General features: G+C 31.9%; 63 protein-coding genes, 1 pseudogene and 1 riboswitch (2 of these 65 only partly in view). Of the genes and pseudogenes, 55 read left to right on the forward strand and 9 right to left on the reverse strand.

What is annotated here, in order from left to right; translation table 11 throughout:
- The 24 genes and pseudogenes from PYW44_RS06455 to gcvPB all read left to right on the forward strand — a co-directional run.
- On the forward strand, positions 1–487 hold the end of the coding sequence (locus PYW44_RS06455; protein ID WP_115075990.1) for a DEAD/DEAH box helicase. The gene continues 854 nt to the left of window position 1, outside the view; 487 of the gene's 1341 nt are visible here — the last part of the coding sequence; the start codon falls outside the window, past its left edge; it ends in the stop codon at positions 485–487.
- A 9-nt stretch (positions 488–496) separates the two neighbouring features.
- Positions 497–1387 carry a deoxyribonuclease IV gene (locus PYW44_RS06460; protein ID WP_021339261.1) on the forward strand — a complete coding sequence of 297 codons (891 nt, stop codon included), beginning with the start codon at positions 497–499 and terminating at the stop codon, positions 1385–1387.
- Positions 1388–1507: 120 nt separating this feature from the next.
- Entirely contained in the window at positions 1508–2281 is a 774-nt protein-coding gene (locus tag PYW44_RS06465; protein WP_021339260.1) for a metal ABC transporter ATP-binding protein, read from the forward strand.
- Positions 2278–3138, forward strand: coding sequence for a metal ABC transporter permease (locus PYW44_RS06470; RefSeq protein ID WP_021339259.1), 861 nt, complete (start codon positions 2278–2280; stop codon positions 3136–3138). Before PYW44_RS06465 ends, PYW44_RS06470 begins: the two co-directional genes overlap by 4 nt.
- Positions 3128–3541, forward strand: a complete 414-nt coding sequence (locus PYW44_RS06475) for a Fur family transcriptional regulator (protein WP_002507494.1) — start codon at positions 3128–3130, stop codon at positions 3539–3541. The genes PYW44_RS06470 and PYW44_RS06475 overlap by 11 nt, the downstream gene beginning before the upstream one ends.
- 181 nt (positions 3542–3722) lie before the next feature.
- A pseudogene (locus PYW44_RS06480) lies at positions 3723–3863 on the forward strand (transcriptional repressor); the annotation flags it as partial.
- 450 nt (positions 3864–4313) lie between these two features.
- Positions 4314–4913 carry a superoxide dismutase gene (locus PYW44_RS06485; protein ID WP_002507495.1) on the forward strand — a complete coding sequence of 200 codons (600 nt, stop codon included), beginning with the start codon at positions 4314–4316 and terminating at the stop codon, positions 4911–4913.
- A gap of 121 nt (positions 4914–5034) precedes the next feature.
- Positions 5035–7086 (forward strand): peptidoglycan D,D-transpeptidase FtsI family protein, encoded by a 2052-nt coding sequence (locus PYW44_RS06490; protein ID WP_021339258.1) that lies wholly within the window; start codon positions 5035–5037, stop codon positions 7084–7086.
- 130 nt (positions 7087–7216) lie between these two features.
- Positions 7217–7366, forward strand: a complete 150-nt coding sequence (gene rpmG, locus PYW44_RS06495; RefSeq protein WP_002483181.1) for a 50S ribosomal protein L33 — start codon at positions 7217–7219, stop codon at positions 7364–7366.
- Between the two features lie 149 nt (positions 7367–7515).
- Positions 7516–8055, forward strand: a complete 540-nt coding sequence (locus tag PYW44_RS06500) for a 5-formyltetrahydrofolate cyclo-ligase (RefSeq protein ID WP_021339257.1) — start codon at positions 7516–7518, stop codon at positions 8053–8055.
- Positions 8056–8069: 14 nt separating this feature from the next.
- Positions 8070–9527, forward strand: coding sequence for a rhomboid family protein (locus PYW44_RS06505; RefSeq protein ID WP_021339256.1), 1458 nt, complete (start codon positions 8070–8072; stop codon positions 9525–9527).
- Positions 9511–9711, forward strand: a complete 201-nt coding sequence (locus PYW44_RS06510) for a YqgQ family protein (protein WP_002512453.1) — start codon at positions 9511–9513, stop codon at positions 9709–9711. The genes PYW44_RS06505 and PYW44_RS06510 overlap by 17 nt, the downstream gene beginning before the upstream one ends.
- Positions 9712–10300: 589 nt before the next feature.
- A complete protein-coding gene (locus PYW44_RS06515) occupies positions 10301–11287 on the forward strand; it encodes a glucokinase (protein ID WP_021339255.1) in 987 nt (328 codons plus the stop codon).
- On the forward strand, positions 11287–11610 hold the full coding sequence (locus tag PYW44_RS06520) for an MTH1187 family thiamine-binding protein (protein ID WP_021339254.1): 324 nt from the start codon (positions 11287–11289) through the stop codon (positions 11608–11610). Before PYW44_RS06515 ends, PYW44_RS06520 begins: the two co-directional genes overlap by 1 nt.
- 1 nt (position 11611) lies before the next feature.
- Positions 11612–12235: an MBL fold metallo-hydrolase gene (locus tag PYW44_RS06525; protein ID WP_002507502.1), complete on the forward strand. Its 624-nt coding sequence runs from the start codon at positions 11612–11614 to the stop codon at positions 12233–12235.
- Positions 12236–12334: 99 nt separating this feature from the next.
- Positions 12335–13309 carry a competence type IV pilus ATPase ComGA gene (gene comGA, locus PYW44_RS06530; protein WP_021339253.1) on the forward strand — a complete coding sequence of 325 codons (975 nt, stop codon included), beginning with the start codon at positions 12335–12337 and terminating at the stop codon, positions 13307–13309.
- The gene (comGB, locus tag PYW44_RS06535; RefSeq protein ID WP_275113467.1) at positions 13293–14348 is read left to right on the forward strand and encodes a competence type IV pilus assembly protein ComGB; all 1056 of its coding nucleotides are present in this window, start codon (positions 13293–13295) and stop codon (positions 14346–14348) included. Before comGA ends, comGB begins: the two co-directional genes overlap by 17 nt.
- Positions 14349–14372: 24 nt before the next feature.
- Positions 14373–14690 carry a competence type IV pilus major pilin ComGC gene (gene comGC / locus PYW44_RS06540; RefSeq protein ID WP_031265988.1) on the forward strand — a complete coding sequence of 106 codons (318 nt, stop codon included), beginning with the start codon at positions 14373–14375 and terminating at the stop codon, positions 14688–14690.
- Positions 14668–15114, forward strand: coding sequence for a competence type IV pilus minor pilin ComGD (gene comGD, locus PYW44_RS06545; RefSeq protein ID WP_064782888.1), 447 nt, complete (start codon positions 14668–14670; stop codon positions 15112–15114). Before comGC ends, comGD begins: the two co-directional genes overlap by 23 nt.
- Positions 15101–15814, forward strand: coding sequence for a competence type IV pilus minor pilin ComGF (gene comGF / locus PYW44_RS06550; RefSeq protein ID WP_021339249.1), 714 nt, complete (start codon positions 15101–15103; stop codon positions 15812–15814). The genes comGD and comGF overlap by 14 nt, the downstream gene beginning before the upstream one ends.
- A 206-nt stretch (positions 15815–16020) precedes the next feature.
- Positions 16021–16494 carry a shikimate kinase gene (locus tag PYW44_RS06555; RefSeq protein WP_236593604.1) on the forward strand — a complete coding sequence of 158 codons (474 nt, stop codon included), beginning with the start codon at positions 16021–16023 and terminating at the stop codon, positions 16492–16494.
- Positions 16491–16597, forward strand: a riboswitch (glycine riboswitch). It overlaps the preceding gene by 4 nt.
- A 75-nt stretch (positions 16598–16672) precedes the next feature.
- Positions 16673–17764, forward strand: a complete 1092-nt coding sequence (gene gcvT / locus PYW44_RS06560; RefSeq protein WP_021339246.1) for a glycine cleavage system aminomethyltransferase GcvT — start codon at positions 16673–16675, stop codon at positions 17762–17764.
- 17 nt (positions 17765–17781) lie between these two features.
- Positions 17782–19134: an aminomethyl-transferring glycine dehydrogenase subunit GcvPA gene (gene gcvPA / locus PYW44_RS06565; protein WP_021339245.1), complete on the forward strand. Its 1353-nt coding sequence runs from the start codon at positions 17782–17784 to the stop codon at positions 19132–19134.
- A complete protein-coding gene (gene gcvPB, locus PYW44_RS06570; protein WP_002507512.1) occupies positions 19121–20599 on the forward strand; it encodes an aminomethyl-transferring glycine dehydrogenase subunit GcvPB in 1479 nt (492 codons plus the stop codon). Before gcvPA ends, gcvPB begins: the two co-directional genes overlap by 14 nt.
- A gap of 325 nt (positions 20600–20924) precedes the next feature.
- On the opposite strand, the gene PYW44_RS06575 is transcribed toward gcvPB, so the two are convergent.
- Complete coding sequence (locus tag PYW44_RS06575; protein WP_002507513.1) at positions 20925–21311, reverse strand: rhodanese-like domain-containing protein; 387 nt, start codon at positions 21309–21311, stop codon at positions 20925–20927.
- Positions 21312–21482: 171 nt separating this feature from the next.
- Here PYW44_RS06575 and PYW44_RS06580 point away from each other — a divergent pair, with 171 nt between their 5' ends.
- Positions 21483–22313 carry a lipoate--protein ligase family protein gene (locus PYW44_RS06580; protein ID WP_002507514.1) on the forward strand — a complete coding sequence of 277 codons (831 nt, stop codon included), beginning with the start codon at positions 21483–21485 and terminating at the stop codon, positions 22311–22313.
- 121 nt (positions 22314–22434) lie between these two features.
- Here the strand turns inward: PYW44_RS06580 and PYW44_RS06585 are convergent, their stop codons facing one another.
- The gene (locus PYW44_RS06585; RefSeq protein WP_002507515.1) at positions 22435–22653 is read right to left on the reverse strand and encodes an SA1362 family protein; all 219 of its coding nucleotides are present in this window, start codon (positions 22651–22653) and stop codon (positions 22435–22437) included.
- Positions 22654–22676: 23 nt separating this feature from the next.
- Complete coding sequence (locus PYW44_RS06590; RefSeq protein WP_115075991.1) at positions 22677–23264, reverse strand: hypothetical protein; 588 nt, start codon at positions 23262–23264, stop codon at positions 22677–22679.
- Between the two features lie 103 nt (positions 23265–23367).
- Here PYW44_RS06590 and PYW44_RS06595 point away from each other — a divergent pair, with 103 nt between their 5' ends.
- The 19 genes from PYW44_RS06595 to PYW44_RS06685 all read left to right on the forward strand — a co-directional run bounded on the left by PYW44_RS06595 (position 23368) and on the right by PYW44_RS06685 (position 41662).
- Positions 23368–24426 carry a M24 family metallopeptidase gene (locus tag PYW44_RS06595; RefSeq protein ID WP_064782891.1) on the forward strand — a complete coding sequence of 353 codons (1059 nt, stop codon included), beginning with the start codon at positions 23368–23370 and terminating at the stop codon, positions 24424–24426.
- A gap of 28 nt (positions 24427–24454) precedes the next feature.
- Positions 24455–25012: an elongation factor P gene (gene efp / locus PYW44_RS06600; protein WP_002507518.1), complete on the forward strand. Its 558-nt coding sequence runs from the start codon at positions 24455–24457 to the stop codon at positions 25010–25012.
- 359 nt (positions 25013–25371) lie between these two features.
- On the forward strand, positions 25372–25839 hold the full coding sequence (accB, locus tag PYW44_RS06605) for an acetyl-CoA carboxylase biotin carboxyl carrier protein (protein ID WP_064782892.1): 468 nt from the start codon (positions 25372–25374) through the stop codon (positions 25837–25839).
- Complete coding sequence (accC, locus tag PYW44_RS06610; RefSeq protein ID WP_115075992.1) at positions 25839–27197, forward strand: acetyl-CoA carboxylase biotin carboxylase subunit; 1359 nt, start codon at positions 25839–25841, stop codon at positions 27195–27197. The genes accB and accC overlap by 1 nt, the downstream gene beginning before the upstream one ends.
- A 12-nt stretch (positions 27198–27209) precedes the next feature.
- The gene (locus PYW44_RS06615; RefSeq protein ID WP_021339240.1) at positions 27210–27572 is read left to right on the forward strand and encodes an Asp23/Gls24 family envelope stress response protein; all 363 of its coding nucleotides are present in this window, start codon (positions 27210–27212) and stop codon (positions 27570–27572) included.
- 122 nt (positions 27573–27694) lie between these two features.
- On the forward strand, positions 27695–28081 hold the full coding sequence (nusB, locus tag PYW44_RS06620) for a transcription antitermination factor NusB (protein ID WP_002507522.1): 387 nt from the start codon (positions 27695–27697) through the stop codon (positions 28079–28081).
- 14 nt (positions 28082–28095) lie between these two features.
- On the forward strand, positions 28096–29433 hold the full coding sequence (gene xseA, locus PYW44_RS06625; protein WP_021339239.1) for an exodeoxyribonuclease VII large subunit: 1338 nt from the start codon (positions 28096–28098) through the stop codon (positions 29431–29433).
- On the forward strand, positions 29426–29662 hold the full coding sequence (locus PYW44_RS06630; RefSeq protein WP_002507524.1) for an exodeoxyribonuclease VII small subunit: 237 nt from the start codon (positions 29426–29428) through the stop codon (positions 29660–29662). Before xseA ends, PYW44_RS06630 begins: the two co-directional genes overlap by 8 nt.
- Positions 29652–30533, forward strand: coding sequence for a polyprenyl synthetase family protein (locus PYW44_RS06635; RefSeq protein WP_021339238.1), 882 nt, complete (start codon positions 29652–29654; stop codon positions 30531–30533). Before PYW44_RS06630 ends, PYW44_RS06635 begins: the two co-directional genes overlap by 11 nt.
- Before the next feature lie 342 nt (positions 30534–30875).
- Entirely contained in the window at positions 30876–31328 is a 453-nt protein-coding gene (gene ahrC / locus PYW44_RS06640) for a transcriptional regulator AhrC/ArgR (protein WP_002507526.1), read from the forward strand.
- Between the two features lie 21 nt (positions 31329–31349).
- Positions 31350–33029: a DNA repair protein RecN gene (recN, locus tag PYW44_RS06645; protein ID WP_021339237.1), complete on the forward strand. Its 1680-nt coding sequence runs from the start codon at positions 31350–31352 to the stop codon at positions 33027–33029.
- Between the two features lie 52 nt (positions 33030–33081).
- Entirely contained in the window at positions 33082–33978 is an 897-nt protein-coding gene (locus PYW44_RS06650) for a phosphate acyltransferase (protein WP_021339236.1), read from the forward strand.
- A 263-nt stretch (positions 33979–34241) separates the two neighbouring features.
- The gene (gene buk / locus PYW44_RS06655; protein ID WP_021339235.1) at positions 34242–35303 is read left to right on the forward strand and encodes a butyrate kinase; all 1062 of its coding nucleotides are present in this window, start codon (positions 34242–34244) and stop codon (positions 35301–35303) included.
- A gap of 10 nt (positions 35304–35313) precedes the next feature.
- The gene (gene lpdA / locus PYW44_RS06660) at positions 35314–36735 is read left to right on the forward strand and encodes a dihydrolipoyl dehydrogenase (RefSeq protein ID WP_021339234.1); all 1422 of its coding nucleotides are present in this window, start codon (positions 35314–35316) and stop codon (positions 36733–36735) included.
- Between the two features lie 15 nt (positions 36736–36750).
- Positions 36751–37749 (forward strand): thiamine pyrophosphate-dependent dehydrogenase E1 component subunit alpha, encoded by a 999-nt coding sequence (locus tag PYW44_RS06665; protein WP_002507531.1) that lies wholly within the window; start codon positions 36751–36753, stop codon positions 37747–37749.
- Positions 37742–38725 (forward strand): alpha-ketoacid dehydrogenase subunit beta, encoded by a 984-nt coding sequence (locus PYW44_RS06670; protein WP_002512442.1) that lies wholly within the window; start codon positions 37742–37744, stop codon positions 38723–38725. Before PYW44_RS06665 ends, PYW44_RS06670 begins: the two co-directional genes overlap by 8 nt.
- Before the next feature lie 12 nt (positions 38726–38737).
- Positions 38738–40006 carry a dihydrolipoamide acetyltransferase family protein gene (locus PYW44_RS06675; RefSeq protein WP_021339232.1) on the forward strand — a complete coding sequence of 423 codons (1269 nt, stop codon included), beginning with the start codon at positions 38738–38740 and terminating at the stop codon, positions 40004–40006.
- A gap of 213 nt (positions 40007–40219) precedes the next feature.
- Entirely contained in the window at positions 40220–40657 is a 438-nt protein-coding gene (gene brxB, locus PYW44_RS06680; RefSeq protein ID WP_002507534.1) for a bacilliredoxin BrxB, read from the forward strand.
- Positions 40658–40669: 12 nt separating this feature from the next.
- Positions 40670–41662 carry an aromatic acid exporter family protein gene (locus PYW44_RS06685; protein WP_021339231.1) on the forward strand — a complete coding sequence of 331 codons (993 nt, stop codon included), beginning with the start codon at positions 40670–40672 and terminating at the stop codon, positions 41660–41662.
- Between the two features lie 160 nt (positions 41663–41822).
- Here the strand turns inward: PYW44_RS06685 and prli42 are convergent, their stop codons facing one another.
- Entirely contained in the window at positions 41823–41921 is a 99-nt protein-coding gene (gene prli42 / locus PYW44_RS06690; RefSeq protein WP_002512439.1) for a stressosome-associated protein Prli42, read from the reverse strand.
- A 219-nt stretch (positions 41922–42140) separates the two neighbouring features.
- On the opposite strand from prli42, the gene PYW44_RS06695 reads away from it, so the two are divergent.
- The 5 genes from PYW44_RS06695 (at position 42141) to PYW44_RS06715 (ending at position 47723) form a co-directional block, all read left to right on the forward strand.
- Positions 42141–43277, forward strand: a complete 1137-nt coding sequence (locus tag PYW44_RS06695) for a M20/M25/M40 family metallo-hydrolase (protein WP_021339230.1) — start codon at positions 42141–42143, stop codon at positions 43275–43277.
- Between the two features lie 68 nt (positions 43278–43345).
- Entirely contained in the window at positions 43346–44755 is a 1410-nt protein-coding gene (gene gndA, locus PYW44_RS06700; protein ID WP_021339229.1) for an NADP-dependent phosphogluconate dehydrogenase, read from the forward strand.
- A gap of 300 nt (positions 44756–45055) precedes the next feature.
- The gene (locus PYW44_RS13380) at positions 45056–45157 is read left to right on the forward strand and encodes a LacI family DNA-binding transcriptional regulator (RefSeq protein ID WP_231111033.1); all 102 of its coding nucleotides are present in this window, start codon (positions 45056–45058) and stop codon (positions 45155–45157) included.
- Positions 45158–45172: 15 nt separating this feature from the next.
- A complete protein-coding gene (locus PYW44_RS06710) occupies positions 45173–46072 on the forward strand; it encodes a LacI family DNA-binding transcriptional regulator (RefSeq protein ID WP_236593609.1) in 900 nt (299 codons plus the stop codon).
- Between the two features lies 1 nt (position 46073).
- Positions 46074–47723 (forward strand): glycoside hydrolase family 13 protein, encoded by a 1650-nt coding sequence (locus tag PYW44_RS06715; protein ID WP_021339227.1) that lies wholly within the window; start codon positions 46074–46076, stop codon positions 47721–47723.
- Positions 47724–47801: 78 nt separating this feature from the next.
- On the opposite strand, the gene PYW44_RS06720 is transcribed toward PYW44_RS06715, so the two are convergent.
- Entirely contained in the window at positions 47802–48674 is an 873-nt protein-coding gene (locus PYW44_RS06720; RefSeq protein WP_002507540.1) for an AraC family transcriptional regulator, read from the reverse strand.
- A 290-nt stretch (positions 48675–48964) separates the two neighbouring features.
- Positions 48965–50449: a glucose-6-phosphate dehydrogenase gene (gene zwf, locus PYW44_RS06725; RefSeq protein WP_002507541.1), complete on the reverse strand. Its 1485-nt coding sequence runs from the start codon at positions 50447–50449 to the stop codon at positions 48965–48967.
- Positions 50450–50599: 150 nt separating this feature from the next.
- Here zwf and rnz point away from each other — a divergent pair, with 150 nt between their 5' ends.
- Positions 50600–51520, forward strand: a complete 921-nt coding sequence (gene rnz / locus PYW44_RS06730; RefSeq protein ID WP_002507542.1) for a ribonuclease Z — start codon at positions 50600–50602, stop codon at positions 51518–51520.
- A 283-nt stretch (positions 51521–51803) separates the two neighbouring features.
- On the opposite strand, the gene proC is transcribed toward rnz, so the two are convergent.
- Entirely contained in the window at positions 51804–52619 is an 816-nt protein-coding gene (proC, locus tag PYW44_RS06735; RefSeq protein ID WP_002507543.1) for a pyrroline-5-carboxylate reductase, read from the reverse strand.
- Positions 52620–52761: 142 nt separating this feature from the next.
- Here proC and PYW44_RS06740 point away from each other — a divergent pair, with 142 nt between their 5' ends.
- On the forward strand, positions 52762–53520 hold the full coding sequence (locus tag PYW44_RS06740) for an SDR family NAD(P)-dependent oxidoreductase (protein ID WP_115075993.1): 759 nt from the start codon (positions 52762–52764) through the stop codon (positions 53518–53520).
- Between the two features lie 138 nt (positions 53521–53658).
- On the opposite strand, the gene PYW44_RS06745 is transcribed toward PYW44_RS06740, so the two are convergent.
- On the reverse strand, positions 53659–54573 hold the full coding sequence (locus tag PYW44_RS06745; RefSeq protein ID WP_021339225.1) for an aldo/keto reductase: 915 nt from the start codon (positions 54571–54573) through the stop codon (positions 53659–53661).
- A 219-nt stretch (positions 54574–54792) separates the two neighbouring features.
- Here PYW44_RS06745 and PYW44_RS06750 point away from each other — a divergent pair, with 219 nt between their 5' ends.
- The 3 genes from PYW44_RS06750 (at position 54793) to xerD (ending at position 56816) form a co-directional block, all read left to right on the forward strand.
- The gene (locus PYW44_RS06750) at positions 54793–55335 is read left to right on the forward strand and encodes an NUDIX hydrolase (RefSeq protein ID WP_021339224.1); all 543 of its coding nucleotides are present in this window, start codon (positions 54793–54795) and stop codon (positions 55333–55335) included.
- Positions 55336–55440: 105 nt separating this feature from the next.
- Entirely contained in the window at positions 55441–55887 is a 447-nt protein-coding gene (fur, locus tag PYW44_RS06755; RefSeq protein WP_002507547.1) for a ferric iron uptake transcriptional regulator, read from the forward strand.
- Between the two features lie 41 nt (positions 55888–55928).
- Positions 55929–56816, forward strand: a complete 888-nt coding sequence (gene xerD / locus PYW44_RS06760; RefSeq protein WP_002507548.1) for a site-specific tyrosine recombinase XerD — start codon at positions 55929–55931, stop codon at positions 56814–56816.
- 93 nt (positions 56817–56909) lie between these two features.
- Here xerD and PYW44_RS06765 read toward each other — a convergent pair whose 3' ends face one another.
- Complete coding sequence (locus PYW44_RS06765) at positions 56910–57416, reverse strand: DUF309 domain-containing protein (RefSeq protein WP_021339223.1); 507 nt, start codon at positions 57414–57416, stop codon at positions 56910–56912.
- A 93-nt stretch (positions 57417–57509) separates the two neighbouring features.
- Here PYW44_RS06765 and PYW44_RS06770 point away from each other — a divergent pair, with 93 nt between their 5' ends.
- Positions 57510–57671, forward strand: the beginning of a protein-coding gene (locus PYW44_RS06770; protein ID WP_002507550.1) for a segregation and condensation protein A. 573 nt of this gene lie beyond the right edge of the window; 162 of the gene's 735 nt are visible here — the first part of the coding sequence; the start codon lies at positions 57510–57512; the stop codon falls past the right edge of the window.

A 57671-nucleotide genomic window follows, 5' to 3' on the forward strand; every position in this document is an offset into this window, starting at 1 on the left:
AATGAAACGTGTTAGAAACTTAGAATTCCAATTTGTTATAGCGAGTGACTTAGCTTCACGTGGTATAGACATAGATGGTGTGAGTCATGTAATTAACTTTGATGTGCCGAAAGATATTGATTTCTTTACCCATCGTGTTGGACGTACTGGACGCGGCCAATATAAAGGTGTCGCAATTACATTATATAGCCCGGATGAAGAAGAAAATGTTACTTTGATTGAACAACGTGGTTATGAATTTGAAAATGTCGACATCAAAGATGGTGAATTAAAAGCTGTAAAAGCACACAATACCCGTCGAAAACGTAGAAATAAAGATGATCATTTAACAAATGAATTAAAACATAAAGTGAAAAGTAATAAGAAAAAAGTTAAACCTGGTTATAAAAAGAAATTCAAACGTGATTTAGATGATTTAAAATTAAAAGAGCGTAAACAATATAGCAAACAACAAAGTCGACAACAAAGGAAAAATAAAAAAGGATAGGTGACTACTATGTTATTGGGATCTCATGTATCTATGAATGGTAAAAAAATGTTAGAAGGTTCAGCAGAAGAAGCATATAAATTAGGCGAATCTACTTTTATGATTTACACAGGTGCGCCTCAAAACACTAGAAGAAAGCCCATCGAAGAATTAAATATTGAAAAAGGTCATGAAATTATGGAACAACATGGCCTTTCAAATATTGTTGTTCATGCGCCATATATTATTAATATTGCTAATACTATAAAACCACATGTTTTTGATTTAGGTGTGGAATTCTTACAAAGTGAAATTGAACGTACACAAGCGTTGGGTGCAAAAGATATTGTGCTTCATCCTGGGTCACACGTGGGTGAAGGCGCTGACGTAGGTATTAAAAAAATTATTGAAGGCCTTAACGAAGTGCTAACTAATGATAATAATGTAAGAATTGCATTAGAAACAATGGCCGGTAAGGGTTCAGAAATCGGAAGAAATTTTGAAGAAATAGCTCGAATTATTGATGGCGTCAATCATAATGAAAGATTATCAGTGTGTTTTGACACTTGCCATACGCACGATGCAGGTTACAATGTTAAAGAAGATTTTGATGGTGTACTAAATGAATTTGATAAAATAGTTGGTGTGGATAGAATTAAAGTTGTACACGTGAATGATAGTAAAAACGATATTGGTGCTCATAAAGATAGACACGAAAACATTGGTTTTGGTTATATCGGATTTGACGCTTTAAATTACATCGTTCATCATGATAGTTTTAAAGACGTTCCTAAGATTTTAGAAACGCCTTTCGTAGGGGAAGATAAGAAAAGTAAAAAGCCACCTTACAAACTTGAGATTGAAATGTTAAAGCAACAACAATTTGATCCTGAATTGCAAAACAAACTTTTAAATCAATAAAATTAATATAAAGCACGAACACTTTTTATCAATAAAAAGTGTTCGTTTTTTTGATAAGTCGTAAAGATTACTATTTACATAATGACATCTACGTTGTATAGTATAAAATGAGGTGAAAACATGTCTACGCCAGTATTCGAATTAAAAAATATTGATTATTATTTTGACAATAAACAAGTACTTGAAAATATAAATATCAAAATTAATCGTGGGGAGTTTCTAGCAATCGTAGGCCCAAATGGGGCAGGTAAATCAACTTTGCTAAAAATTATACTTGGATTATTGCCCATACAAAAAGGACAAATTTATGTTGATGGTAAAGATTACAATGGAAAACAATCTATGCTAAAAATCAGTTATGTTTCCCAGAAAGCGCAAGCTTTTAAAGCTGGGTTTCCAGCAAGCGTTAAAGAGGTCGTAATTAGTGGACTAACTAAACGTAAAAAAATGATTCAATGGTTTAATAAAACCGATGAAGGAAAAGTGAAAAAAGTATTACAAAGATTGAATATTGAACACTTGATAGATAAAAACATAGCTGAGCTCTCAGGAGGACAACAGCAACGTGTATTAATAGCTAGAGCATTAATTAGCGAGCCATCAGTGTTGATATTAGATGAACCTACAAGTGGTATCGATGCCAAGCATGTAAGTGAATTTTATGAAACTCTAGAAACACTTAAACATGAAGGTGTAACAATAATTTTAGTGACACATGATATAGGTGTTGTTGCTGATACAGCTACTGAAGTTGCGTGTTTGAATAAGCATTTACATTTTCATGGTTCTACTGAAGATTTTAAATCACTGGATGAAGTTGAAATATCGAAAATATATGGACACCCTATCCAATTTGTAGATCACCAGCATAGTAGGGAGTGTTGTTCATCATGATAGAAGCATTACTTAATTTTGATTTCATGCGATACTCCTTAATTAGTGGTGTACTTATTGGTCTTATTGCACCATTAATCGGTGCTTTTATTGTTGTACGAAGGTTATCACTTATTGCTGATGCATTAAGTCATGTCACTTTAGGTGGTATTTCATTTGGTATGTTTGTCATTACAATTATACCAGCCTTCACATTTATAAATCCTATGTGGTTTGGTATTCTTTTTGCTATTATAGGAGCACTATTAATTGAAAACCTTAGAACTTCATACAGTAATTATCAAGAAATTGCGATTCCTATCATTATGAGTGCAGGTATAGCACTGAGTGCGATTTTTATATCTCTTGCCGATGGTTTTAATCAAGAGATTGTTGGTTTACTCTTTGGTTCGATTAGTGCAGTAACTGAAAGTGATCTAGTTACTATTATCGTTATTGTGATCATTGTGATTACCTTTATATTATCTTTTTATAAAGAATTATTTATATTGTCATTTGATGAGGAGTACAGTAAAGTCATTGGCATTCCTAAATGGATACAGTTTCTATTTATAATTATTGTGGCTATGGTCATATCAGCTTCAATGCGTGTTGTAGGCATCTTATTGGTAAGTGCATTAATCACATTACCTGTAGCTATCGCAATGCGCATGACGAAAGGTTTTAAACAGTTAATCATCTTAAGTGTTGTTATTGGAGAACTGTCAGTTATCAGTGGATTGGTCTTAGCGTTTTATATGAACATTTCTCCTGGTGGTGTGATTGTAGTATTACTAGTGCTTATTCTCGCAATAACGATGATGTATCAGAAATTTAAAATAAGAGCGGTAAAAGGGGCTGTTAAAAATGAAAACTGAAGAAGCTATTGACATAATCAAAGCAAACGGTCATAAATATACAAACAAAAGACGAGAAATGGTAGATATTTTTGTTGCTGAAGATAAATATATTAATGCAAAACATATTCAACAAAAAATGGATGAAAATTATCCTGGTATTTCTTTTGATACAATATATCGAAACCTACACCTTTTTAAAGATTTAGGAATTGTGGAAGGTACAGAACTTGATGGAGAAATGAAATTTAGAATCGCTTGTACAGATCATCACCATCATCATTTTATTTGCGAATCATGCGGTGATACTAAAGTGATTGATTTTTGCCCAATTGAACAAATTAAAGCTTTTCTACCACAAGTAGATATTCATACACATAAATTAGAGGTTTATGGTGTTTGTGAATTATGCCAAAAAGCTTAAGTTCTTTTAAACTAAGCGCAGAACATATAAAATAAGCCGACGTTCATAAACACGTTTGGCTTATTTTTACGTTTAAAATTAACAGGTTAAGCTGTTTTATATAAATGTAATGGACTACTTATTTAAGTACTAAGTAAACATGCATGAATAAGTTGCATAATAGATAAGTACACAAAAACCTTTTATTTGCGAATCATGCGGTGATACTAAAGTGATTGATTTTTGCCCAATTGAACAAATTAAAGCTTTTCTACCACAAGTAGATATTCATACACATAAATTAGAGGTTTATGGTGTTTGTGAATTATGCCAAAAAGCTTAAGTTCTTTTAAACTAAGCGCAGAACATATAAAATAAGCCGACGTTCATAAACACGTTTGGCTTATTTTTACGTTTAAAATTAACAGGTTAAGCTGTTTTATATAAATGTAATGGACTACTTATTTAAGTACTAAGTAAACATGCATGAATAAGTTGCATAATAGATAAGTACACAAAAACCTTTCTTTACAACTTGTAAATCACCACAAAATAATTCTTTCTACAAAAAATGAGATAATTAAACATAGGTCATTAGTATGAATTAAATTGAATTTTTAAAATAGTTCGTCAAATATGTTTAAATAGGTCTGATTTGAGATATACTAATAAAGGAACTAAAGATGACAAATATTATTTTATGACTATTAATTGCTTCCACAAGCATATTAATTGTTGTCACTAATATAACTTGTTATGCTTTATTTAAGATTAATTAGGAGGATGATTATTTATGGCTTTTGAATTACCAAACTTACCTTATGGTTTTGATGCATTGGAACCACACATTGATCAACAAACAATGGAGATTCACCATGACAAACACCATAACACTTATGTAACTAAATTAAACGCAGCAGTTGAAGGAACTGATTTAGAATCTAAATCAATCGAAGAAATTGTTGCAAACTTAGACAGTGTACCAGAAAACATTCAAACAGCTGTTCGCAATAATGGTGGAGGACACTTAAACCATTCATTATTCTGGGAATTATTAACTCCAAACTCTGAAGAAAAAGGTACTGTTGTTGATAAAATTAAAGAACAATGGGGTTCTTTAGATGCATTCAAAGAAGAGTTTGCTAACCAAGCTGCAGCACGTTTCGGTTCAGGTTGGGCATGGCTAGTTGTAAACGATGGTAAATTGGAAATCGTTACTACACCTAATCAAGATAACCCATTAACTGAAGGTAAAACACCTATCCTAGGCTTAGATGTTTGGGAACATGCTTATTACCTTAAATACCAAAACAAACGTCCAGACTATATTAGTGCTTTCTGGAACGTTGTAAATTGGGAAAAAGTTGACGAATTATATAGCGCTGCTAAATAATTAAACAGTAGATTATGACGGCCTTTTCGAAGGTCGTCATTTTTTTAACTAAAATAATAGAAATATTGTCTGATTTCATATATCATTTGTAGTGAGAACTTTTGAATAGAGGTATGTTGTTTTGCTAAAAAGACTAAAAGAAAAATCAAATGATGAAAAGATTAGAAATACAATGAATAAAAGAATTAGTTTTGTTTTTGGTGTTATTGTATTCATTTTCGCAGTAATTGTTTTAAGATTGGGTTATTTACAAATTGCTGAAGGATCTCATTATGAGCAACTTATTAAAAATAGTGAAAATTTAACTGTTAATGAAGCTGTGCCAAGAGGCCGAATTTTAGATAGAAATGGTAAAGTTCTCGTTGATAATGCATCTAAAAAGGCGATTACATATGCAAGAGGCAGAAAAACATCCCAATCAGAAGTTTTAAAAATTGCTAAAGATTTGTCTCGCTTAATTGAAATGGATACAGATAAAATTACAGACAGAGATAAGCAAGATTATTGGATTCAAATTCACCCTAATAAAGCTGAAGATTTGATGAAAGAAGAGCAAGCGTTATTAGAAGATGGCAGTATTTCTCAAGATGACTATGATGAAGCATTATATAAAAAGATTGGTGCTAAACAAACCGATACATTAACTGATGAAGATTTGCAGATACTATCTATTTATAGAGAAATGATGTCTGGATCAGCTTTAGATCCACAAATGATTAAAAACGAAGACGTTAGTGACGAAGAATATGCAGCAGTATCTCAAAAATTATCAGAATTGCCAGGAGTCAATACTACAATGGATTGGGATAGAAAATACCCATATGATGATACCTTGAGAGGTATATTTGGTGACGTTTCTACAAGTGAAGAAGGCATACCAAAAGAATTAACAGAAAAGTATTTATCTAAAGGGTATTCACGTAATGATCGAGTAGGTAAATCTTATTTAGAATATCAATATGATGACATTCTAAAAGGTAAGAAGAAAGAAATGAAATATACTACAGATAAATCTGGAGATGTTATTGACTCGAAAGTTATAAATCCAGGCTCACGTGGTGATGATTTAGTTCTTAGTATTGATATAGAACTCCAGAAAAAAACTGAAGAGTATCTAGAAAAACAAATTGACAAATTGCGCAGTGAAGGTGCTAAAGATATGGATAATGCAATGATTGTAGTCCAAAATCCAAACAATGGCGATATCTTAGCAATGGCAGGTAAACAAATTGATAAGAATGGCGATTTAACAGATTATGATATCGGTACATTTACTTCACAATATGCAGTAGGTTCTTCTATAAAAGGTGGTACACTGTTAGCCGGATACCAAAACGATGCAATTGATGTAGGCGATGAGATGGTCGACCAACCATTAGAATTTGCTGGCGGACTTAAGAAAAGTTCTTATTTTAATCAAGATGGTAAAGTGACTATTGATGATAAAGAAGCATTGATGCATTCTTCTAACGTTTATATGTTTAAAACAGCATTGAAAATCGCTGGATCTGCTTATACACCAAATATGACATTGCCATCAGATATTTCAGAAGCAGGTCAAAAATTACGTAAAGGTTTAAACCAAGTTGGATTAGGCGTTAAAACAGGTATTGATTTACCTAATGAGACAAGTGGACAAATTGAACCATTAACTGATAATCCAGGTAACTTTTTAGATTTAGCAATTGGTCAGTACGACACATATACACCGTTACAATTATCACAATACGTTTCTACCATTGCTAATGATGGCTATAGAGTACAACCGCATATCGGTTTGGAAGTAAGAGATGCTACTAATAAAGACACTCTTGGTCCAGTAAAAGAGAAATTCAAAGGTGATGTACTTAATAAGGTTAATAACACTGAAGAGGAAGTTAACCAAGTGCAAGAAGGATTTGAAATGGCCTTTAATGAAGAAGAAGGAACAGGATATGAAAGCTTTAATGATACTGAAGTGCCTTCTGCAGGTAAAACAGGAACAGCAGAAGTATTCCAAGATGGCGATCCTAAAGTAAATGCAACATATGTTGGCTATGCACCAATTGAAAATCCACAATTAGCATTTTCAATCGTATATACCAACCAACCTGTACCTGAACCTTGGTTAAACGGCGGAGATTTAGGTAAAGATGTTATAAATTATTATTTTAAAGAAAAAGACAAAGATTAAATCATTTTAAGGTACTATTTATTAAAAATACCGACATAGTGGTGTTTATTGAAAAATTAATACTTTTCAATTTTATAACTAAATGGTATGATTAGTAGGTCGTATTTTGAAAAGGTAAGGAGGAATTAGCATGCGCGTAAACGTAACTCTAGCTTGTACTGAATGTGGAGAAAGAAACTACATTACTACAAAAAATAAACGTACTAATCCTGAACGTATAGAAATGAAAAAACATTGTGCTCGTGACAACAAACACACTATGCACCGTGAAACAAAATAATTTATATTTTGAACCAGATTCTTTTATTAGAATCTGGTTATTTTTTTATGAAAATTAAATTGACCAATCTTTTAAAATTGCAGTTTAATGACATTGTAATTCATTAACGTTATAATAATAAGAGTATAATTAACGGGAAGGTGCATGTTATGAGTAAAAAAGCGTTACGCCATGATAAAATTGAATTAATGAAATCTTTTATGTCAAATGATAAAAAACAATCTTCAGATCAATATCTTGCAAATCATTTATTTGATACAAGTGAATATAAATCAGCAAAGCGTGTAGGCATTGTATTATCTATGCCACATGAAGTAAATACATATTCTATCATTGAGCAAATGATTAATGAAGGTAAGACTGTTTTTGTACCTGAAACAAACTATCAAAGTAAAGAAATGGCATTTAAACATGTAGATAGTCTTGATCATATCGGACCAGATGATAAAGGTATTAATCATGTCGAAGCTGATACAGAAATTTCAAATCAATTAGATTTATTAATTGTTCCTGGAGTGGTCTTTAATCATAGTGGATATCGCATTGGATACGGTGGGGGATATTTTGATAAGTTTTTAAGTCAAAATACACAACCGACGATAAGTTTGCTTTATGATTTCCAACTTGGTGACTTTGAGGTTGAATCACATGATCAGCCCGTTGAAAAATTAATAATAGCAACAACTTAATTATGGAGGCAGAAATGATTACAGAAAAACATTATTGGAAGTGTATCTACACTTGGATTAAATATTTTAATTATCATGTTGTTCATCGTAATCAAGATGATAGTGAAATTTGGTTAGCAAACAAGAAAAAACAGTCTGTTGCTATCTTTGAATTTGGTGCTAATTCCACTCAAGAAGTTAGATTTGCTAAAAGTAGAATTCAAGAAAACGAAGAAAATATCGTTTCATTTTTAGATTTTTCACCTAAAAATTATGAATTATATATATTCACTGATAAAACTTTTACTGATGAAAATTTAAATGAAATACAACCACTGAAATTTAAAGTGAAAATTATTAGAGAAGCAAGTCACGCTGAAAGAATAATGCCAAATTTCATAATGAAGAAAATTTATAATCGAGATACTAAACTTACAAAATATCAATATAAACAACGTGCGTTAAATAATAATCCCATTGAGAAACATATGTTAAAGTTTTCTCCTGTAACCTACACATTAATTGCAGTCAACATTATCATCTGGCTTGCAATGGTGCTGTTTTTAAATCGATTTTCAGATTTGAAAATGTTAGATGTAGGAGGGCTTGTGCACTTTAATGTTGTGCATGGTGAATGGTATAGATTGATTTCATCTATATTTTTACATTACGATTTTGAACATATTTTAATGAATATGCTGAGTTTGTTCATTTTTGGTAAAATTGTGGAATCAATCGTAGGTCATTGGCGAATGCTTGTCATCTACATTGTTGCTGGATTATTTGGTAATTTTGCATCATTGTCATTCAATATTGACACTGTTTCTGCAGGTGCAAGTGGTGCAATATTCGGTTTGATTGGTGCAATATTTGGATTTATGTATGTAGGTAAACAGTTTAATCGTAAACTTATTGGTCAGTTACTAATTGTTCTTGTAATAATGATAGGATTATCCTTATTTATGCAAAATATTAACATTGTCGCACATATTGGTGGCTTTGTAGGTGGTCTATTAATTACATTAATCGGCTATTATTTTAAAGCGAATAAAAACAGATTTTGGTTCTTATTAATTCTAATGCTTGTATTATTTATTGCAGCACAAATTCGTATTTTCACGATTAATGAAGATAATATATATAATACAATTATTTCAAATGAAATGAAGCAAGGTCAATATAATGAGGCTAAAGACATGGTTGAAGATACGATAGATAAGAACTATGCAGATGATGAAACATATTATCTGCATGGACTAATTAATGCAACCTTAAACTCAAAATCTGAAGGTGTAGCAAGTTGGGAAAGGGGCTTAAGGTATTTTCCTGACTCTGGTCTATTAAATTATCAACTAGCGATTGCAAGTAGGTCTCTTGAAGATGATGATAAAGCAAAAAAATATATAAAAGCTGCGTTAAAGGCAGACCCTAGCAATAATGATTATATTAATTTAAATAAAGAATTGAGCGATAATAGTGAACCAAAAGATTAATAATTTTTATGATGTACTTCAGCTTTTAAAAAAGTTTGGTTTTATTATATATTTTAAAGACAAAAATGATATGTATGAAATGATGGAACAAGAAATAAAATCATTATACGATTATAAATTATTAACAAATGATGAATATTTGAAATGTATATTAATTATTAATCAAAGAAGAATGAATAAATAAAATTTCCCCCTTATAACATTTGTGTTTACAGGGGGAAATTTATTTTGAGGATTAAAAAGACCAAAATTTCATGCTAGATCATACGCCTAGAAAGGGCTAGCATGATTGATTATGAAATGCTGATGGTTGTGTTATAAACCATTAGTTTAGTAAAATAACCATCGCTAACTTAGGTAGGTTCGATGGTTATTACGTATATAATTTAAGAATAATGCCACGGTTTTTTTAACGGGCTTAATTGGATGATGCACGTATGTGTGTTGCCTTTTTCTATTTATAAGTCACCACAATATAAAATTATAATCAGATTTTATGAAATTAGATAAATATTAGTAAAGTCCTAACTAGATAAACAGGGGTTTATTGTTCATTATAATTGCAATTGATAATTGATTAAGATTAAAATGTACATAAGGAAATATCTAGTAATATTTTAAGGGTAAAAAGGACGTATTATTTTAAAAACACTAAAAAAATATGAAGTACTTATTGATGTAAAATCTCCAAACCCCTTGATATATAAGCGTTTTTGAACTACAGTGAAAGATAGCATACCATTTCAAAAAAACAGAGAAGGATGAATAAATTAATGAATAAAATCATATTAGCAGCAGATATTGGTGGAACAACATGTAAATTAGGTGCTTTTGACGAAAAACTTGATCGTTTAGCAAAATGGTCAATTGATACAGATACGTCTGATGCTACTGGCTATTTACTATTAAAAAAGGTTTATGATTCTTTCGTAAATTACATAGATGAATCTGAATATACTTTTTCAAACGTCCTTGGTGTCGGCATAGGTGTCCCAGGTCCCGTGAATTTCGAAACGGGTGAAGTAAATGGAGCAGTTAATTTATATTGGACTGAAAGTGTTAATGTGCGACATATATTCCAACAGTTTGTAGATTGTCCAGTATACGTTGATAATGATGCGAACGTTGCAGCCTTAGGTGAAAAACATAAAGGCGCTGGAAATGGTTCAGATGATGTTGTGGCTATAACACTAGGAACCGGATTAGGTGGCGGTATTATTTCTAATGGAGAAATTGTTCACGGTCATAACGGTTCTGGTGCAGAGATTGGACACTTTAGAGTAGATCAGGATCAGCGTTTCCGTTGTAATTGTGGCAAGTCAGGTTGTATTGAAACCGTAGCGTCTGCAACTGGTGTAGTTAATTTGGTCAATTTTTATTATCCTAAATTAACTTTTAAATCATCAATTTTGCAGTTAATTAAAGATAATGAAGTAAGTGCAAAAGCAGTATTCGATGCGGCTAAGGCTGGAGATCAATTTTGTATTTTCATTACGGAACGTGTAGCAAATTATATTGCCTACTTATGTAGTATTATTAGCGTTACAAGTAACCCTAAATATATTGTTTTAGGTGGAGGCATGTCTACAGCTGGTTTGATATTAATTGAAAATATTAAAACAGAGTATCATAATTTAACATTTACACCAGCACAACAAGGTACAGAAATAGTTCAAGCACAACTTGGAAATGATGCTGGCATTACCGGAGCAGCCGGGTTAATTTATACTTATATAATTGAAAAGGATGGTGTTAAATAATGGCTATTGTTGATGTAGTTGTTATACCAGTTGGTACAGATGGTCCGAGTGTTAGTAAATATATTGCAGAAATACAAACAAAATTAAAAGAATATAAAGCACAAGGCAAAATAGATTATCAATTGACACCTATGAACACATTAATCGAAGGTGACTTAAAAGATCTATTAGAGGTTGTTCAAGTAATTCATGAATTACCTTTTGATAAAGGTTTAGACCGTGTCTGTACGAATATAAGGATTGATGATCGTCGTGATAAATCTCGCAAAATGAATGATAAGGTAAAAGCTGTCCAAAATCATTTGGAAAATGGAGGCAACTAGGGTGAGGATTTCGAGTTTAAGCTTAGGTTTAGTTGATACTAACACATATTTTATTGAAAATGATAAGCAAGTCATTTTAGTAGATCCTGCTAGTGATAGCGAGTTAATTATTAAAAAACTAAATCAAATTAATAAATCACTAAAAGCGGTATTGTTAACACATGCACATTTTGATCATATTGGTGCTTTAGATGATATTATAAAAAAATATGATGTGCCAGTTTATATGCATAAATCAGAATTTGATTTTTTAACAAATACAGAAAAAAATGGTTCTGAAAAATTCAAACAATACGGCATGCCAATTATAAAAAGTAAAGCGACACCAACAGAACTTAAAGAGGGTAAAGCACAAATTGCTGACTTTAATTTCGAAGTGCTTCACACGCCAGGACATTCTCCAGGTAGTTTATCATTCGTCTTTAATGAATTTGCAGTTGTTGGTGATACATTATTTAATCAAGGTATAGGCAGAACTGATTTATATAAAGGTGATTATGAAACTTTGGTTAATTCAATATTAGATAAATTGTTCAAATTAGACGCTGATTTACCACTATTCCCGGGTCATGGGCCGCACACTACAGTAGAGGATGAGCAATTAAATCCTTATTTACACGGTTAATATATCGTCACGTCAATTCAAATTATAAAAACGATTGAAAATAAAATAGGTAAAGTAATTCTATCACCTCCTACGTGTTTATAAGTAGGAGGTGTTTTTTTGAAGCTATTATTTAACAACATAATTGAGAAAGCAATTCAGAGAAATGCTACTGATATACACTTTATACCTTCTGAAAAGGAAGTGTATATCAAATTTAGAATTCAGGATGATTTAACTTTTATTGAATCAATTCGGACACATGTTTATAGAAAGCTGCTTACTTATATGAAATATCAAGCTGGATTAGATGTATCAAAACATAATTCGGCACAAAGTGGAAGATACATATATAAACTAAAACAAATATTTTATTTAAGAATCTCTACGTTACCATTGTCTCTCGGTAATGAAAGTTGTGTTGTAAGAATCATTCCTCAATATTTTCAAAAGCAAAATATCACTCATGATATTGAAAAACTGTATACATTAATGAATAAAAAGCAAGGTTTAATACTATTTAGCGGTCCAACTGGATCTGGTAAAAGTACTTTAATGTATCAAATGGTTATGTATGCAAAGGAAAAGTTAGGTTTAAATATCATAACTGTAGAAGATCCGGTGGAACAATTAGTTGAGGGCGTTACTCAAGTTTCTATCAATGAAAAGGCAGGTATTAATTATGAGAGTTCTTTTAAGGCAATACTAAGGTGTGATCCAGACATTATACTTATTGGAGAAGTTAGAGATCCTACGATAGCAAAATACGTTATACAAGCAAGTTTAAGTGGTCACTTAGTATTAACTACAATACATGCTAACAATTGTAAGGGCGCGTTATTAAGATTATTAGAAATGGGCATAACAAAACAAGAAATTAACCAATCTATTTTGAGTGTGTTAAACCAAAGACTAATCACAATATATAACAGTGAAAGAAAATTAATTTATGAACAGTTACTACAACACGATATAAGTTATTTTTTAAATAATGATTACACATTACCAAACCATTTTCATAATTTATCCTTTCATTTAAAGCAAATGTCTAAAGCAGGTGTTATTTGTGAAGAAACTGTTGATCGCTATATTTAAAATACCCAAACAAAAGATAATAGCAGAAAAAAATCAAATAGAACTTTTAATAAGATTGAAAGATTTACTAGAACATGGATTTACACTTTCTGAAGCCTTTAGGTTTTTATTAAAACATATTAAAGTTAAATCATCTAAAGTAACTGCATTAATTGAAGAAGAATTAAAAAATGGTGCAAACTGTCATCAAATCCTTCGAATATTAAAATATCCACAACCTGTTGTGATGCTTATTTATTTCTCAGAGCTATTTAGTGATTTACCTGTGAGTTTAGCCCATGCACATGATTATTTATTGAGAAATTATAATGCTAAAAAAGCCTTATTAAAAACACTTCAATATCCATTATTATTATTAACGTTATTCATAACTATGTTGATCGTTTTAAATCATACGATTATTCCAGAATTTCAAAATTTATATAACAATATGGATGTCCAAATATCGACTTTACAACAATTTTTGTCAACATGTATTCTCTGTTTTCCTACTTTCATATCTTACCTTATTATATTACTGTTCATTACTACAATAGCATTTATCCTTTATTACAATACTTTATCAATACAGCATAAACATAAGCTTGTTTTAGCATTGCCTATCATACGTAAATTTTTCAAACTTTATAAAACGTATCGAATTGCTTCTGAATTCTCTTTATTTTATAAAAATGGCGTAAATTTGCAAAAAATAGTGCAAATTTATGCTGAACAACGCAATGATAAATATCTAAATTTTTTAGCTGATCGCATAACACTTGGAACACAAAATGGATTAACACTCAGTGAAATTTTAACTAACATCGCATGTTTTGAAAAAGAATTAACAGAATTTATAGAAGAAGGCGAGAAAAAAGGTAGAGTTGAAATAGAATTGAAATTATATAGTGAGATAGTCATTGCACAAATAGAACGTTATTTACAACTCCTCATAAAATTCATTCAACCTTGTATTTTCACATTATTAGCTTTTCTCATCGTATCTTTATATCTCGTTATTATGTTACCAATGTTTGATTTAATGCAAACAATTAAATGAAAAGGAAAGGAGCCTATGCATTTTTTGAAAAACTTAAAAAAACTATTTAATAAAGAAGCATTTACACTTATAGAAATGTTGCTTGTTTTATTAATCATAAGTTTATTGCTTATTTTAATCATACCTAACATTGCAAAACAATCATCACATATACAAACTGCTGGTTGTGAAGCTCAAATAAAAATGATAAACAGTCAAATTGAAGCTTATTCATTAAAATATAATAAAAAGCCAACATCAATCGATGAACTCGTCTCAGAAGGATATATTAACGAAAGTCAAAAGCGATGTAAAACTGGTTCGACAATTTCAATAAATAATGGTGAAGCAGTTGCTAACTAATAAAGCTTTTACTTATATAGAAATGTTAATGGTTTTAGGTATAATAAGTTTATTATTATTTTTACAAGTAAGATATATCTCTATAAATAATTCCGCAGCCCAATCAAATAATCACTCTATGACTAATCTAATTATGCAATTTAATTTTTTAAAATCGAAAGCAATTAAAGATAATAAACCAATTACTTTAATATTCAATACTTTTTCCTCGAAAATTATTGTTAGAGAACCCCAACATGAAAATCCTCATATAAAATTAACTAAAAATACTTATATTCATCCGAGAACAAATATAAATTATTTAACTTTTGATAAAAATGGTGATACTAATAAATTCGGAACACTTTACCTATCTACAAACGGTCGACTATATAAAATCATTTTCCATATTGAAAAAGGAAGGATGAGATTTGAAAAAATATAATGTCACGGCTTCTTTATTTTTAGATGCTATTATTTCTTTCTCAATCATCACTACTATCTGTTTAGTGTTTTTACCAATGCTATTACAATTAAATCAAGCTACAAAAGAAAAGTTATCAGAAATTGAAATGAAAAGAATCCTATTACTTTCATTGCATAATTACAGTGAACCTGAATTGAAAAGAGGTTTGATTTTGGATGAATATAGTTTAACTCTTAAAGAAAATAAAATTTGTATAATAAAAAGGGAAACAAAAAATGGAATTTGCTATTATAAAAAGATTAAAGCTTTCACTTATATCGAAGTGCTTTTTGCATTAATGATAACTGTATTGTTACTAACTATAATTCCTTCATTATTCAAATCAACTACAGCCTTAAGTGTTCTAGCAAATGATCATCTAAATATAGAAAGTGAATTTTTTGCGAGAGATTTAACGCAAGATTTAATGAATAACAAGGGGGATATAATGATAGATAAATCTAAAGGAACTCAACTTTCTATTAAAGACAAAAATAAACTTATATCTTATAGCTTTAAAAATAATAAAATTGTTAAGTCTATTAATGGGAAGGGAAATATCACATTACTTAATAACGTAAAGGCTATAAAATTTCGAATTCTAAAAAATAAATCTTTACTTGTTAACTTAAAAATTTTTGATAAGGATAAGACATTTGAAAAACAAATTCAATTTTAATATATCTGGCTATATATATCCTTTTGTGATGGTCATATTTGTGCTATATTTATCTTTAATAACAAACTACACGTTCCAATTTAGCGCTCAGCTAAAAACGTTAGATAATATTGAATCTTATTATGAAAAACAAATCAACTTATTTATAAAAAAGGAAGATATTTTTGAAAAATAACATTTTAGAGCCAATTATTCTTATAGGATTTATGGGGACTGGCAAAACAACTTTAGGTAAATATCTTGCTAAAGCTAATCACCTCTCTTATGTCGATTTAGATGCCTATATCGTTCAACAAGAGAACAATACAATCCCTGATATTTTTGAGCAACTAGGTGAAAGTGGTTTTCGATCACTAGAATATAAATATTTAACAGAGTGTATTGATCGTTTTGATATCATTTCTACTGGTGGTGGCATTATAGAAGGCGAGAAGTCATATGCCTTGTTAAAGCAACAAACTAAAATTATCTGGTTAGATTGTGATTTGACAATTGTTTACAATAGAATTAAGAATGATAATAATAGACCGAATGCTAATAATAAATCACTTTTTGATTTAAAAAGCTTGTATTCATCTAGGGTTTCAAGATATAATGAAATCGCATTCAAAAAAGTAAATAGTAGTAATCCTCTTTCAGATTTACACAAAGAAATCATGAAAGAGCTAACATGCGAATGACCAGTATTAGAGAGAATGGTAGGTTATATTATATATAACATTAGACCATCGCCGAAGGTGCAAGTTCAACGAAACTCTCAGGCAAAAGGATAATACTGTGACGCATTCCTGGAGTATCATAAACAGGGTAGCTTAGTCTACTCTGTTTTTTTTTATAAAATTTTTAGGAGGTTTCTTCATGTCTAACGAACTTAAACATACACCGCTTTATCAAAATTTTGTTGATAGCGGGGCTAAAATTGTGGAATTTGGTGGCTGGGCAATGCCAGTTCAGTTTTCAAGTATAAAAGAAGAACATAATGCCGTAAGAACTGACATTGGCTTGTTTGATGTAAGCCATATGGGAGAAATTATTATTAAAGGTTCTGAAGCAGATGAATTAGTACAATATCTTCTTTCAAATGATATTGAAAACTTAACTACTACTAAAGCTCAATATACTGCGCTATGTAATGAAAATGGTGGAATTATTGATGATTTAATTACTTACAAATTAGATGAAAAAGTTTATTTATTAGTAGTAAATGCTGGAAATACAGATAAAGATTTTGAATGGATGAAAGAACATGCCAAAAATTTTGATGCAGAAGTAATTAATGCTTCAAATGATTATGGTCAATTAGCAGTTCAAGGTCCGAAAGCACGTGATTTAGTTAAACAACATGTTAACGTTGACGTAGCAGAAATGAAGCCTTTTGATTTTAAACAAAACGTTGAATTCTTTGGAAAGAATGTAATCCTTTCACAGTCAGGTTATACAGGTGAAGATGGATTTGAAATTTATTGTAATGCAGAAGATACACCTTACTTATGGGAAAAAATTCTTGAATTTAATGTACAACCTTGTGGACTAGGTGCAAGAGATACATTAAGACTTGAAGCTGGACTGCCACTGCATGGTCAAGATTTGACTGAGTCTATAACACCATATGAAGCTGGTATTGCATTTGCTGCAAAACCATTGATTGAAGCTGACTTTATTGGTAAAAGCGTACTCAAAGACCAAAAAGAAAATGGTTCTAAACGCAGAACTGTTGGTTTAGAAATGATAGACAAAGGTATTCCAAGAACTGGTTACACAGTCTATGATTTAGATGGCCATGAAATTGGTGAAATCACTTCTGGTACACAGTCTCCATTGAGTGGTAAATCAATTGGGTTAGCTTTAATCAATCGCGATGCTTTTGAAATGGGTAAAGAAGTAATTGTACAAGTTAGAAAAAGACAACTTAAAGCTAAAATTGTTAAGAAAAACCAAATTACTAAATAATTCAAAGGGGTGTTACTATGAGTCATCGTTATATTCCATTAACAGAGCAAGATAAAAAGGAAATGTTAGATACTATTGGAGCCAATTCTATTGAAGAACTTTTTGGAGACGTTCCAAAAGATATCTTACTGGGAAGAGAATTAGCTATACCTGATGCTGAATCAGAAACAACATTAAGTAAGCGATTAAGCAGAATTGCAAACAAAAACATCACTAAAGAAACGCATTCATCATTTTTAGGTGCAGGGGTATATGATCACTATGCTCCAGCTGTTGTTGATTCAATGATTTCACGTTCAGAATTTTATACTGCCTATACACCTTATCAACCAGAAATTTCTCAAGGTGAATTACAAGCGATTTTCGAATTTCAAACGTTAATTTGTGAATTAACGGATATGGATATAGCAAACTCGTCAATGTATGATGGTATTACAAGTTTTGCAGAAGCATGTATTTTAGCTTTCAATCAAACACGTAAAAACAAAGTTGTTGTATCAAAAGGGCTACATTATCAAGCTTTACAGGTATTAAGAACTTATGTTAAAACACGTGAAGAATTTGAAATCGTTGAAGTTGATTTAGATGGTACGATTACAGATTTAGACAAGCTTGAAGCAGCAGTTGACGATGATACAGCAGCAGTTGCTGTACAATATCCAAACTTCTATGGTTCTGTTGAAGATTTAGAAAAAATCAATTCATTTATTGAAGACAAAAAGGCTTTAATGATTGTATACGCAAACCCGCTTGCATTAGGTTTATTAACTCCTCCAGGTAGTTTCGGAGCGGACATTGTTGTCGGAGATACACAACCATTTGGTATACCTGCTCAATTTGGTGGGCCTCATTGTGGGTTCTTCGCAACAACTAAAAAATTAATGAGAAAAATACCTGGTCGTTTGGTAGGACAAACCGAAGATGGAGATGGCAATCGTGGTTTTGTATTAACTTTACAAGCACGTGAACAACATATTCGTCGTGATAAAGCGACATCAAATATATGTTCAAACCAAGCATTAAATGCTTTGGCGTCCTCAATTTGTATGTCAGCTTTAGGTAAACAAGGTATTTATGATATCGCGGTACGAAACTTTGAAAATGCTAACTATGCTAAAGATCAATTCAAACAAGCTGGTTTTGAAGTTGCTAACGGTACATCTTTTAATGAATTTGTAGTTAAATTCGACAAATCAGTAAAAGAAGTTAATGATGCTCTAATTGAAGAAGGAATTATCGGAGGATTTGACTTAAGTGAAGCTTCTGAAGACTTTAATAATCATATGTTAATTGCAGTAACAGAATTAAGAATGAAAGATGAAATAGACACATTTGTTAAGAAAGCAGGTGAATTAAATGGTAGTAAGTAAATCTAGTCCACTAATTTTTGAACGTTCTAAAAAGGATCGTTATGCGTACTCCTTACCACAGAAAGAAATTGATAATGGTGCTGTAGATAAATTACTAGATGATAAATTCATCAGAAAAAACAAAGCAGAATTACCAGAAGTTGCAGAATTAGATTTGGTTCGCCATTATACCGAACTCTCAAACAAAAATTTTGGCGTTGATTCAGGATTTTATCCATTAGGTTCATGTACGATGAAATATAATCCTAAAATAAATGAAAAAATTGCAAGAATACCAGGATTTGCAGAATCACATCCATTACAAGATGAATCACAAGTTCAAGGCTCATTAGAAATTATTCATAGTCTGCAAGAAGAGTTAAAAGAGATTACAGGTATGGATGAAGTTACATTACAACCAGCTGCTGGTGCACATGGTGAATGGACTGCATTAATGATTTTCAAAGCCTATCATCAAAAAAATGGTGAAGGACACCGTGACGAAGTTATTGTTCCTGACTCAGCTCACGGTACCAATCCAGCTTCAGCTGCATTTGCAGGATTCAAAGCAGTTACTGTGAAATCAAATGAGCGCGGCGAAGTTGACATTGATGATTTGAAACGCTTAGTTAATGAAAAAACAGCAGCAATTATGCTAACTAACCCTAATACTTTGGGGATTTTTGAAAAGAATATTATGGATATCAGAAATATCGTTCATGAAGCAGGCGGCTTATTATACTACGATGGTGCAAATTTAAATGCAATTATGGATAAAGTAAGACCGGGGGATATGGGATTTGACGCTGTACACTTAAACTTACACAAAACATTCACAGGCCCTCACGGTGGGGGTGGACCAGGTTCAGGTCCAGTAGGTGTTAAGAAAGAACTTGCTAGTTTCTTACCAAAACCTATGGTTATCAAAGAAGATAATGAATATAAATATGATAATGATATTGAAAACTCAATTGGTCGCGTTAAACCGTTCTACGGTAACTTTGGAATCTATTTAAGAGCATATACTTACATTCGTACGATGGGTAATAAAGGTCTTGAAGAAGTTTCAGAAGCTGCTGTGTTAAATGCTAACTATATTAAAGCTCGATTAAAAGACCACTTTGAAATACCATATGAACAATATTGTAAACACGAATTTGTGTTAAGTGGTTCAAAACAAAAAGAACACGGTGTGCGTACATTAGATATGGCTAAACGTTTGCTAGACTTCGGTGTTCATCCACCTACAATTTATTTCCCACTTAACGTGGATGAAGGTATGATGATTGAACCGACAGAAACTGAATCAAAAGAAACTCTAGATTATTTCTGTGATAAAATGATAGAAATAGCTAATGAAGCTAAAGAAGATCCGGACAAAGTCTTGGAAGCACCACACACTACAATTATAGATAGATTGGATGAAACGAAAGCTGCACGCCATCCAGTATTGAAATTTGAAAATTTACGTTCAGAAAAAGAATAGAACGTCTGAGTAATGCATTCTTATTTCTATAATATAAATACTACTCCTTTAAAATTATAATAGGAGTAGTATTTTTTTATATTAAATTCTTATGATTAATCAAAAGCTTTTCATTACAAAGTATCTTATATCAAATAATAATAGTCATTTTAAAAAGTAATAAATCCAGTAAAGAAACGACGACTAAATTTTTTGATACATTTATATATATATTAAAAATAGCGGATTATTCACCCAATAAGGTCAATAATCCGCTATAAAAATGATTATGTAGAGTTAAGCTAATGCACATCAAGTTTTATAAACGCAATACTTATTTATACATTTATTTTTTCGACTTAATTTTTCCAGTCCATTTTTTATATCCACCTTTTAACATGTAGATATCTGTATAACCATTCTTCTTTAATGTTCTAGCAGCACGATAACTTGCAATGCCATTTGCATCACATAGATAAATAGGTTGATCTGTTCTCAATCCCTGATATCTTTGCTTAAACATTGTGATTGGAATGTTACGTGCACCGTTAATGTGCCCGTAATCATAATCCACTTTTTCTCTTACATCAATAACTTGAGCTTTACGCAAACCATTATGAAATTCATTTTGGTTTAATTCTGTGACTGCTCTCTTGTTAAGAAGATAATTGATTAGCATGTAAGCGATGATTATTATTAATGCTGCTAACGCTATAAACCAAAAATTACTCATCTTGCATCCTCCCTAATTAACCGATATTATATATTATAAGACTGTTAGCACAATTTATCAAAATTTTTCATTTAATTTATTGGATAATGCTGACAAACTTAGACAATTATTGCAAACGATAACATAAAATGAGGATTAAAACAATTTAATTTATTGATTGGGGTTTTTAGTGTGACTGAATCTTGGAATTTTATAAATACAGGAAGTAATGATCCATATTTCAATATGGCAATGGATGAAGCGCTGCTTAATTTTGTTTCTAGAGGAGAAATTGATCCAGTTATAAGATTTTACACGTGGAATCCAGCAACATTATCTGTCGGTTATTTCCAAAGACTGACTAAAGAAATAGATATAGAAAAAGTACAAGAAAAAGGATATGGTTTAGTCAGACGTCAAACAGGTGGCAGAGGCGTGCTACATGATAAAGAACTTACATATAGTGTTATTGTACCAGAATCACATCCGGAGATGCCCTCGACCGTAACAGAAGCATACAGAGTGATATCTGAAGGTTTGTTAGAAGGATTTCAAGCTTTAGGCTTCGAAGCATCTTTTTCAATTCCTCGTTCAAAGGAAGAACGTGAGAAATTAAAACAACCAAGAAGTGCTGTGTGTTTTGATGCTCCTAGTTGGTATGAGTTAGTTGTAGAAGGTCGTAAAATAGCGGGTAGTGCGCAGATACGTCAAAAAGGAGTCATTTTACAACATGGTTCCTTGTTACAAGACGTCGACATTGATGATTTATTCGATATGTTCATTTTTAAAAACGAGCGTTTAAAAGATAAAATGAAACAATCTTTTCTAGAAAAAGCAGTGGCGATTAATGATATCTCAGACCGACATATTACAATACCCGAAATGGAAGAGGCTTTTGAGATAGGTTTTAAGAAAGGATTGAATATTGATTTTAAACCACTAAATCTAACGCATAAACAACAAGAAGAAGTAAATGTACTCATTGAAAAATATAAAGCTGACGAATGGAACTATCGTAAATAATATGTTTAGACTCAAAAAATGTGAGGGTACAGTCTTTAACGACTGCATCCTCACATTTTTTATACATATAAAGTTAGATAGATTTAAATAAAAGTTTTAAGAGTAAGATAGCGCAATAAAATTATTTTTTTCTATTGCGTCTTTTATACTTTCTTTGTGCGCGTTTATACTTTCGTTGATCTTCTGTTAAAAAGAAGAAGTAATATATCGCATATATAATCCCTGCAAATACAGCAAAACTAATTGCCATACTAACAAAACTGAATATAAACGCATCTAAATTGAGAATTAACCCAATTGCTGCGATTGCGATTATTATATAAAAAATTGCTCGTTTCAATTTATAACACTCCTATTTAGTTGTTAACTCTGTTTATTATCAATACTAATAGTTGATAGGGTTTTTTGTCCTTTTTTAAGTTTTTTCTTATCTTTCTCACTATAACCATCTCTAATATCATTCATTGCTGAGCTAAGGTCTTTATTTAATTTAGTGATGTTTTTCTTTTTACTCTTATCTTCATCACTCATTTTATCTTTATCAATATCATTTTCATATGTAGTGTGTGCATAATCGATTTTATTCGTTATGTCAGTCAACTTGCTAAGAACCTTTTTATCATTTTTATTTTTTGATACATCACTTTCAATATCATTATATTGATCAATTGCTTTTGCTATATTTTGATAATATTTAGATGATGCTTTTAAATTTGTTACTTTCGTTTTATTACTTTTAGCCTGTTTAATGTTTTCTTTGTCTTTCTTTAGTGAGGCGACGTTTGTTTTTTCTTTGTCGATAGTTTGTTTTAATTCTTGAATATTACTTTTTAATTTATGATTTTCATCACGGAGTTGTGTGGTCTTTTCTTCTAAAGGACCTAAATTTTGACTACCACAACCTACTAGTAAACATGAAGCACTTAATATAGCTACAATTTTTTTCTTCATAACTCTCTCCTAATTCAAAAACTATATATTCACATAATAATTATGCTATCATTTTAATGTATAAAAAGAAAATGTACAAATTTATTGAATAGGAGGAAGACAGATGACTAGAATAGATAAACTGAATTCTGCCTTAGAAACAAAACATTTGGAAGCAATTGTTGTATTAACCGATTTTAATAGAAGGTATTTATCAGGATTTACAGGTACGAGCGGCGCGCTCGTTATTACAAAAGATAAAAACTTATTAATTACAGATTTTAGGTACATAGAGCAAGCAACATCCCAAGCCACTCAATTTGAGATCATTAAACAAAAAGGTGGTCTCATAGAAGAAGTAAAAGCACAATTAGAAAAGTTAAACGTCCAGAATGTAGGCTTTGAAGGTGATTTAGTCAGCTATGATACATACTTACAATTAAGTAAATCCTACATCAGCTTAATCAGCGTTTCTGGTCTAATTGAAAAAATCAGAGAAGTAAAAGATGATAGTGAAATTAAACTTATTCAAAAAGCTGCTGAAATTGTTGATGAGACATATGAGTACATCTTAACTGTTGCAAAAGCAGGTATGACTGAACAGCAATTAAAAGCTAAATTAGAAAGTAAAATGTTAGAACTTGGCTCAGAAGGTACTTCGTTTGATACAATTGTTGCCTCAGGAGCCAGAGGTGCATTACCACATGGTGTCGCAAGTGAAAAAGTTATTAATCAAGGCGAACTGATTACTTTAGATTTCGGTGCATATTATAAAGGCTACTCATCTGATATCACACGTACATTTGCTATAGGTGAACCAGATCCTAAACTCAAAGAAATATACAATATTGTCTTAGAAGCTAATATTAAAGGTATTGAAGCCGCTAAACAAGGTATTACAGGCAAAGCTTTAGATGCTATTGCTAGGGATTATATTACTGAACAAGGATATGGAGAAGCGTTTGGCCATTCACTGGGACATGGTATAGGGTTAGATGTACACGAGGGACCCAATTTATCTAGAAAATCAGAAGCTAAATTAGAGGTAAATAACTGTGTTACAATTGAACCTGGTATTTATTTAGACGGATTAGGTGGCGTTCGCATTGAAGATGACGTTTTAATTACAGAAAATGGTTGTGAATGCTTTACTAAATGCGCTAAAAACCTTATTATTTTATAGAAGACCTTATAATTGAGGAGGAAACTGAATGATTTCGGTTAATGATTTTAAGACAGGCTTAACAATTGCAGTAGATAATGGTATATGGAAAGTATTAGATTTCCAACACGTAAAACCAGGTAAAGGATCTGCATTTGTGCGTTCAAAATTACGTAATTTAAGAACTGGTGCTATTCAAGAGAAAACATTCAGAGGCGGCGAAAAAGTCGAAACTGCTATGATTGAAAATCACCGCATGCAATATTTATATGCAGATGGTGATACACATGTTTTCATGGATAATCAAACTTTTGAACAAACAGAATTAGCAGCCGATTATTTAGAAAATGAATTGAATTTCTTAAAAGCTAATATGGAAGTTCAAATTCAAACTTACGAAAGTGAAACACTTGGCGTTGAATTACCAAAAACTGTTGAACTTACAGTAACAGAAACAGAACCTGGTATCAAAGGTGATACTGCTAACGGAGCAACTAAGTCAGCTACAGTAGAAACTGGTTACACATTAAATGTGCCGTTATTTGTAAATGAAGGCGACACACTTATAATTAACACAGGCGACGGTAGCTATATTTCAAGAGGTTAATACTTATAAAAATAATCATAGTTATTATTTTTTAGTTTATCTCATACCTATTAATAACCTTTCCAATTCACGAAGCGTTGGAAAGGTTATTTTATTTTTTTCATTTTATATTAAACAAACGACTGTTATAGTAGTGTTATTCAAAAAAATTAAACTTTATATCAATTAATTACAATAACATAGCCCCATTCCGTTAAAAAAACGTTATAATAAATAGAATTCTCATTAAATTATATCTATATACAACTACATAAAGGATAAACACTTTATTATTGAAAGCATGTATATGCTTGAATTGAACATTTCACTAAAGTAAAATAAACTAGGTAAATGAAAACAATCTGAAGGAGTCAGTACTTATGAATTTTAAAGAAATTAAAGAATTAATAGAAATTCTTGATCAATCTAGCTTGACTGAAATCAATATAGAAGATAAAGGCAACGTTGTTAATTTAAAAAAAGAAACTGAAATCATTACACCTCAAATTTCACAACAACCAATGCAACAAGGTTCACCGCAACAAGGTGTAATGTCAGCTCCTGTAAGCACGCAAAGTTCAGAGGAAGTAAATACAAACGCAGTGGAAGACAACTTACAAACAATTAACGCACCAATGGTAGGGACATTTTATAAATCACCATCACCTGAAGAAAGTGCATATGTACAAGTTGGAGATTCAGTTACAAACGAATCAACAGTGTGTATATTAGAAGCAATGAAATTGTTTAATGAAATACAAGCTGAAGTAACTGGAGAAATTGCTGAAATTCTAGTAGAAGACGGTCAAATGGTAGAGTATGGCCAACCGTTATTCAAGGTGAAATAATGAATAAAATATTAATTGCAAATAGAGGAGAGATTGCGGTAAGAATCATTCGTGCATGTCACGATTTAGGATTACAAACTGTGGCTATTTACTCTGAAGGAGATAAAGACGCTTTACATACTCAAATTGCTGATGAAGCATATTGCGTTGGCCCAACACAATCTAAAGATTCTTATTTAAATATCCCAAACATTTTATCTATCGCAACATCGACAGGTTGTGACGGTATACATCCTGGCTACGGATTTTTAGCGGAAAATGGTGATTTCGCTGAACTATGCGAAGCCTGTCAACTGAAATTTATTGGTCCAAGTTACGAATCTATCCAAAAGATGGGTATTAAAGACGTTGCTAAGGAAGAAATGAAACGCGCGGAAGTACCTGTTGTCCCAGGTAGCGAAGGTCTTGTAAAGGATATGAACGATGCAAAAGGCATTGCTGATAATATCGGTTACCCAGTTATTATTAAAGCAACTGCTGGCGGTGGTGGTAAAGGTATCCGTGTGGCTCGTGATGAAAAAGAATTGGAAACTGGCTTTAAAATGACACAACAAGAAGCGGAAACTGCATTCGGTAATGGTGGACTTTATCTCGAGAAATTTATTGAGAATTTCAGACATATAGAGATTCAAATCATGGGTGATAGTTTTGGTAATGTTGTCCATTTAGGTGAACGCGATTGTACAATACAACGTAGAATGCAAAAACTTGTGGAAGAAGCACCATCTCCAATTTTATCTGAAGAAAAACGTCAAGAAATGGGTAATGCTGCAGTCAGAGCAGCAAAAGCTGTTAATTATGAAAATGCAGGTACAATTGAATTTATATATGATTTGGATTCTAATGATTTTTACTTCATGGAAATGAATACACGAATCCAAGTTGAGCACCCAGTAACAGAAATGGTTACAGGTGTAGATTTAGTTAAATTACAATTGAAAGTTGCGAGAGGCGAAAAATTGCCATTCAAACAAAAAGATATCAAAATAGAAGGTCATGCAATGGAATTCCGTATCAATGCTGAAAACCCATATAAAAACTTCATGCCTTCACCAGGTCAAATCACTCAATATTTAGCACCAGGTGGCTTTGGCGTTAGAATTGAATCAGCATGTTATACTAATTATACGATTCCACCATATTATGATTCTATGGTTGCTAAGCTCATTGTACATGAGCCAACTAGAGAAGAAACGATTATGACAGGTATACGCGCTTTAAGTGAGTATCTCGTTTTAGGTATAGATACTACGATTCCATTCCATATTCGTTTGTTAAATAATGACATTTTCAAAAGCGGAGAGTTTAATACTAAGTTTCTTGAAAAATATAATATCATGGATGATCAAACTAAATAGGAGGTATGTGAAATGGTCAAAGTATCAGAAACCTCACATTCCAATTTAGGAAAAATAGAAATTGCACCTGAGGTATTAACAGTTATAGCAAGTATTGCAACAGCTGAAATAAAAGGTATACAAGGTCATTTTAAAGAATTAAAGAATAGTAGTATTGAAAAATTCACTAGAAAGCAACTGAGCAAAGGTGTTAAAGTTGATACAAGAGAAGATGGTATCTATATTGATATATATTGTTCATTGTCTTACGGTATCAATATTTCAGAAACAGCGAAAACAATCCAAAGTACTATTTTTAATTCTGTAACAACGATGACTACAATTGAACCTAGCCAAATCAATGTTCATATTACACATATTGAACCAACCAATTAAAATTATATAAGCAAATTTACTTTAAATACATTTTGTAGATATGTAATAACGAATATTTTAATGTATTTGTTATTACGTTTCTCAAATGATTTATAAAAATACAATGCTTGAAGGAGTTTATAATGAGTCGAAAAGAATCCAGAACACAAGCCTTTCAAACTCTTTTTCAACTTGAAATGAAAAATAGCGAATTAACAATTGAAGAAGCAATTAGTTTTATTAAAGATGAAAACCCAGACTTAGAATTCGATTTTATCAACTGGTTAGTAACTGGAGTAAAAGATCATGAAACGATTTTAGATGAAAAAATCCAACCACATTTAAAAGATTGGACACTAGACCGTTTATTGAAAACAGATCGCATTATCTTAAGAATGTCTACTTTTGAATTGTTACATAGTTCAACACCACAAAAAGTAATTATAAATGAAGCTGTTGAGTTAGCGAAACAATTCAGCGATGATGATCATTATAAATTTATCAATGGTGTATTGAGCAATATTGAATAAAAGAGTGATATAAAATGGCAGACTATTTAAGTGTTTCCGCATTAACTAAATATATTAAATACAAATTTGACCAAGACCCACATTTACAATCTGTATTGATTAAAGGGGAACTGTCTAACTTTAAAAAGCATAGCAGTGGTCATCTTTATTTCAATGTCAAAGATAAAAACAGTGTCATTAGTGCAATGATGTTTAAAGGCAATGCTTCTAAAATTGATTTCGATCCTAAAGAAGGTGATGAAGTACTATTAGAAGCACGCGTTTCTGTTTATGAGCGTAGAGGGAATTATCAAATCTATGTTAATAAAATGCATATTGACGGGGTAGGTAATTTATATCAAAAATTAGAACAATTAAAAAAGAAATTAACTAAAGATGGTTTTTTTGATCAAAATCATAAAAAGTTAATCCCTAAATTCCCCCAAAAAATAGCAGTGTTAACTGCAGGTACTGGAGCGGCAATTAGAGATATTCATACAACGATAAATAGTCGATATCCACTAGCTGAACAAGTTCAAATTAATACTTTAGTACAAGGTGAACAAGCTAAAAATGATATAGTCGAAAAGATACAACAGGCTGATCAATTAAATGTTGATACAATTATCATAGGTCGTGGTGGTGGTTCTATAGAAGATTTATGGAACTTTAACGAAGAAGATGTTGTGAAAGCAATATATTTTTGTGAAACACCAATCATATCCGCTGTTGGACATGAAACTGATTTTACATTAAGTGACTTCGTAGCTGATGTGCGTGCTGCTACACCAACACAAGCAGCAGTAATGGCTACACCAGATCAATATGAATTACGTCAATATTTAAAGCAAACGAACCTTTCACTCACCCGTTTTATCAAACAACATATGCAACAACAAAGAAAACACTTAGAACATGTATCTTCATATTACAAATTTCAAACACCAACTTTGTTATATGACCAACAAATTCAAAAACGTGATGACCTAGAAAAGCAGTTAAGCCTATCAATGAATTTGAGAATTAAAAATGAACAGCAACAATTACAACTATTAACTAATAAATTTAACTTGAAGAATTTCAAACAAAATATTAATAGAGAACAATTAACAAATAATCAAAAGCGCATAGATTTAAATAAAGTCATAAATAATTTTATTACCAATCAACAAAATAAACTTACTAGTAAACTAGAAAGCTTAAATAATCTCAGTCCAACAAACACAATGTTACGTGGCTATACAATTGTGAATAAAGATGATGATGTAATAACGAGTACGAATGACTTAGCTGAAAATGATAACATTGTATTAACGATGAAAGATGGCGTTGTTGATGCACAAGTTAAGAAAGTAAGGTGTAAAGATGAGTAATAGTAATTCACAAAGTTTTGAAGAAATGATGAAAGAACTCGAAGGCATCGTTCAAAAACTTGATAATGAAAATGTTTCATTAGAAGAATCATTAAATTTATATCAACGTGGTATGAAATTATCTGCCACTTGTGATGAAACATTAAAAGATGCTGAAAAGAAAGTTAATGAGCTCATGACTGATGAAAATGTTGAAAATGAGGAGACGATTGATAACGATGGCGAATAACAAAATGAATAATTTAATAGAAGAAATTAATCAAAAGTTATCTACAACTGTTCCAGAGTCTTCACTCAACACTAATATTGAAGAAAGTATGCGTTATTCTTTAGAAGCAGGCGGTAAACGAATAAGACCTGTCTTATTATTACTAACTTTAGATATGTTATCAAATGAATATAAATCCGGATTATCATCTGCCTTAGGTTTAGAAATAGTTCACACATATTCATTAATTCACGATGATTTGCCACCGTTAGACAATGATGATTATCGTAGAGGAAAACCTACAAATCATAAAGTTTTTGGCGAATGGAAAGCGATACTTGCTGGAGATGCGCTACTTACCAAAGCCTTTGAAATCATTACCAATGACACTAGTCTAACTGATACAGTTAAAATCAAACTGGTTAAACGTTTATCTTATGCGAGTGGGCACTTAGGTATGGTGGGTGGACAAGCATTAGACATGCAAAGTGAAGGCTCATCTATAGATTTAAATACACTCGAAAAAATTCATAAAGCTAAGACTGGTGAGTTACTTAAGTTTGCGGTTATGGCTGCAGTAGATATTGCAGAACCAGAGCAAGCTGTGGCAGATTTGTTAGAAACATACAGTGAACATTTAGGTTTAATGTTTCAAATTAAAGATGATTTACTGGATATCTATGGCGACGAAACAAAATTAGGCAAAGCAGTAGGTAGTGATATTGAAAATGATAAAAGTACTTACGTATCTTTATTAGGTCAAACTGGCGCAGAAGAGAAGCTGAAATTTCACTCTGATGCTGCATATCAGTGCTTAAATGAATTGCCAGAATCATATAATACTCAAGATCTTGAAAGTATTATTGAATTATTTAATAATCGTGAATCATAATACGACACTTTAGATAATTATTTATAACGTTTTCTACCTTTAAATATTGCTCAGTAGAAGAAAACAATTAACTGCTCAAGAAATCATGCTACGTATATGTAGTGTGATTTTTTATTGATTAAATATATATTATTCAATAATTATTCATCAATTCAATAATTTCTTTACATAATATACTAAATTTTCACAACAATTATATGTATGCTTTATAGTGACATTTTACTGATATATAGCATAATTAACGTAATATATTTAACGATATTTCGAATTAACTTTAGTAGTAGAATTCACATGCTTGTGGTAAAATAAATGTATAAATATTCGTTTATAGAGGTGCTATACATGGCTAAAAAATCAGTGAGACATATAAAGATACGAGAAATTATTTCAAATGAAAAGATAGAAACACAAGATGAATTGGTAAAGCGTTTAAATGAGTACGAGTTGAATGTAACTCAAGCAACAGTTTCAAGAGACATTAAAGAATTACAACTTATAAAGGTACCGACGCCTGCAGGACAATATGTCTATAGTTTGCCAAATGATCGAAAATATCATCCTTTAGAAAAATTAGGTCGATATTTAATGGATTCTTTTGTAAACATTGATGGAACAGGCAATTTACTAGTTCTAAAAACATTACCTGGTAATGCTCAATCAATCGGTGCAATTTTAGACCAAATTGACTGGGAAGAAGTTTTAGGGACTATTTGTGGTGATGATACTTGTTTAATTATCTGTAGAGATGATTCTGCGAGCGAAAAAATTAAGACACGCATCTTTAATTTATTATAAGTATAAGGAAGTGATATAAGGATGCTACAAACTTTATCTATTAAGCAATTTGCAATCATTGATGAATTAGAAGTGCATTTTGGTGAGGGCTTAACAGTATTAAGTGGTGAAACAGGCGCAGGAAAATCTATCATCATTGATGCAATTGGTCAACTCATTGGCATGCGTGCTTCTTCAAATTATGTAAGGCATGGTGAAAAGAAATCAATTATTGAAGGTATCTTTGACATCGATGAAAGTAAAGAAGCTATTTCCATTTTACGTGATTTATCAATTGATATAGACGAAGATTTTTTATTAGTTAAAAGAGAAATCTTTAGTTCTGGAAAAAGTATGTGTAGAATTAATAATCAAATTGTTACACTACAAGACTTGCGAAAAATAATGCAAGAATTGTTAGATATACATGGTCAACATGAAACGCAATCATTATTAAAGCAAAAATATCATTTACAATTATTAGATAATTATGCAGAGGATACATATAAACCTTTGCTTGATGATTATGTATCTACTTTTGATCAATATAGAGCTAAAAAGAAAGAGCTTGAAGATTTGCAAACTGCAGATCAAGCACTACTTCAGCGACTAGATTTACTTAAATTTCAATATGAGGAATTACAGGAAGCACAATTAACTGATGGAGAAGTTTCACAACTTGAAACAGACATTAAACGCATTCAAAACTCTGAAAATTTAAGCTTAGCTCTAAACAATGCACATCTAACATTAACTGATGAACATGCAATTACCGATCGTTTGTATGAGTTAAGTAATCAACTTCAGTCAATTAGTGATATCTTACCTGATAAATATGATCGACTTAAAGAAGATGTAGATCAATTTTATTACACCTTAGATGATGCGAAACATCAGCTATATGATGAACTCACAAATACTGAATTTGACGAACAATATCTTAATGAACTAGAAGCTAGAATGAACGTATTAAATAGCTTGAAACGTAAATATGGTAAAGATATTAGTGAACTCATTGTCTATCAAGATAAATTGGACGATGAAATCAACAAAATTGAGAATTATGAAGAGAGTACGTCACAATTACGTGAAGAAATAGAATCACTTTATGATAAAGTTTTCAGATTAGGTAAAAAATTATCTCAAGAACGTCGTGTTGTAGCTCAGTCGCTGCGAGACAATATTGTGGATGAAATTCAAAACTTACAAATGAAGGACGCGAACTTAGAAATTTCCTTTAAACCTTTAGATGCACCTAACCGTGAAGGCATTGAATTTGTAGAATTTTTAATTAGTCCTAATAAAGGTGAACCGCTTAAAAGCTTAAATAAAATCGCTTCTGGAGGAGAATTATCTAGAATTATGCTGGCGCTCAAAACAATCTTTGTAAAAACAAGAGGTCAAACAGCTATTTTATTTGATGAAGTAGATTCTGGTGTTTCAGGTCAAGCAGCACAAAAAATGGCTCAGAAAATGAAAGACCTAGCACAACACATACAAGTAATCTGCATTTCTCATTTACCACAAGTAGCTACAATGAGTGATCAACATTTATTTATTAGTAAAACTTCTAAAGATGATAGAACTACTACTCATGTTAAAGAATTATCCGGTGAAGAACGTATTGATGAAGTAGCAAGAATGATTTCCGGAGCTAGTGTTACTGAGCTTACGCGTCAAAATGCTAAGGAAATGATAGAACAAAATCATCTTAATGATTAATAATGCGAACGTATAAATACTACTTTACTTATATGGAAAGGTGTTGGTTTTCATGCAATATCAACATTTAATTAATCCGACTACAACTTTAAAGGGTAATATAGCCATTTTATATGCAAATGATGAAAAGATGCTCTCAGTCGTGACAGAAGCACTAACTTTAACAGATATAGAAGTGTTCTTATATGATACACATGATTTAACTGAAATCATAAGATCTTTTAATATAGATGCACGATTATTAAACAGAATTCACATTTATACATTTGAAGATGAAAATGAATTATTTAAACAATGTGCACAAGATTTATCACGCGGAAAAGTTTCGATATTAATGAAAGGTAATTTAACGTCTTCCTCATTATTATCTTTTGTTTTAAGTAATAAAAATTTCTTAGAAAATCATGGTTTTCTAAGTCATGTCGCATGTTTCGATATACCGAATTATCATAAAACATTAATGATGAGTGATGTTGCTTTAAACATTTCACCTTCAGTAGAAGAAAAGAGACAAATCATTAAAAATTTATCGCTATTTAGTAAGGCATTGGGTTATGAACAGTTTAAAGTAGGTTTATTATCATCTGTCGAAAAAGTTACAAGAAAAATATCATCTTCTACAGATTCTGAAAAAATCAAAAATATTTTTAATAGAGATTGGGATGATTATTTAATTGTTGACGGTCCTCTAGCTTTAGATAACGCGATAAGCATGGAAAGTGTTATTAAGAAAAATATTAAGTCTACAGTAGCTGGTGACGTAGATGCATTGCTTGTATCGCATATTGATGTTGGTAACGCGTTATACAAATCATTCACATACTTTGCTGATGCACGTGTAGCAAGTCTAGTTTTAGGCGCAAAATTCCCAATTGTACTTACTTCTAGAGCTGATAATAAACAAAATAAACTCGATTCATTGTTGTTAGCCCTAAAAGTTTTAAATTAACCTTGCTATGAAAGCCTCATTTTACTTGTTGCGATTAAAAATAGGTTATTAATTTTATATTTTGTCTATTTGATGTAAAATATAAGTGGATATTATAAATAGTTTAATATAATCCTTTTATGTGCGATGACTTTTCAATATTGACTACTTATTTCAAATTTGAATCTTGTAAACTAGCCGTTGCATAATAATAAATAAACTATGTTCTCTTAGCAGATAGAGTTAATACTTTCTATTTTATTTTCAATAAAGAAGGTGAGGCAATGTCTCAAATTTTAGTGCTTAATTTAGGAAGCACATCTTCTAAGGTTGCTATTTACACAGATGCGTATTGCAATTATAACGAAACAATACGGCATGATTTTGAAATTACTTCCTTAAATCTGATAGAGCAAATCAAACATCGACGATTTGAAATTGAACATTTTGTGAAAAAAGTAGCTGACGTAAATTTTAGCGACTTTGATGGAATTGCGTGTAGAGGAGGATTATTAAAACCTATACGTGGCGGTGTCTATACAATTAACGAAACAATGTATAATGATCTTCGAACATTTAAATACGGCAACCATGCATCTAATTTAAGTGGTGTTATCGGTTATGAATTAAGTCAAGATCTTCAAATACCTGTTTTTACAATTGACCCTGTAGTTGTAGATGAATTAATGGATATTGCTAGAGTTACAGGTATTAAAGGTATAAAACGAAGGTGTATTTTTCATGCATTAAACCAAAAAGCTGTTGCAAGCTTATATGCAAATACATCCAATAAAACATATAAACAAGTTAACGTTATTGTTGCGCATATGGGTGGTGGTATAACTGTTGGAGCACATAAACAGGGTCTTGTCGTTGATGTGAATGTAGGCTTGCTAGGCGAAGGTCCTTTTAGTCCTGAACGTGCAGGTTCGATACCAAATGATTTGTTATATGAATATGGCTATAAACGCAATTTTACACCACAAGAAATGAATCACTTTTTGAGCAAAAAAGGTGGTTTTGTTAATATGTTTAATACAAATGATTTAAAAGGGTTGTCACATAAATATGAATCAGATAATGATGTAAAACTAGCGTTTGATGCTTTAGCATATCAAGTCGCGAAGGCGATTGGCGAACGCGCAATCGTTTTTAAAGGAAACGTTGATCAAGTCATCCTTACTGGAGGACTGAGTTATAATAAAACACTAACATCCTTAATCCAATCTTATGTCGATTGGATAGCACCAGTAACAATTTATCCCGGTGAAAAAGAAATGGATGCTTTAGCGACTCGCACATCGCTTGTTTTAGAAGGTATAGAAAGTGCTAAAGTTTATAGTTAGGAGTGCAAGCATGTCAGAAGAAAAATATGATTTAGTAATATTAGGCGGAGGTACAGCCGGTTATGTCTCGGCAATCCGAGCATCTCAACTTGGCAAAAAAGTTGCACTTGTAGAAAAGTCATTACTTGGAGGCACTTGTTTACATAAAGGATGTATCCCGACAAAAGCACTTTTAAAATCAGCAGAAGTTATGCATACAGTTAAAAATTCAAGTGAATTTGGCGTTGATATAAACGATTTTAAATTGAACTTTTCACGCGTTCAGGAACGTAAACATGAAGTCGTAAATCAAATGTTTAACGGTGTGAAACATTTAATGGACCATAATAAAATAGATGTATTTAATGGTACGGGTCGTTTATTAGGACCTTCAATATTTTCACCACAAAGTGGTACTGTTTCAGTAGAATTTGAAGATGGTGAGTCAGAGTTAATCCCTAATAATAACGTGTTGATTTGTACTGGTTCTCAACCAATGGAACTACCATTTTTGCCATTTGATCATAATATCGTCCTATCTAGTGACGATATTTTAAATCTTGAGCATCTACCAAGTTCTATCGCAATTGTTGGAGGTGGTGTAATTGGTTTAGAATTTGCATCATTACTTGTAGATTTTGGTGTCGATGTATCAGTGATTGAAGCTGGAGAACGTATTCTACCAACTGAAAGTAAATCAGTAGCAAAAGTATTAAAGCAAGAATTAACTGAGCGCGGCGTAATGTTTTATGAAAATACGCAACTAGGTGAAGAAAATATTATAATTGATGAAAATAAAATTACAATAACCCTGAATGATGCATCAATTACATTCGATAAGGCTCTTGTTTCGATAGGTCGTAAACCGAATACTGATGATATCGGACTAAACAATACTAAAATCAAGCTGACTGATAAAAACCATATCACCGTCAATGAATATCAACAAACTGAAGATAAGCATATTTACGCTGCTGGTGATTGTATTGGTAAATTGCAACTTGCACACGTGGGTTCAAAAGAAGGGATCACCGCTATCGAACATATGTTTGAATCATCGCCACTACCGGTAGATTATCTAAAAATGCCAAGATGTGTTTATAGTAAACCTGAAGTAGCGAGTATTGGCAAAAATATAGAACAAGCCAAAGCAGAAAATATTAAAGCACGTGCAGTAAAAGTGCCGTTTAAAGCAATTGGTAAAGCGGTAATTGAGGAAACAGGAAATCAAAGTGGTTTTTGTGAAGTCGTAATCGATCAAGAAAATGATACTGTATTAGGACTGAATATGATTGGACCTCATGTTACAGAACTGATAAATGAAGTATCATTATTCCAATTTATGAATGGTTCAACATTAGAACTTGGTTTAACAACCCATGCACATCCTTCTCTTTCTGAAGTACTAATGGAATTAGGATTAAAAGTTGAGAATAGATCGATTCACGTTTAATAAGGAGGCAATAAAATGTTTGATTATAAATCAGTAGGCTTAGAAAAAGAAGACCTACAAGCAATGTACAAATGGATGGACTTAGGTCGTAAAATAGATGAACGTATGTGGCTACTAAATCGTGCAGGCAAAATCCCCTTTGTCATTAGCTGCCAAGGACAAGAAGCAACACAAATAGGTATGGCTTACGCTATGCAAAAAGGTGATATTTCGTCACCTTATTATAGAGATTTAGCACTTGTAACTTATTTAGGTATGACACCACTAAATTCTATGTTAGCTGCTTTTGGTAAACGTGATGATATCAACTCGGGTGGAAAACAAATGCCTTCTCATTTTGGTCAAAGTGACATAGGCATGCTTTCTCAAGGTTCTCCAGTAGGAACTCAAATTTTACACGCTGTTGGTGCTGCTTTATCCTTGAAAATGGATAAGAAACCGAACATAGCAATGACAACTGTCGGTGAAGGCAGTTCAAACCAAGGTGATTTTCACGAAGGTTTGAACTTTGCAGGAGTACATAAATTACCGTTTATTTGTGTAATCGAAAATAATAAATACGCGATTTCAGTACCTGATTCACTTCAATATGGTGCTGAAAAACTTTCTGACCGCGCCATTGGCTATGGAATACATGGTGAGCATGTGGATGGAAATGATCCAATAGCTATGTATAAAGTAATGAAAGAAGCTAGAGAACGCGCTTTAAATGGTGGTGGGTCAACACTTATTGAAGCTATGTGTACAAGAATGACTGCTCATTCATCTGATGATGATGATAAGTATCGTCCAAAAGAAGAGCGTGATGAACTTAAATCTTTAGATTGTAACCTTAAATTTAAAGCATTTTTACTTGAAGAAGGTTTTATTGATGAAGACTGGTTAGATGATTTAGAGAAAGAACATAAAGAAATAGTCAATCAAGCAACTAAAGAAGCTGAGCAAGCACCTTATCCATCAGCAGAAGAAACTTATACGCATGTTTATGAAGAAGGAGGCTCAAACAATGGCTAAATTATCCTATTTAGAAGCCATCCAACAAGGGCTAGACCAATCAATGGAAAAAGATAATGACGTTTTCGTATTAGGAGAGGATGTTGGCAAAAAAGGTGGTGTATTTGGCGTCACTTTAGGATTACAAGAAAAATATGGTGAAGCGCGTGTATTAGACACACCATTAGCAGAATCTAATATAGTTGGTACAAGTATAGGTGCTGCAATGTTAGGTAAACGTCCTGTTGCTGAAATTCAGTTTGCTGATTATATTTTACCAGCTACAAACCAAATCATTAGTGAAGCTGCTAAGATGAGATACCGTTCCAATAACGATTGGCAATGTCCGATTACAATTCGTGCGCCGTTTGGTGGCGGAATTCATGGTGCGCTTTATCATTCGCAAAGTGTTGAAGCGATATTTGCATCGACACCTGGTTTGACTATTGTTATTCCTTCTACACCTTATGATGCAAAAGGTTTACTATTGTCATCAATTGAGACGAATGATCCAGTGCTCTTCTTTGAACATAAAAAGGCATATCGCTTACTAAAAGAAGAAGTACCAGAAGACTATTATACTGTACCTATAGGTAAAGCGGATGTTAAACGTGAGGGCGATGATATTACTGTGTTCACTTATGGCTTATGTGTAAATTACTGTATTCAAGCAGCAGATATGTTATCTGAAGATGGAATTAATGTAGAAGTTGTTGACTTGCGAACAGTTTATCCTTTAGATAAAGAAACAATTATTGAACGTGCTAAATTGACTGGTAAAGTATTATTAGTCACAGAAGATAACTTAGAAGGTAGTATTATTTCTGAAGTATCTGCGATTATATCTGAAAACTGTTTATTTGATTTAGATGCACCTATAATGAGACTTGCTGGACCAGACGTTCCATCAATGCCATTTGCACCAACTCTTGAAGACGAGTTTATGATCAATCCAGATAAGATAAAAATTAAAATGCGAGAACTTGCAGAATTTTAAGGAGGCACAATCATGGAAATTAAAATGCCTAAACTCGGTGAAAGTGTGCATGAAGGAACAATAGAACAATGGCTTGTATCTGTAGGCGACACAGTTGAAGAATATGATCCATTATGCGAAGTCATCACTGATAAAGTGACAGCAGAAGTGCCGTCTTCATTTTCTGGAACAATTAAAGAAATTATAGTAGAAGAAGGCGCAACAGTAGCAGTAAATGAAGTCATATGTCTTGTTGATATAGGTGATGAATCTCAGGAAACGAACAACCCAATTACACATCAAGCAACAGAATCTAATGAAGCTCAAGATGTTGCTTCAAATGACATAGATGATAATGTGAATAATGCTTCAAATGAAAATAAACCTAAAAACAATGGTCGCTTTTCACCAGTGGTATTTAAACTTGCTTCAGAAAATCAAATCGAGTTATCTGAAGTGATTGGTACTGGGTTTGAAGGTCGAGTTACGAAAAAAGATATTGAAAAAGTAATTAAAAAAGGCACAAACAAAACGCCTTCAACAGTTGTAGCACCTAAAGATTCACCTAAAGTTACAAAACAAGCGTATTACAATGAACCTTCTCCAGGATCATCAATTCCAGTTAATGGCGTTCGTAAGCAAATCGCTCAAAACATGGTAAATAGTGTTAATGAAATACCACATGCATGGATGATGGTAGAATCGGACGCTTCAAATTTAGTGAAAACACGTAATTATCATAAGCAAAGCTTCAAAGATAGCGAAGGATATAATTTAACTTTCTTTGCATTTTTCGTAAAAGCTGTTGCAGAAGGCTTAAAAGCGTATCCACTGTTAAATAGTAGCTGGTTAGATTCAGAAATTGTTATGCATAAAGATATAAATATTTCTATAGCTGTCGCAGATGAAGACAAATTATATGTTCCTGTAATTAAAAATGCAGACGAGAAATCAATTAAAGGTATTGCCCGTGAAATTAATGAGCTTGCTAATAAAGCGCGTAACAAAAAATTACGCTCTGACGATATGCAAGGTGGTACGTTTACTGTGAATAATACAGGCACATTTGGTTCTGTTTCATCTATGGGTATCATCAACCATCCTCAAGCAGCAATATTGCAGATTGAATCTATTATTAAAAAACCTGTCGTAATTGATGATATGATTGCAATTCGCAATATGGTTAATTTATGTCTATCGATTGATCATCGTATTTTAGATGGCCTTCAAGCAGGTAGATTCATGAATTTTGTAAAAACACGTATTGAACAATATTCAATTGAACATACAAGCATATATTAATATATTTAACTCTGTAGAATGAGTGTGAGACTAAAGTTTCACACTCATTTTTCATTTAATTTGCTGAATTAACATATGTTTTATCAACCGTTCACGATATAATTTTTATGAATTTAAGCAATATTATTATATATAATAATCACACATGTTGAAGTATTGCGCATATATTAGTAGAATAAAAGTAATAATTCAGAAATGAAAGGTGACGTTAATATGGATTTAAATTTTGATTTATATATGACTGATGTTGTTAATCAAGCAAGAAATGAAATAGAACAAGCTGGATATGAGCAATTAACATCTCCAGAAGAAGTAGATAAAGTATTACAGCAAGAAGGAACGACACTTGTGATGGTTAACTCAGTATGTGGTTGTGCTGGAGGTATCGCTAGACCAGCAGCAACACATGCTCTACATTACGATAAAACACCTGACCGCCTTGTAACTGTATTCGCTGGTCAAGACAAAGAAGCAACACAACAAGCAAGAGATTATTTTGAAGGTTATGCACCATCAAGTCCATCATTTGCATTAATCAAAGATGGTAAAATTGCTCAAATGGTAGAACGTCACCAAATTGAAGGTCATGACGTAATGGATGTCATCACTCAATTACAAAACACATTCGACACTTATTGTGACGAAAAATAGAGGGACTAACACATGACACGTTTGAATCCATACCGCATCGGATTTAGAACGATAAAGACTGCAATTGGAATGGCACTAGGTATTATTATTGCAAAATTAATCGGTTTAGATAATTTTGCATCTAGTGCCATTTTAGTGGTTCTTTGTATTAAACATACAAAGGTTCATTCGCTACAAGCAATTGTATCTCGTTTTGTATCTTGTCTTATGATACTAGCACTTGGCTCTATTGTTTTTAATTTATTAGGACAAAACGCAATTGTTTTAGGTATTATTGTACTACTTTTTATTCCTTTAACTGTTGTATTTAAAGTTCAAGAAGGTGTTGTTACAAGTTGTGTTATCTTACTTCATGTTTTCAATGCTAAAACGATTGACATGGATTTATTTTTCAATGAAATTATCTTATTAATTGTTGGGCTCGGCATCGCATTCTTAATGAACGTTATTATGCCAAGCTTAGATAGTAATTTAAAACAATATAAACAACAGATTGAAAATCAATTTACTGAAATTTTTCAAATGTTCAGTAAAGCTTGTAAAAATCCAAATCCCAGCTTAGATATATCTTTTGAAAAGTTAAAAGTTACGATTCGCAAAGCTAAATCAATCGCATTTAGAGATGTTAAGAATCACTATGTTAGAAATGAAAATTCTTATTATCATTATTTTGATATGCGGGAAGAACAGTTAGAACTATTACGAAGAATGGCTCTAATCCTTCAAAATATTGAAACCAAAGATTGCTTATTATCCAAAATATCTAATTTATTTGCTGAAGTAGGAACAAATGTAAATAGTAATGATTATACTGCGTTAAGATTGCATTCGTTATATGAAATTCGAATAGAATTAAATGAATTAGACTTACCTACATCACATGAAGCTTTTCGAACGCGTGCAAACCTATTACAACTTTTAAATGAACTTGAATCATATTTATTATTAAAATCACAATTTGGATCATTAAGATTACATAATGATTCTAAAATCACAACAACCTAAATATAAAAGCCATACAAAATTCTTATAATTTAAGGATTTTGTATGGCTTTTATTCATTTTTGTAACTGTATTCTTCGACTATGCATATATTAGTGATTTATCGCTTTAAATAATAAAATAACGTTTAGTTAAAAATTGATGCTTTCAAAATCCATTATGATTAATTCACTAATGGAACAACGCTTGTCAATACCAGTGCAAGAATAATAGCTACTAACATAACTATAATAATAACTCTTAAAACTTTGTTGTTACTCACAGATGATTCCTCCAAATCTAGAATATGGAATTAAAAAATAGATAAAGCACACTGTAAATATCAATATAATTCAATTACAACATATTCAATTTTAAACTATTTTATAATAATATTATATCATATGAATCCTCTAGAATTGAAACATATTAGTTTTGCTTACGGACACATTTCGTTACACTTAAACATAAAGCATATAAAAAATGGAATGGGGATTTTCAAATGATAAATAAACAACGACTCCTAGCTACTTTTTTGGAATTAGTGCAAATTAATTCTGAGAGTGGGAATGAGATTGAAATTCAACAGTTACTCAAATCTAAATTTGCAAACTTAGGATTAAAGGTAGTTGAAGACAATGCTGGGCAACATGAAAATTTGGGAGCAAATAATTTAATTTGCACATTAGAAGCAACGACAAATGATGACAATATAGATAATATCTATTTCACAAGTCATATGGATACAGTTGTGCCGGGGATTAATGTAAAGCCAATAGTTAAAGATGATGGTTATATCTATTCAGATGGAACTACGATTTTAGGTGCTGATGATAAAGCTGGATTAGCTACTATTTTAGAATTAATTTACATATTAACTGAACAAGACATAGCACATGGTAAGATTCAATTTGTACTTACTGTTTCGGAAGAATCTGGTTTGGAAGGGGCAAAAGCATTAGATACATCTTTACTCGATGCTAAATACGGCTATGCTATCGATGCAAGTGTAGACGTAGGAACAACTGTTATCAATGCTCCCACACAAATGAAAATCAATACTACAATTCATGGCAAAAAGGCTCACGCGAGTGTACCTAACAAGGGTGTAAGCGCGATTAATATTGCCGCTAAAGCTATAAGTGCGATGAAATTAGGTCAAATAGATGAATATACGACAGCTAATATAGGACGTTTTGAAGGCGGGTCTGCAACAAACATTATAGCTGACAAAGTAACACTTATGGCTGAAGCTCGATCACATTCAGACGAAAGTATAAATGTTCAAGTAGCTCATATGAAATCTATTTTTGAAGAAACAGCAGAAAAATATGGTTGCTCAGCTACAGTTGAAATTATTAATAGTTATCCTGGCTTTAAAATTTCACAAGATGCCATAGTTACTAACGTAGCTAAAGCCAGCGCAATTGCATTAGGATTAACACCGAACACAGTTATGGCTGGCGGGGGATCTGATGGTAATATAATTAATCAATTGGGTATACCTACTGTCATCTTAGGTGTAGGTTACGAACACATACATACAACTGAAGAACGTATGTCAATTAATGCTTTAAATCTTCTAGCAGAACAGCTTATAAAAATAGTTGAAATAACTACTCAAAAATCTGAAAACTGATTAAGTGAATATGAGTGATGCTTTGTGATACAATATATGAGAAAACTTTAATAAGAGAGGTTAGTTAAATGACACAACAAATTGGTGTAGTAGGTTTAGCCGTAATGGGTAAAAACCTTGCTTGGAATATTGAATCACGAGGATATAGCGTTTCAGTTTTTAACCGTTCATCTTCTAAAACAGATGAAATGGTAACAGAATCTGAAGGTAAAAATATACATCCGACGTACTCTATAGAGGAGTTTGTGAATTCTCTAGAAAAACCCCGTAAGATTTTATTAATGGTGAAGGCAGGACCAGCAACAGATGCAACAATCGATAGCTTATTACCATTACTAGATAATGATGATATTTTAATCGATGGTGGTAACACTAATTATCAAGATACAATCAGACGTAATAAAGCACTAGCTGAAAGTGGTGTTAACTTCATCGGAATGGGCGTTTCTGGTGGTGAAGTTGGTGCGCTTACTGGTCCTTCATTAATGCCTGGTGGACAACAAGAAGCATTTGATAAAGTTAAAGACATTGTAGAAGCAATCTCTGCTAAAGCTGAAGATGGCGCTGCATGTGTAGCTTATATTGGACCTAATGGTGCCGGTCACTACGTTAAAATGGTACACAATGGTATTGAATATGCAGATATGCAATTAATTGCTGAAAGTTACGCAATGATGAAAGACTTACTTGGTATGTCACATGAAGAAATTTCACAAACATTCAAAGACTGGAATGCTGGTGAACTTTCAAGTTACTTGATTGAAATCACTGGTGACATCTTCACTAAATTAGATGATGATGGTAATGGTCCATTAGTTGAAAAAATCATGGATACTGCTGGCCAAAAAGGTACAGGTAAATGGACTTCTATTAACGCTTTAGAATTAGGTATTCCATTAACAATTATTACTGAATCAGTATTTGCACGCTTTATTTCTTCAATTAAAGAAGAACGTGTGAATGCTTCGAAACAATTAAATGGACCAAGTACTAAATTTGAAGGAAACAAAGAAGAATTCCTTGAAAAAATCCGTAAAGCACTATATATGAGTAAAATTTGTTCATACGCACAAGGCTTTGCTCAAATGAGAAAAGCTAGTGATGACAATGAATGGAATTTAAAACTTGGAGAGCTTGCTATGATTTGGCGTGAAGGTTGTATTATTCGTGCACAATTCTTACAAAAAATTAAAGAAGCATATGATAATGATACAGAATTACAAAATCTATTATTAGATCCATACTTCAAAGATATCGTAACAAACTATCAAGATGCATTACGTGATGTTGTAGCTACTGGTGTACAAAATGGTGTTCCAACACCAGGTTTCTCTGCAAGTATTAACTATTATGATAGTTATCGTTCAGAAAACTTACCAGCTAACTTAATTCAAGCTCAGCGTGATTATTTTGGTGCGCATACTTACGAACGTAAAGACCGTGAAGGCGTATTCCATACACAATGGATTGAAGACTAATTCACATCTTCATATAACATTATAAAAGACGTGAAGCTACTTCGCGTTTGAAACTACTAGCAAAGTCTACGGACTTTACTAGTAGTTTTTTTATGCAGATTTTCAAAATCAGGCTTACTATTACATTGAGTTAGCAATTAATGTAATTTCTAAAAAAATTTAATCCATAATTACAAAAAACACCAACTATATGCAATCGTTTGCACAAATCCTTTGACTTTCCTTTTATACTTACTTATCATTATAATTATAGACTTGAAAACGCTCCACTTATACACATTAGCAAAGGATGACTTAATCTTGATAACTATAAAGGATGTTGCGAAAGCAGCAAATGTAGCTCCATCGACAGTTTCACGTGTCATCAGTGGTAACAATCGTATAAGTGATACCACTAGATGAAAAGTATTGTCGGTGATGAAAGAACTAGGCTACCAACCAAATCATGCAGCTAGGACCTTAGTTACAAAAAAATCTAAAACAATAGGTATCATTCAAAAAAGCGGACGTAATGAAACAAGACAAAATCCATTTATCATAGATGTCCTTTCAGGTATATATAAATCATGCAAAGCACATGGTTATGCAACAATATCAACCACAAATGAACAATACGAAAATATAGAATTAGAAGTAAGTCACATGATTTCTTATCATGCAGTAGATGGGTTTATTTTATTATACTCAAAAGAAAACGATGTGATAGAACAGATACTCACTCAACAAAGTATGCCATACGTCGTGGTGGGGAAACCTTTATTAGATAAACAAATCATTCATATAGATAACAATAATGTTGAAGCATCTGAGCAATTAACACGCTATCTCGTAAGTCTAGGGCATACTAAGTTCTTATTTTTAGCTGAACGTGGAAATTATGAAGTTGTTAAAGATCGAATCGAAGGATTTACCAATGTTCTTAAACAACATACACAAAAAGGCCTTATTGAATATTTTGATATGAATTACCAAAGCATAAAATCATACTTTCATCATTTACTCACACATAACGAACTACCTTCAGTCATTATTACATCAGATACGATGTTCAACCATATTGTTCTTAGCGTATTGTATGAATTACAAATTCGTGTACCAACAGATTTACAAACAGCAACCTTCAATGATTCATACTTAACTGAATTTGCAGCGCCACCACAAACTGCAGTCAACATTCATCCTGACTTATTAGGTGAATCAGCAGGCAACGCAATCATTCAATTAATTAGCGGAGAACATATTGTCGATTTTAACAAAGTTATTCCAACAGATATTATCAAAAGGGTATCAACTCAATATTTAAAAAAGGAGCAATAATATGAATAAACAGTGGTGGAAAGAGGCAGTAGCTTATCAAGTTTATCCTAGAAGCTTTAACGATTCAAATAACGATGGGATTGGTGATTTACAAGGGGTTATTGAAAAACTAGATTATATACAAGATTTAGGTATCGATATCATCTGGTTAAGTCCGATGTATAAATCACCAAATGATGATAATGGTTATGATATTAGTGATTATCAAGATATCATGGATGAATTCGGAACGATGGAAGATTTCGATCAATTGTTAGATGGTGTACACCAACGCGGTATGAAACTCATTCTAGATTTAGTAGTCAACCATACATCGGATGAACATCCATGGTTTATAGAATCTAAATCTAGTAAAGATAATCCAAAACGAGACTGGTATATCTGGAAGGATCCAAAAGCTGATGGATCTGAACCTAATAATTGGGAAAGTATATTTAATGGTTCTACATGGGAATATGATAAAACAACTGGTCAATACTATTTCCATTTATTTAGTAAAAAACAACCTGATTTAAATTGGGAGAATAAAGACGTTAAAGCAGCTGTTTTTAACATGATGAACTGGTGGTTTGAAAAAGGGATTGATGGCTTCAGAGTGGATGCAATTACCCATATTAAGAAAACATTCGAAGCTGGGGATTTACCAGTTCCTGAAGGCAAAACATATGCACCCGCGTTTGACGTAGATATGAACCAACCTGGCATACATGATTGGTTACAAGAAATGAAGGATGAATCCTTAAGTCATTATGATATTATGACAGTAGGTGAAGCAAATGGTGTGAATCCTGATAATGCTGATGAATGGGTCGGTGAAGACAAAGGTAAGTTTAATATGATTTTCCAATTTGAACACTTAGGTTTATGGAATACGGGGGATATTAAATTTGATGTTAAAGCATATAAAGATGTGTTAAATAGATGGCAAAAAAAACTTGAAGATATAGGCTGGAATGCATTGTTTATAGAAAATCATGATCAACCTAGACGTGTATCTACATGGGGTGATGATGAAAGATTTTGGTATGAGTCAGCTACAAGTCATGCGGTTGTATATTTCTTACAGCAAGGCACACCATTCATATATCAAGGACAAGAAATCGGTATGACAAATTATCCATTTGAAAGTGTGGAAACATTTAACGATGTTGCAGTCGTGAATGAATATAATATTGTTAAGGCTCAAGGTGGCGATTTAACCGAACTATTAAACAAGCATAAAATGGAAAATAGAGATAATTCTCGTACACCAATGCAATGGTCTAACGGTATAAACGGTGGTTTTTCTGAACATGAACCTTGGTTCCCAGTTAACCCTAATTACACTGAAATTAATGTATCATCACAGCAACAGGATTCAAATTCAATATTGAATTTTTACAAATCTCTTATACAACTGAAAAAATCACATGATATTTTTACGTATGGTACGTTCAATCTGATAGATGCTGAAAATGAACATGTATTTGCTTATATTAGAGAATTAGATGGGAAACGTGTACTTGTAGTAGGAAACTTAACTGATAAGTCTGCCACATTGGAATTCAATGAAACGATAAATGAAAATAATATTGAATTGCATAATTACAAAGACAACAAATTAAATTTAAATGCATTACGTCCATTTGAAGCTTTTGTAATAGCTTTATAAAAAATTATTATATTTAAGTCTACAAAAAACCTCTAACGATATTTGAATTATTTTGAATTCAAATTATGTCAGAGGTTTTTATAGTTCGTTGTCATGATATTGTTCTTGATCTACAGGCATCCATAGCTGAACTTTAGTCACAGCATCATCAAAAGATAATTCCAAGGGATAAACTTCCACATACAAGCTGTTATGCTCATATGGCAAGGTCATTTGAAGACTTGTTTCGATGTAATACCAAGCTTCGTTAATGACATAGTCTAAATCACCTTGTAAGTTAAATTTAGCATATTGTCTTTCAGGTAGGAAACGGCTTTCTAAGTGAGCAGGGTATCTTTCACTTGGTACACCCACAAATATTTCCATGCCTTGATCTAGTGGACAGTTAACTACGAATAACTCATGTGGACTTACATCATTATAACGTTCAAGCTCTTTTATTTTTCCATCGACTAATAAATCTTCTAAAAAATCAGGCACTTTATATGGATTTTCTAATTCATCTGCATCTAAAAATTGATTGTAACCTACTAATGACAAGCCTTGCGTATCTTCTAATCTGTAATTATAAGGTGCAGTTTCTGTTGTTGTCAGTTTTATATAAAGTCTTGGTTGCATTTTAAGTTCTTCGCGTTTGGTATTAACTTGGATGGGTGACACCCCATGAAAATCACTGAAATCATTGGCGAAGGCGTTTGTATCACTATAATTGTATTTTTTAGCTACATCCACTAAACGACTTGAACCACTAATAATCTCTTTTGCTGCTAAAGTCATTCTACGTGACCTCGCATATTCACTTGGAGACTGACCAACAATCATTTTAAATGATTGATCAAGATGATAAGGTGAAAGACCAACGTAATCACTGAGTTCTTGCAAATGAAAAGGCTCTAGCAAATGATCTTCTATAAAAACAATTGCCTGTTGTATTTGCTTGATAACGTCCAAAACTTTCACTCCTAATTTTCAAATGACTCATTCGTCATCATTGCTTTTAAATTTATTGTTGGAAAACGTTAGCATTGTTTACCTAATTAATTATATTCTACATCATTTCACTTATACTTACATCTCAAAAATATTGAATAGAGTAAAATGTAAATAAGTAAAGTTGTAAAATTTATGTAATTTACTCAATAGATTAAATCATAACACAAAAAAAGGTTAAGAAAAAAGCAACAACACAAGTGATGTTTTACACTTGTGCTGTTGCCTTATGTTATAGAAAGATAAACATCTTAATGAATATCGTCCCACCAATGGAAACCATCTCTACTTAAGAGTAATTCACTTTCTAATGGACCGTTTGATCCCGCTTCATAGTTCGGGAATTCAGGTTCATTTTGGTTCCATTCTTCTTGTATTGCATCTACAAATTTCCAAGTAGATTTTAACTCTTCCCAATGGGTAAAGTTAGTAGCATCACCATTTAGACAATCAAATAATAAATTCTCATACGCATCGACAGTATTCATTTTATCTTGTGCACTCATTGCATAAGATAATTGAACAGGTTCTGTTTCAATCCCCTGAACATTTTTCTTCGCATTTAAATGTAATGATACACCTTCATTAGGTTGGATGTTGATGACAAGTAAATTTGAATCTAATTTTTTATCTGTTTCATAATATAAATTCATAGGAACTTCTTTAAACTCTACAACGACTTGAATCGTTTTACTCTTCATTCGTTTACCTGTTCTAATATAAAATGGCACGCCAGCCCATCTAAAGTTATCGACAGTCAATTTACCTGAAACGAAAGTAGGGGTTGTGGAATCTTCAGCAACACGTTCTTCATCTCTGTAACGTTTTACTTTTTGACCATCAATTGTACCTTCGTCATATTGACCGCGAACAAAGTTTTGACGAACTTCTTCTGATTCTAATTTACGCAATGATTTGAGCGCTTTAACTTTCTCAGCTCGTATATCTTCACTGTGTAAACTAATTGGTGCTTCCATTGCTAATAATGCAACCATTTGTAACATATGGTTTTGAACCATATCTTTTAAAGCACCACTTGATTCATAGTAACCACCCCTATCTTCAACACCTAATACTTCTGAAGATGTTACTTGAATGTTAGAAATGTACTTATTATTCCATAAAGGTTCGAACATCGCATTTGCGAAACGAAGTACTTCTATATTTTGTACCATGTCTTTACCTAAGTAATGGTCAATACGATAAATTTCTTCTTCTTTAAAAGAACGACGTAATTGTTCATTAAGTTGCTCTGCTGACTCTAAATCTGTGCCGAATGGTTTTTCGATAACTAAACGTTTGAAACCAGTAGTATCGGTTAATCCAGATGATTTCAAATAATCAGAAATCACACCAAAGAAATTAGGAGCCATAGCAAGGTAGAATAATCTATTACCTTGAAGTTGGAACTCAGTATCTAATTTATTACTCACTTCTAGTAATGATTGATAACTTGCTTCATCACTGACATCATGTTTATGATAAAACACATGTTCCATAAATTTATCAAGATGTTTTGTATCTTTAACATGTTCTTGAATTGATGATTTCACTTGACTACGGAAATCATCGTTTGTTAAGTCTCTTCTACCTATCCCAATGATTGCAACTTGTTCATTTAAGTTTTCTTGTTGATACAAATGGAATAATGATGGAAATAATTTTCTGTGACTAAGATCACCAGTTGCTCCAAAAATTGTTATTAAGCATGGAATATCTTTGTTTCTAGTATTCAAGATCAAAACCTCAATTCTTTTTATAAATCTCTATTTATTATAGACCAATATTCAGTATTGTTCCTACAATTTTGCTCGGAAGTATTTAATTTTAATATATTTTTTATTCTTTTGTGTGATAAAATGTGAACAAGAAGAGGAGGCATATGCATGGAAATCACATTTTTTGGCACGAGTGCAGGTCTACCAACCAAAGAAAGAAACACCCAAGCAATTGCATTAAATTTAGAACCATACTCAAATAATGTTTGGTTATTTGATGTGGGTGAAGGGACTCAACATCAAATACTGCATCATTCAATCAAATTGGGTAAAGTTGATCATATTTTTATTACACATATGCACGGGGATCATATATTTGGTTTGCCCGGACTACTAACGAGTCGTTCATTTCAGGGTGGAGAAGGTAAGCCACTCACTGTAGTTGGACCAAAGGGTATTCAACAATTTATAGAGACGGCCTTACAACTATCTGAATCCAGATTAAATTATCCAATCACATACATAGAAATTGAAGAACAATTAAACTACCATCACAACGGTTTTAATGTGAACGCGCATCTATTAAATCATGGGATTACATCTTATGGCTACAGAATTGAAGCGCCTTATACCCCGGGGAAAATTGATGTTCAAGCCTTAAAGGATATTGGTTTGGAACCGGGACCTAAGTATCAAGATATTAAAATTAATGAAACTTTTGAACATAATGGATTAATTTATGATTCTAATCAATTTAAAGGCGATGCTGTTAAAGGTCCTGTTATCGCTATATTTGGCGACACGATGCCTTGTAAAAATGAGTTGTTAATTGCTCAAGATGCAACAGTAATGGTACATGAAAGTACTTATATAGAAGGAGATAAAATGTTAGCAAACAATTATCACCACAGTCATATTGACGATGTATTTGATTTAATTGATGAAGCTCAAGTTGAATATAGTTTAATTACACACATAAGTAATCGCTATACAAAAGAAGAAGTAGAAACGATCAGTCAGTCATTAAAATCACGAGACACAACACCACCATTCATGTTTGTTAACGATTTTGATTCATGGTCATTTTAATTACAGCTAATTTAAAATAGTAATATAGATATATAACGAAAGCGCAAGTTCTTAATTTAGGAACTTGCGCTTTCAAGATATCAACAGTGCCTTTAATATATATTGACATTATGTTACTCCATGCTTTGTGCACACTTTCCACGAGTTTAGTTGTAAAATAAAGTGATGAAATATTACGAAATTAAAATAACACTAATTCATATGCAACATACAATGAATTAGTGTTATTATTTTATATTTATAAATGAGTTAAAATAGCACTTGTATTTATACTTTAATTTAACTAATCGTCATCTTGACTTGATAATTCAATACTTCTATTAACAGCAGCGCGTAAACAATCTTCGAACACACCTTCAATATCATGTTCTGATAACGCATTTAAGCCTGCTTGGGTAGTACCACCTTTAGAAGTTATATTTTTTCTCAATTGTTCCATACTCAATTCAGATCGTTCAATCATTTTACTTGTCCCTATAATTAAATTACGGATAGATTCTTCGACTTGAGATTTCTCTAAACCTAGTTGCGTGCCCGCAGTAACATATTGTTCGAATACGTGATATAAAAAGGCTGGACCGCTTCCTGTAATCGCAGTAACTTGATGCAAGTTATCTTCAGAAACTTCTATTGCTGAACCAAATGCATTGATTAAATCATCAACTTCTTCTTTAGATTTTGGTCCAAAATTATTAGAAAAACTAATACCTGTTACAGAATGACCTACATGCGCATTTGTATTTGGCATAATACGAGCAATTGGATTATCAGCACCAATTTTTTCGCGAATATAGCTTATTGGTAAACCAGCCATAATAGAAATGAATTTATTATTTTCTGTTACATTAGGTCTAATACGCTCAGATAATACATCAAAATCATAAGGTTTTGTACCTAAAAATACATAATCAGCATCTTTTAATAATGCTTCATCATCATAACTATAATTCACACCTAATTTTTCTGCATAATCTTTAAGTGCAACTTCGTTAGAACGATTTGTTAAATAAATATTGTTAGAATCAATCACTTTTGAATTAACGATACCTGTAAAAATGGCATGAGCCATGTTACCAGCACCATAAAATACTAGTTTCATGTGAATATTTCACTTCCTCTTAGTTTTTATGTTTCTATACTAACATAGATTTATAATATAACTAATATTTATATTATATACATGACATACCATAGCCATTTCAATTATACTAACTGTACATTGACAAAGGGTAGGGATAATTATGATTGGCAAACATTATATTTTAACTGGAGGAACGAGTGGTTTAGGTAAAGCAATATTAAAAATACTATTAAAAAAAAGAGTGTTTGTGACAGTAATCGTACGTAATCCACAAAAATTAGATGATATTATTGCGCAATATGGTACAGAACATTTATCAATCATACAATGCGACTTACAATCACAAGCTCAAATTCTAAAGCTTAAGCATCATCTTCAAGACCAATCAATCGATGGTTTAATTTATTCATCTGGGTTAGGTTATTTTAAATCAATAGAACAACATAGTATTGATGAAATGTTAGAAACGTATACTTTAAATATAATGAACTTCAATATACTTATGACTGCAATACAACCATTTCTAAGCACTCATCCATCTATCGTTGGTATTGGCAGCCAGTCTGCTATTTTAACACAAGCTTATGCTGCACATTACGGGGCAAGTAAAGCAGCTTTTAACCAAGTCTTGAATGCACTTCGCATTGAAAAGCCCAACTATCATGTCTTAACTGTAAATACTGGTCCCATTGCTACACCATTTCATGAAAAGGCAGATCCATCTTTAGCATTTGCACAAAAATATAAAAGTATCATGCTAGATTCAGATAAATTGGCTCAGCAAGTCGTAAAAGGGATGCTCACGAACAAAACAGAAATTAACGAACCTAAATGGATGCATTTTATGTTAAAACTGTATCAACTTGCACCACGCTTTATCGAAAAACATTTCACTATGTTGTTTAAAAATAAAGCTTAATTACTACTATTCTATTTATCTATTATGAACTTAAATGGCAATATAAAAAGAGTTAGCTGTACTTTAACGATAATAGATGAAGAACATGACATCTACTTTCACAAGCATCAAACTAACTCTTTTTAGTGTTGTGATTTATTATTTTAAATGTTGTGTATATTCCAAATTCTTAACACGATTACGTGCAGCTTTTAATTTTTCTAAACTTATTTCTTTTGATAATTCGTAATTCTTCACATTTTCATCTAATTGATCAACACTGCTAGCTCCCATAATAATAGATCCTAGAGCATCATGTGACGTAAGATAGTTAAATGTTAAACCAGTTAAATTATTTTCGATTTCTTTAATAGAAGCTATCGTTTCACCTAACTCTTGGTAAGTGTAATCAAATATACCTTCTGCAAATTTTGAATCTAACGCTTGATTACTATTAGTAGTTAACAATCCTTTGAAAATAGGACCACGCGCAAGTACTTTAACCTTTTTAGCATGCACATCATCTAATAATACTTCTGGTCTATTATCAATTAAGTTAAATTGAGACATTAAAGTTTCGATATCGCTGTGTTTTAAATAATAATCGATCACATTAGGTCGAATTGACGATATGCCATACGCACGCACAATACCTTCTTTTTTCAATTCATCAAATGCACTAATTGTTTCATCTAGTGGATCGTCGATTGTGCCACCATGTAATTGATATAAATCTAAGTGATCTAATCCTAATCTTTGTAATGAGTCCTTCACAGCATCTTTGATATAGTTTTTAGAAGGATCCCAAAATGTAGTACCATCATCAGCTAAATGATTACCCACTTTTGTGCCAATCACAATATCATCTCTATTTTGATATTTTTTCAAGGCTTTTCCAACAATATCTTCGTTTACACCTTTATCATAAATATCAGCCGTATCAAAATATGTGATGCCTTGTTCAATCGCACGTTCTATAATTGGTTCTGCTTTTTTATAATCAGTGCCTAAACTCATACAACCTAAACCTAATTCTGAGATTTCGATACCACTTTTTAAAATGTTTTTTTGCATGTCGTTTCTCCTTTCGATACACTTAATGATAGGGCATAGATGTAATAAAGTAAGTCGTTATGAATTACTTTATTACATTGCGCAAAAACTTTAGATAGAAATGAAATATTAGCACTTAGATTTCTATAAATATCGCTTTTATCGCTTTCGCTATCGCCTGAAACACTATCGTGTTAATCTTAACAATAACCTAATTCAAATAAAAGGAACGTGATTATAATGAATCTATTCGAGAAAACATTACATAAAGAGTCCATTTACAAAGGCGCAATTATTGATTTAGAAGTCCATGATATAGAATTACCCGATGGACAAACGTCAAAACGTGAATTGGTCTACCATAATGGGGCAGTTGCAGTATGTGCAATAAATCCAGATAATCAAGTTATTCTCGTCAGACAGTATCGCAAACCTGCTGAAAAAACATTATTAGAAATACCAGCTGGTAAATTAGAAATTAATGAAGAAAGAGAATCGGCTGCCAAAAGAGAATTAGAAGAAGAAACGGGCTATATTGCTGAAAATTTGGAATTGATTACTGAAATGTATGGTTCTCCTGGTTTCTCTAATGAAAAGATTTCTATTTATCTTGCCAAAGACCTTAAAATAGGTGAAATGAATTTAGATGATGATGAATTTATTGAAATCGAAACATATAATATTGAAGAAATAACAATCATGCTCCAAAACAAAGAAATCGAAGATGCTAAAACGATTATTGCTTTACAATATCTATTACTTAATTATAATCATTATAAATAACTCGCCTACAAACTTGCGTATTTTATCAATTATTGGTATTTTATATATATAAATCATTATGTAAATTGAAATGATTATAATTATTAGTAGGGGAGTGAGGCTTCCGTGGAAGAACGATTAAATCGCGTGAAGCAACAATTACAACAATCATCTTATAAATTAACTCCGCAGCGCGAAGCAACTTTAAGAGTTTTAATTGAAAATGAGAAAGATCATTTAAGCGCTGAAGACGTTTATTTAAAAGTTAAAGATAAAGCACCTGAAATAGGACTTGCGACTGTCTATCGGACGCTAGAATTATTAGCAGAATTAAAAGTTGTGGATAAAATTAATTTTGGTGATGGTGTTGCCCGTTTTGATTTACGTAAAGAAGGCGCTAAACATTTCCACCATCATCTTGTTTGTATGGAATGCGGTAAAGTAGAGGAAATCGAAGAAGATTTATTGCCTCAAGTGGAAGAAAAAGTAGAGCAAGATTTTAACTTTAGAATTTCAGACCATCGCTTAACATTCCATGGTGTATGCTCAGATTGTCAAGCTCTAGGCAAATAAGCTCAACATCATACACTATTTAATAAATAGAGGTGGTACCATTGGATACTATAATTGAGGAATATTTGAGATTTATCCAACTAGAAAAAGGGTTGAGTTCGAATACAATTGGCGCATATAGAAGAGATTTAAAAAAATATGCCACATTTTTAGAAGAACAAAAAATAGGACATATAGATTTTGTAGATAGACAATTAATTAACCAATGTCTTGGTTATTTACACGACGAGGGTGCTTCAGCAAAATCATTGGCACGTTTCATATCTACAGTACGAAGTTTTCATCAATTCGCATTACGAGAGAAATATGCTGCAAAAGATCCAACTGTATTAATTGAAACACCAAAATATGATAGGAAATTACCGGATGTCTTAGAAATAGATGAAGTACTTGCTTTGCTAGAGACTCCGAACTTATCAAAAATTAACGGTTATAGAGATCGTACAATGTTAGAATTATTATATGCTACAGGCATGCGCGTTTCTGAACTTATACACATAGAACTTGAAGATATCAATTTAATCATGGGCTTCGTCAAAGTATTTGGTAAAGGGAACAAAGAACGCATTATCCCATTAGGTGATGCAGTTATAGAATATTTAAATACATATTTAGATACAACGCGCCCTCAATTATTGAAGCGTACTGTGACAAATGTATTGTTTTTAAATATGCATGGTAAACCTTTATCAAGACAAGCTATTTGGAAAATGATTAAACAAAATGGTGTGAAAGCGAATATCAATAAAACGTTGACACCACATACATTAAGACATTCGTTTGCTACACATTTACTTGAAAATGGTGCTGATTTACGTGCTGTACAAGAAATGTTAGGTCATTCTGATATTTCGACAACACAACTTTACACACATGTTTCAAAATCACAAATCCGCAAAATGTATAATGAATTTCATCCACGTGCATAAACACAAACCAGTTTATTCGTTGAATAGCTAGCTTGTGTTTTTTTGTTTGCGCCATCATTTTAATAGGACTTGTTTTATTCATTTGACTTAAATTTATTCTTTGTTTGCATGGCGTATATCAAGTGCCTGTTGTCGCGCTTTGTCAACTTCTGAACGATCTCTTTCTAAATGATGATTTACAATATAACTATCTTCTATCACATGTGGCATTTTGACAAAATTAGGGTATTTTTTTAAAATATCCTGTTCCATTTCTTTGGTTATTGGTAATTGAATAGGCACAAATTGCTTAGCATTAGCCACAGACTGAATTAATTCTAAAATAATTTTTATATATTCATCTGTATAGATACCTAAATCAATGGATTGTTCACTTTGTTCTATAACACTTAATGCTTTTTTAAAAGAACGTAACGCGCCAACATTGTTATGTCTACGATAATGATAGCAACCGGTTGCTAACAAAATCAAACTTACAATCGCATCATCTTTACTGAATTGCGGATTCTCTTTCCAAGCTTCTTCTAAAATGTCGTGACACAAAAAATAATGTTGTTCCGTATGAAATTGATAATAAAAATCTTGCAATGCATTTTCCATAATTAAAACCGCTCCAAATTTAAATGTTTTCATTAAACATGCTATAATATTTTAGTGAAATACGCACATAACTTGCTATATGAGGTAGATACTATGTATGAAGTAAAACTAGATGCTTTTAATGGTCCCTTAGATTTATTATTGCATCTCATTCAAAAAATTGAAATTGATATTTATGATATTCCCATGAAAGAATTAACAGAACAATATATGCAATATATACATGCGATGAATCAATTAGAGATTAATGTCGCT

Source organism: Staphylococcus equorum (assembly GCF_029024965.1).
Classification (GTDB): Bacteria; Bacillota; Bacilli; order Staphylococcales; family Staphylococcaceae; genus Staphylococcus; species Staphylococcus equorum.

What these genes read in the sequence shown, in the direction of transcription:
- PYW44_RS06460 (WP_021339261.1), top strand. Translation starts at nt 497, where the DNA reads ATGTTATTGGGATCTCATGTATCTATGAATGGTAAAAAAATGTTAGAA.
- PYW44_RS06465 (WP_021339260.1), top strand. Translation starts at nt 1,508, where the DNA reads ATGTCTACGCCAGTATTCGAATTAAAAAATATTGATTATTATTTTGAC.
- PYW44_RS06470 (WP_021339259.1), top strand. Translation starts at nt 2,278, where the DNA reads ATGATAGAAGCATTACTTAATTTTGATTTCATGCGATACTCCTTAATT.
- PYW44_RS06475 (WP_002507494.1), top strand. Translation starts at nt 3,128, where the DNA reads ATGAAAACTGAAGAAGCTATTGACATAATCAAAGCAAACGGTCATAAA.
- PYW44_RS06485 (WP_002507495.1), top strand. Translation starts at nt 4,314, where the DNA reads ATGGCTTTTGAATTACCAAACTTACCTTATGGTTTTGATGCATTGGAA.
- rpmG (WP_002483181.1), top strand. Translation starts at nt 7,217, where the DNA reads ATGCGCGTAAACGTAACTCTAGCTTGTACTGAATGTGGAGAAAGAAAC.
- PYW44_RS06500 (WP_021339257.1), top strand. Translation starts at nt 7,516, where the DNA reads ATGAGTAAAAAAGCGTTACGCCATGATAAAATTGAATTAATGAAATCT.
- PYW44_RS06505 (WP_021339256.1), top strand. Translation starts at nt 8,070, where the DNA reads ATGATTACAGAAAAACATTATTGGAAGTGTATCTACACTTGGATTAAA.
- PYW44_RS06515 (WP_021339255.1), top strand. Translation starts at nt 10,301, where the DNA reads ATGAATAAAATCATATTAGCAGCAGATATTGGTGGAACAACATGTAAA.
- PYW44_RS06520 (WP_021339254.1), top strand. Translation starts at nt 11,287, where the DNA reads ATGGCTATTGTTGATGTAGTTGTTATACCAGTTGGTACAGATGGTCCG.
- comGD (WP_064782888.1), top strand. Translation starts at nt 14,668, where the DNA reads ATGGTGAAGCAGTTGCTAACTAATAAAGCTTTTACTTATATAGAAATG.
- PYW44_RS06555 (WP_236593604.1), top strand. Translation starts at nt 16,021, where the DNA reads ATGGGGACTGGCAAAACAACTTTAGGTAAATATCTTGCTAAAGCTAAT.
- gcvT (WP_021339246.1), top strand. Translation starts at nt 16,673, where the DNA reads ATGTCTAACGAACTTAAACATACACCGCTTTATCAAAATTTTGTTGAT.
- gcvPA (WP_021339245.1), top strand. Translation starts at nt 17,782, where the DNA reads ATGAGTCATCGTTATATTCCATTAACAGAGCAAGATAAAAAGGAAATG.
- gcvPB (WP_002507512.1), top strand. Translation starts at nt 19,121, where the DNA reads ATGGTAGTAAGTAAATCTAGTCCACTAATTTTTGAACGTTCTAAAAAG.
- PYW44_RS06575 (WP_002507513.1), bottom strand. Translation starts at nt 21,311, where the DNA reads ATGAGTAATTTTTGGTTTATAGCGTTAGCAGCATTAATAATAATCATC.
- PYW44_RS06590 (WP_115075991.1), bottom strand. Translation starts at nt 23,264, where the DNA reads ATGAAGAAAAAAATTGTAGCTATATTAAGTGCTTCATGTTTACTAGTA.
- PYW44_RS06595 (WP_064782891.1), top strand. Translation starts at nt 23,368, where the DNA reads ATGACTAGAATAGATAAACTGAATTCTGCCTTAGAAACAAAACATTTG.
- efp (WP_002507518.1), top strand. Translation starts at nt 24,455, where the DNA reads ATGATTTCGGTTAATGATTTTAAGACAGGCTTAACAATTGCAGTAGAT.
- accB (WP_064782892.1), top strand. Translation starts at nt 25,372, where the DNA reads ATGAATTTTAAAGAAATTAAAGAATTAATAGAAATTCTTGATCAATCT.
- accC (WP_115075992.1), top strand. Translation starts at nt 25,839, where the DNA reads ATGAATAAAATATTAATTGCAAATAGAGGAGAGATTGCGGTAAGAATC.
- PYW44_RS06615 (WP_021339240.1), top strand. Translation starts at nt 27,210, where the DNA reads ATGGTCAAAGTATCAGAAACCTCACATTCCAATTTAGGAAAAATAGAA.
- nusB (WP_002507522.1), top strand. Translation starts at nt 27,695, where the DNA reads ATGAGTCGAAAAGAATCCAGAACACAAGCCTTTCAAACTCTTTTTCAA.
- xseA (WP_021339239.1), top strand. Translation starts at nt 28,096, where the DNA reads ATGGCAGACTATTTAAGTGTTTCCGCATTAACTAAATATATTAAATAC.
- PYW44_RS06630 (WP_002507524.1), top strand. Translation starts at nt 29,426, where the DNA reads ATGAGTAATAGTAATTCACAAAGTTTTGAAGAAATGATGAAAGAACTC.
- PYW44_RS06635 (WP_021339238.1), top strand. Translation starts at nt 29,652, where the DNA reads ATGGCGAATAACAAAATGAATAATTTAATAGAAGAAATTAATCAAAAG.
- ahrC (WP_002507526.1), top strand. Translation starts at nt 30,876, where the DNA reads ATGGCTAAAAAATCAGTGAGACATATAAAGATACGAGAAATTATTTCA.
- recN (WP_021339237.1), top strand. Translation starts at nt 31,350, where the DNA reads ATGCTACAAACTTTATCTATTAAGCAATTTGCAATCATTGATGAATTA.
- PYW44_RS06650 (WP_021339236.1), top strand. Translation starts at nt 33,082, where the DNA reads ATGCAATATCAACATTTAATTAATCCGACTACAACTTTAAAGGGTAAT.
- buk (WP_021339235.1), top strand. Translation starts at nt 34,242, where the DNA reads ATGTCTCAAATTTTAGTGCTTAATTTAGGAAGCACATCTTCTAAGGTT.
- lpdA (WP_021339234.1), top strand. Translation starts at nt 35,314, where the DNA reads ATGTCAGAAGAAAAATATGATTTAGTAATATTAGGCGGAGGTACAGCC.
- PYW44_RS06665 (WP_002507531.1), top strand. Translation starts at nt 36,751, where the DNA reads ATGTTTGATTATAAATCAGTAGGCTTAGAAAAAGAAGACCTACAAGCA.
- PYW44_RS06670 (WP_002512442.1), top strand. Translation starts at nt 37,742, where the DNA reads ATGGCTAAATTATCCTATTTAGAAGCCATCCAACAAGGGCTAGACCAA.
- PYW44_RS06675 (WP_021339232.1), top strand. Translation starts at nt 38,738, where the DNA reads ATGGAAATTAAAATGCCTAAACTCGGTGAAAGTGTGCATGAAGGAACA.
- brxB (WP_002507534.1), top strand. Translation starts at nt 40,220, where the DNA reads ATGGATTTAAATTTTGATTTATATATGACTGATGTTGTTAATCAAGCA.
- PYW44_RS06685 (WP_021339231.1), top strand. Translation starts at nt 40,670, where the DNA reads ATGACACGTTTGAATCCATACCGCATCGGATTTAGAACGATAAAGACT.
- PYW44_RS06695 (WP_021339230.1), top strand. Translation starts at nt 42,141, where the DNA reads ATGATAAATAAACAACGACTCCTAGCTACTTTTTTGGAATTAGTGCAA.
- gndA (WP_021339229.1), top strand. Translation starts at nt 43,346, where the DNA reads ATGACACAACAAATTGGTGTAGTAGGTTTAGCCGTAATGGGTAAAAAC.
- PYW44_RS06710 (WP_236593609.1), top strand. Translation starts at nt 45,173, where the DNA reads ATGAAAGAACTAGGCTACCAACCAAATCATGCAGCTAGGACCTTAGTT.
- PYW44_RS06715 (WP_021339227.1), top strand. Translation starts at nt 46,074, where the DNA reads ATGAATAAACAGTGGTGGAAAGAGGCAGTAGCTTATCAAGTTTATCCT.
- rnz (WP_002507542.1), top strand. Translation starts at nt 50,600, where the DNA reads ATGGAAATCACATTTTTTGGCACGAGTGCAGGTCTACCAACCAAAGAA.
- proC (WP_002507543.1), bottom strand. Translation starts at nt 52,619, where the DNA reads ATGAAACTAGTATTTTATGGTGCTGGTAACATGGCTCATGCCATTTTT.
- PYW44_RS06740 (WP_115075993.1), top strand. Translation starts at nt 52,762, where the DNA reads ATGATTGGCAAACATTATATTTTAACTGGAGGAACGAGTGGTTTAGGT.
- PYW44_RS06745 (WP_021339225.1), bottom strand. Translation starts at nt 54,573, where the DNA reads ATGCAAAAAAACATTTTAAAAAGTGGTATCGAAATCTCAGAATTAGGT.
- PYW44_RS06750 (WP_021339224.1), top strand. Translation starts at nt 54,793, where the DNA reads ATGAATCTATTCGAGAAAACATTACATAAAGAGTCCATTTACAAAGGC.
- PYW44_RS06765 (WP_021339223.1), bottom strand. Translation starts at nt 57,416, where the DNA reads ATGGAAAATGCATTGCAAGATTTTTATTATCAATTTCATACGGAACAA.